The sequence below is a fragment of the Mycobacterium paraffinicum genome (assembly GCF_025822865.1).
GTDB classification, from domain to species: domain Bacteria; phylum Actinomycetota; class Actinomycetes; order Mycobacteriales; family Mycobacteriaceae; genus Mycobacterium; species Mycobacterium paraffinicum.
This window is the reverse complement of the sequence record NZ_JACKUR010000013.1, coordinates 115,344-173,014: the sequence shown is the minus strand read 5'-3', so window position 1 is coordinate 173,014 and position 57,671 is coordinate 115,344. Positions and strand designations below refer to the sequence as shown.

The window sequence follows — 57,671 nt, the reverse complement described above, 5'->3', positions numbered from 1 at the left end:
AAGATCACCACGCTGCGGCCCAAGGACTACAGCGAGGCCCGCACCATCGGCGAGCGATTCCGCGATGGCACCCCGGTCATCATGGACCTGGTGTCCATGGACAACGCGGACGCGAAGCGGCTGGTCGACTTCGCGGCCGGCTTGGCCTTCGCGTTGCGTGGTTCTTTCGACAAGGTGGCGACCAAGGTGTTCTTGCTCTCGCCCGCCGACGTCGATGTGTCCCCCGAGGAGCGGCGCCGGATCGCCGAAACCGGTTTCTACGCTTACCAATAACCCGCGGTTGAGCGGCGCCGGATTCGGCGCCGCTTCGGTGGCCGGACCGGCTGCGATGTGGTCCGAGACCCGGAGTCGGTACGCTGGCAGGCGCCGCGAAAGCCCGCGGCGCTTGTCATCTCATCGGTAAGGTCGGGGCTCTTCAGTTGGTGCTGTTCTTTCAGATCCTTGGGTTTGCGCTGTTCATCTTCTGGCTGCTGCTCATCGCCCGGGTTGTCGTCGAGTTCATTCGCTCGTTCAGCCGTGACTGGCATCCCACCGGCATCACGGTGGTGATCCTCGAGATCATCATGTCGATCACGGATCCGCCGGTGAAGTTGCTGCGGCGGCTGATCCCACAGCTCACCATCGGGGCGGTCCGTTTCGACCTGTCCATCATGGTGTTGCTGCTGGTCGCCTTCATCGGCATGCAGCTCGCCTTCGGCGCCGCCGCGTAGGCCGATCCGGCCGCCGGTCGGAAGCCGCCTTCCAGCCCGGAGACGGTTCGGCCACGTTTTAGCTTCGGTTTGGTGCCCGCGATTTAAAAATTCTAAGGTTTCGGATTTTATTGCCCTGAGTGTTTGAAATTGGTTCTTATTTATTGGCCTAAACAGCAACGGTCGCGCCTGGTGTGACAGGATGGACGGCAGTTGCACGACGGCTACCACTGCGTTCTACACTTTCCAGAACGTTAGACAGGAACTTGAGGGGACGAAACAATGCCGCTTACACCAGCCGACGTCCACAATGTGGCGTTCAGTAAGCCACCGATCGGCAAGCGGGGCTACAACGAAGACGAGGTCGATGCCTTCCTCGATCTGGTGGAAGCCGAGCTGACCCGGCTTATCGAAGAGAACAGCGATCTGCGTCAGCGGATCGAGGAGCTGGACCAGGAGCTTGCGGCCGGCGGTGGCGCCAGCGCCGCTCCCGCGGCCGCGCCCACCCAGGCCATCCCCGTCCCCGAGCCGGAGCCGGCGCCCAAGGCGGCACCGGTCGCCGCGCCGGCCGCACCCGCCGCACCCGCGGCGAGCAACGAGGAACAGGCCATGAAGGCCGCCCGGGTGTTGAGCCTGGCCCAGGACACCGCCGACCGGCTGACCAGCACCGCCAAGGCCGAGTCGGACAAGATGCTGGCCGACGCCCGCGCCAACGCGGACCAGATCCTCACCGAGGCCCGCCAGACCGCCGAGACCACGGTCACCGAGGCCCGGCAGCGCGCCGATGCGATGCTCGCGGATGCACAAACCCGCTCCGAGACCCAGCTGCGTCAGGCCCAGGAGAAGGCCGACGCCCTGCAGGCCGACGCCGAACGCAAGCACTCCGAGATCATGGGCACGATCAACCAGCAGCGCACCGTCCTGGAAGGCCGCCTCGAGCAACTGCGTACCTTCGAACGCGAGTACCGGACCCGGCTCAAGACCTACCTGGAATCGCAGCTGGAAGAGCTCGGCCAGCGCGGATCGGCGGCGCCCGTCGACTCCAGCGCCGACGCAGGCGGATTCGACCAATTCAATCGGGGTAACAACTAGCCTCACAGGCGTGCCGGACACTCGCCGAACTGCGCGGTTGGCACACTAGACCTGCACACGAACTGCTGTCCCGCTCGCCGCTTGGAGGATGACCGATGCTGATCATTGCGCTCGTACTGGCCCTGGTCGGGCTCGTCGCGTTGGTGTTCGCCGTGGTCACGAGCAACGAGTTGGTGGCCTGGGTATGCATCGGCGCCAGCGTGCTCGGGGTGGTGCTGTTGATCATCGACGCCCTGCAGGAGCGGCAGCGGCGTGACGCGGGCGGAGCAGCCCAGCACGAGGACGAGGCTCAGGCCGAGGCCAGCGACGAGGCGGTCGACTATCCCGAGGACGCGGCGCACGAACCGGGGGAAGCTGACTCCGGGGCCACCGAAGAGTCGGCGGTGCCGGCCGAGGGCCGAGGCGACGAGGCCGCCAAGTAGTGCTCAGCCGGTGGGCGTGGCGAGCGTCGCGCGCACCTCGTCGTCGCTGACCTGGTGAAAATCGCCGTATACCTGGCCGACGGCTTCGAATCCGGGCGGCATCGTCACGCACACCACCTCGTCCGCCTCGAGCTCGAGCTCACGGCAGGTCGACGGGGCTCCCACCGGGACCGCGACGACTATCGATCGGGGGCCGGCGGCTCGCACCGCCCGGACGGCGGCCAGCATGCTGGCGCCGGTGGCGATCCCGTCGTCGACCAAGATCACCACCTTGCCGCGCGGGTCGGCCACCGGCCGTCCGCCCCGGTACGCGTCCTCGCGGCGGGCGAGTTCGGCCGTCTCGCGCTCGATCACCTCGCGCACCTGTTCGTCGGTGATGCGCAGGCTGGACACCACGTCGTCGTTCATCACGACGCCACCTCCGCTGGCCACCGCGCCCATCGCGAGCTCCGACCAGCCCGGCACTCCGAGCTTGCGGACCAGGAACACATCCAGTGGGGCGTGCAGCGCCGCGGCGACCTCCCAGGCCACCGGGAGGCCGCCGCGGGCCAGCCCGAAGACCAGCACGTCATCCCTGTCGCGATAGGACCTCAGCTGGTCGGCCAGCGCGTGACCGGCCTCGCGACGGTCGCGGAACGTGCGCGTCGCAGTGCGCCGGAGGAATCCATCGGGTGTCATCGGTCGCGTTCCACCCTACGGGCTTTCGCGGCGGCCGCGCCGGTCAGCGAACCCCGGATTCTCCCGGGGTGTTCTGGCTCGCCGCTCCTGCATCCGGGACAGACGCGGTGACGAGATGTTCGAACGTACCGGTCACGTCCAGGATGCGATCGAGGAATCGCGGTCGGTGGTCCAGGTGCAGACGGACGCCCTTCTCACAGCTGCGGCGATGGACCAGGAGCAGGGCGGACAGACCCGCGGAATCGCAGATTGCCAGTCCGGAGAGGTCGAGGTGCAGGTCAGCCAGGGCGGGCTGCCGGCCGAGTAGTTGACCGGCGGCGTCGACCATGGCGTCAACGGTTTCGTAGACCAGGTCGCCGGAGACCTGCACGCAGGCCGATCGTCCTGTCGCGGCGACACTCAGGAACAGGTTCATCGGGACGCTCCCGGGCAGGCGACGGCGGCGAGGGCGTCGTTTGCTGTCCGCAGCAGGCGCTGGCTGCGCGGGAACTCCTTGAGTTGTGCATCCAGCAAATCCAACGCGGGGTGAAGCGACGCCGCCGGGATACCCCGGGCGGTAAGGATGTCGGCGGTCCAGGTGATGAAGTCGGCGAACAACGCGTCGTCGTCGGTGTACAGGCTCACGGTGAGGAAGTCGACGATGTGGGCGACGTCCTCGACGGTGTGCTGGCGCTGCGGCGTGGAGTAGGCGCGCATGGCGGGAAAGCTGTCCTCCAAATCGGTGACGGTGGACTTGACCAGCCGACCCGCACTCCGGCTCACCATGGTGTACTCCTGGTCGGCCAGATGCGGCAGGTCATTGACCGGCTGGCGGCTGAAAGTGCGTCGTACGGCGGGGAATCCGCGGCGCAGGCGTTCGTCGGCCGTCCGTGCGTCGGGTGCCCACGCGTCGGCGCCCAGCTGCCGGGCGAAGCGGCCGTCGCGGCCGAACGCGGCCCCGCCGGCCAGGACGGGGAAACCGGCGGACTGGCACGCGATGGTCGCGGCGTGCGCGTTGGGCAGCCGGGTGGGGATCGAGCAGGAAAGCGCCACGACATCGGGTCCGTGCTGGTGTAGGTGGGCGATCAGGTGTGGGGTCGGGACCTGCGCCCCGAGGAAGTCGACCTGCCAGCCACGCAGCCGTAGGACCTCCGCCAGCAGCCGGGCAGGCAAAGCGTGCCACTCGCCGTCCACGCACGCCAGCGTGACTCGACCGCCGTGGGCCGGAACTTTGCCGGCGGGGTGGTGGGCCAGCGCGGCGATGACGCGGTCGTTGATGGCCGTGGCCGCATGCTCCTGCGCGACGCTGATGCGGTCGGCGGCCCATTCCGTGCCCACCTTGCGCTGGACGGGGGCGATCACCTCCAGCAGCACATCCTCGGGCGTCATGCCCGCATCCATTGCGGCGAACACGGTGGCCGCCGCCGCGTACTCGTCCCGGTCGGCGAGGGCCCCCCAGAGCCGCTCGCGGATCACGAGTTCGTCGGCGGCACCGGTGGCGCGTGGGGCGGTCATATCGGTGTCGTGGGAACTCATGCCACGTACCTGCCCCGGGTGTGGCCGTCGACGGCGCTCAGGTGGGTGCGCTGCGGGGCGGTGATCGCCACGACCGCGATGTCGTCGTGCACGCGTTGCCCCACCCACTGCGTGGCCAGCATCAGGACGCGCTCGACGACCGCTTCGGCCGGCATTCCGGCACATCCGGTCAGCGCGTCCGCCAGGCGCTGCTCACCGAAGAAGTCATCGCCCAGCGGACCGCCGCGGGCCTCGGTGATGCCATCGGTGTACAGCACGCACGTCTCGCCCGGCGCCAGGGAAGTCTCAAACGATTGCACGGTGATGCGCTCCAGCGCGCCGACCAGCGTGCCCTTGGTGTTGGCCTCTTCCACCTGCCCGTCGTCGCGCACGATCAACGGCGGCGGATGCCCGGCGCAGGTCAACCGCAGCGCTACCTGGCCGTCCCGGCAGGCGACCGAGGCCAGGACCAACGTGGCGAACCGGGTGTGGTCCGACGACAGCATGGCGCGGTTGAGCAGCGTGAGGACACCCTCGTGGTCCTGCGCCAGCGGCGTCAGGGCCTGCAGCGTGTTGCGGATCTTGCCGGTCATCACGGCGGCCTCGAGCCCCTTACCGCACACGTCGCCCAGCACCACCAGCGTCTCGTCCTCGGGGCGCGCGGCGGGATGGAAGTCATAGAAGTCGCCGCCGACCACCTCGTAATCCTTCGAAGCCCGGTAGCCGCCGGCGAATTCGATGCCGTGCAGCCCGTGCAGCGGGGGAGGCAACAGGTCACGCATCAGGGTGCGGGTGATGGCGGCCTGCTCGGCGTAGAGGCGTGCGGCGGACAACGCCGCGCCGGCGCGCGCGGCGAACAGGCCGGCGAAGAGTTCTTCGTCCGCGCTGTACACCGGCCGATCGGTGCGCCGCAGCAACACCAGCGCCCCCGCCGAAACCCCGTGTCCGGGCAGCGTCAAGATCATCACGGACCCAACCGGGCCCGAGAAATCTTGCGGTACAAGCCAATCGGGTACCGTCACGGGATCGATCCAGCCCGAGGAAACGGGCGGAAACCCGTGCAGCGCCTCGCTCAAACCCGCCACCACCGCCGGGTCGGCGTCAATGCTGCATTGCTCCACGGCCCCGGCCGCGCTGCTGTAAAAGACGGGCAGCCGCCGGCCACGGCCCGCGGGGGCAACCAGCACCGCCGCGTCCGACAGGTGCCGGGCGGCCATCTGCACCGTCGCTTCCCGGCAGCGGTCGACGTTCAGCGACGCGGTCAACACCGATGACGCCTCGAGCAGGATCGCCGTGCGTTCCTGCTCGCGCGCCAGCGCTTCTTGCGCCTCCCGCAACAACTGGCCGGTGTCCTCGACCAGCGACCACGCCACCTCGCCGCTGGGCAGCACCGCTGCGTGCGCGTCGAATTTTCGGCCCTCCACGCTTCCCGAGACGACGGACGCCTTGCGGTCGACGGCGTCGGGGTCACACTGGACGAGACGGTGATGCGCGCGCGACAGCCAGTCAACGGACTCGTCGAGCCGGCCGCCCTGCGTCGCGCCCGGCAGCAGGGACTGGGCCGACCCGCTCAGAGCCTGGACGATTCCCTCGCGGTCGATGACCAGCGTGGGGCAGGGGACGGCCGCCCACAAAGCGTCGAGGTCGATCTCGACGCCTACGTGGGCACCATCGTGCATGCGGTTGACCTGTCAACGCGGAAAGTCTGATCTTGCTGACGCGACGCCGGCTCTAGGCGTACTGGCTTGTGAGAGAGGATCGTTCGTACTGGCCGAGCGTCGAACGTGCAGCGGAAGGGCCATTTCTCGACCCAATAGCCGAAACTCTACACGGCCGTCTCTTCGGACTCCGACGCGAGAAGCGACCGTGCGCCATGCGTGTCCGAGGGGGGACTTGTCCGTCTACGACACGGGTCGTGGTCTGGCGATTGGGGCGCTGACCGCTTCGGTCAAGCACCGGTCCACGTTTTTCGCTCAATCGCAACGCTGAGGAGCTCGCCCATCGGGCGGCCAGCCGTCGGTACCGGACTCAAGCGGAATATTCAGAGATCGAAGCAGGATCGAAAAGAGCCGCCAATTGGCGATTGCTCCGACAAGTTCGACCAAAACGGCGTGATCGCTATTGAATGCCTTCTGGCACCCAGCCCAGTTTTCCTCGGAGATGACCCCGTCGCGTACCACATCATCGGTCGCTGCGAGGACCGCACGCTCGACTGGCCCGAGGCTTTCGGAATTCTGCCAGTCGCGCACCGCCAGGAGATCATGCTCAGGCACGCCGAGCAGTGTGGCGATTCGCCAATGTTGAGTCCATTCGTATTCGGAGCCAGTAATCCAGCCGATGCGCATGATGACCAGCTCGCGTAGCCGCGCGTCAAGGGAACCGCGGAAGAGTAACGCGTCTAGCAGCCCATACAGCGCAACCGCCACACGCGGCTGATGAAGTGCCACGCGGAATACCGACAGGTCTGCCAACTCTTCGGGCAACCCACATTCGGCAGCTCGCAGCTGGGCCTGCTCACGGTCGAGCATCGGTACGCGTTCCGCCATGGTCACGGGTGGCCCTCTCTGTTGAACCTCTGCCCACGCCGTTAGGGCGTGGGCAAAAAGACGTTGTGCAGCGCCCCACTTGATCGGGCACTTTCATCTGCAAGCGAAGTGAGCAGCTGCGCGAGCCCAGCGAATCCGGTTGATTCTCTGGTGATCCGGTCGAACGGCCAGCGGCCCATGGCGAGAATCTCGAGGGCTGCCCGGTGGGCGGGATACTCCACGCCGAGTGCGCCTACGACGTGTAATTCTTTATAGACCAACAAGTCTGGTTCAAACCGGGGCGCGCCGCCTCCTCCGCGGGTGCCGGCCACCACAATTGTGCCGCCGGGCCTGGCAAGGCCGACGGCATCGGCGAACGCGGAGGGTGCTTTAGCGGTGACGTCGACGACCACGTCGGCAAGCCGTCCGCCTGTCTCACGCTGGAGCGCGGTCACTGCATCGTCCTGCGATACATCGATGGGCAGGTCGACACCGAATGATCTGGCTATGGCCAGTCGTTGTTCGTCGCGTGGGCCTACGCCGGTCATCGCGACGAACGCGGCTCCCGCCTCTTTGGCCGCCACCGCCGCACAGATTCCGCGGATGCCGGGCCCCAGGATCGCTACGACGTCCCCGGCCTTGGTGTCGGGAAGAGTCGCCCCCCACTGGATACCGGCCCCGAGAGGGTTGAACAACGTGGCGAGAACGGGGTCCATGTCTTCGGCAATCGGGAGCAGCATCGCGTCCCACGGAAGCTCCACATGGGTGGCGTATCCGCCCCATAAGCCCGCGCCGACCTCCACGTCGACGAACCCGAACATGGTGGCGATGCCGTTCACCGCGCACCGCCGGTATTCGCCGCGGCGGCACTCGGGGCAGTCTCGGCAGGACCGGAACACCTCAACGGCCACGCGCTGGCCGGCTTGTACACCCCAGCGTTGGCCGGCCGCAGCGCCAACATGTTCGACGATGCCGACGATTTCGTGCCCTGGAACGAATGAGAAGCCGGCAGGCAGGTGTCCGGTGAATTGTTCGTGATCTGTTCCGCACAGACCGCATGCTTCAACTCGCAGGATCGCACCCCGGTCGCCGACGTCGGGGATGGTCATCTGGCGCCGCTGCAGACTCCGCGGTCCGGTCAGCACCATCGCCTCGGCGATCATGGAAGCTCGAACCCGGTGAACGACCCTGTGTTTCGGAGGCACACCGTTTTACCTACGTACATTTCCGCGCCCATCGCCTCGGCGATCTGCGGATCGTCGCTGCGTGCGACGACTCTTTGCCCGTCGGACAGGTGCGCGATGATCGGAGTCCATCGAGGTTGGCCGTCTCGGTCGTAGACGACGGTGTATCCGTCGACTGTCGCGCAACCGGTCGCCTCGTCGGCGCCTGCGACGGCCAGCCGCGATGAATCGATTTGAGCTTGTTCGACCGCCGTGTCGAGCAGTCGCCACCCGGCTGGTGGCGGGGTGGCCGACCACACACCGACCGAATGCTTCGTCGAATACCACCCGAGGCCGGTGACGAGTCCGGCATCGGTTGGGTCGCGTCGGCACCGTCGGACCATCTCCACGATCGAGTGGCTGACGTAATTGTTTCCGGGACCGCCGTGATAAGGCAGGCCTCCGGTTACTGTGAGGCCTCTGTCGTCGAGGGGGTCCAAGTCGAGAGCCTCGGCAGCCATCTCAATTGCCGACGGGAAGCAGGAGTAGAGGTCGAACCACCGGATGTCGTCGGTGGTCAACCGGCCCGCATCGAGAGCCTTCCGTGCCGCTACCTCGATACCCGATGAGCGGCTGAGGTCCGGCCGTTCCACGGGGAAGTACACGTCGTTGCAAGTCGCTGCTGACCAGGGAAAGACCCAACGATCGCGCGCGACGCCTAATTCGTCCGCCACCTCGGCGGCCATGAGAATGAAGGCGGCAGCCATGTCGACGGACATGATGCTGTTGAGCAGCTTGGGATAGGGCAAGCAGACCATGCGGTTTTCCGCGGTGACTTCGCTGAGTTCGGTGGCACTTCGTGCGCGTGGGAACCAGGCCTGTTCCGGATGGCGTGCCGCCTCGGCTGTGAACGGGGCCATCAGCGTGCCCAGCCACTCCCGTTGAGCATCGAAGTCGCGGCCGTGGCGCGCGGCGATCGCGGACTCGAAGATGGGATACACCTCGTGCGGCCAACTCAGACCCACCGACAATTCGGCTTGACTCAGCCCGGGGCGGGCGTCGCCCAGGGATTCGTCGTCGGAGCGGGGTGGGGGCGGCGAGTCGAGAAGTGCCCCGCCCTGAAGCTTGCGTGCGGAATGCCCGCTCTCCGCCCCGACGACCAGGACGACATCTGCACGGCCTTCGCCTATTTCGCCACCCAACACTTCGACGAGATACTGCGGGGTGTTTCCGCCGACGGGACAGCTGATGCGGCGGGCGGGACTGATGTGCATCGCTTCGGCGATCCTGCTGGCGGGATTGTCGCGCGGTATGACCAGGATGCCCGGAGTCGCGACGGTGTCGATGCGCCGCTCGACCGGGCGACTTGCGTCTTTGACCGCGCGGCGTGCGGCTTCTACCGCCAAGTCGATCGGGTCCACGAAGTCGTTCCCGCGATGGGTAACTTCGCCCACGCCGACGACAACCGGGGTACGCGCTTCTACCAACATCGGCATCGGCATCCGCTCAGGGCCACGGGGCTGACTTGAGACATAACTGCGATGGTGTCATGTGCGTGGGCAAGTCACAATGGTGTGCGCTCGCGGCATACTGGCTGTGTGTCGACGAGGTTGTTGAGATGGGGTGCCGCCGCGCCGACAGATCGTGGGTCCGCTCGCGACCGGTTGCTCGATGCTGCCGAGCGGTGCCTCGAGAGTTGCGGTGTGGTGGGCACGACCATGGAGGACATCGGCAGAACAGCGGGTGTGTCCAGGGCAACGGTGTATCGCTACTTCCCCAGTCGGGAGGCGGTGATGTCGGGTGTCATCATTCGCGCCGCCGAGCGCTATCTCGACCGCATCAGCCCGCGGATCGCCGCGCACGCCGACCTGGGCTCCGCGCTCGTCGATTTCGTGGAATACACGGTTGAGGCCGCGCGCCGCGAAGAGATCATCGGATTGTTGTTCGGCAGCGACGAGGAACTCGCCGGCGTGGGTCTCGCGGCGGGCACCTCGACGTCCCTCTTCGAAATCGTCACCGAATTTCTGCGTCCCATCTTCACCAGACACTGGAGTTGCGTGGAACCGGGCGTCTCCGTCGACGACGCCGCCGAGTGGGTTGTCCGCACGATATTGAGCCTGCTGACTGTTCGAGGGCCGCGGAAGCGCAGTCGTGACGGACTCCGGGCGTTTCTGTCGAGGTTTCTCCTTCCCGCGATCCTGGCCGGTGACCACGCTCGACCGGTGTGACAACTATGGCGTAATGTCTCAACAGCAGCTGAAGTAGGAGTCCAGAAGTGTCTGTGCAATTCACCACGTTCAACGAACAGGTCGCTGAGCAACTAAAGAGCGCAGCAGAAACCACGGGCGGGTTGGCCGGTTACCTCGGCTTCCGGCACACCGAATTCACTGCGGGACGGCTCGTCGCGGAGATGGACGCACGCGACGACCTGAAGACGCCTTTCGGCAACCTGCATGGGGGCTGCTTATCGGCCATGGTCGACCACTGCCTCGGAGTGGTGTTTTATCCCGTGATTCCACTGGGATCTTGGGTCGCGACAACGGAGTTCAAACTGAATCTACTTCGTCCGGTCTCCAGTGGCACGTGCGTAGCCATGGCTGAGATCATCTCGCTGGGCAGAACCAGCGGTGTGGCGCGTATCGACATCAGCAACGACGGCAGAGCGGTGTGTGCGGCCCAGGGAACCGTCACCGTCGTCGCACCGAAGACGAACTCCTGATGTCGGCAAAGAGAACAGGCGATTCGTCGGTCCCTGTCGTCGAGCGCGTGCCCACGGCGGACGGGCTGACGCTGGCCGTCGACCTCTACCGCTGTGACGCGCCGCGGGCGGTCGTGGTGCTCCTTCACGGCGGAGGTCAAAGCCGACACGCCTGGGACGTCACCGCCCAACGCCTGCACCAGCGCGGCTACACGGTGGCCGCGTACGACACCAGGGGACACGGGGACAGCGACTGGGACCCCGACGGACGCTACGACGGGGACCGACTCGGGTCCGACCTGCTGGCCGTGCGCTCATACGCCGATTCCGGCCGCCCCGTCGCCGCGATCGGCGCCTCTCTGGGCGGCTTGACCATTCTCGGAACACACTTGCTCGCCCCGCCGGACCTATGGCAGGCCGTCGTCCTGGTTGACGTCACCCCGCGAATGGAGATGGACGGCGCCCGACGAGTCGTAGCGTTCATGTCGGCACACCCCGAAGGTTTCGACAGCCTCGAGTCGGCCGCTGACGTGATCGCCGCCTACAACCCGCACCGCCCTCGCCCGGAAAACCTCAACGGCCTCCGAAAAGTCCTCGCCCGTCGCGAAGACGGTCGCTGGGCCTGGCGATGGGATCCAGCTTTCGTGACGTCGAATTTCCAGTTCCTCCAAGGTGATCCGGACGAAGGCGCTGAGGATTTCGACATGATGAGCGCCTTCCTTCTCGATGGCGCCCGCCGGGTAACCGCGCCAACGCTGCTGGTCCGGGGCCTACTATCTGACATGGTCTCCGAAGAGACAGTAAAGCATTTCCTCACCGTCGTTCCGCACGCGCAAACCGTTGACGTGTCGGGCGCGGGACACATGATTGCCGGCGACAACAACGACGCATTCTCGACGGCGGTCGTCGAATTCCTCGACAGGACCACATGAACCCTGCTGTCGGTCGACTGCCCATGTAGGGCTGGCGCCTATCCTGCTCCTATGCCAACTGAACCAGCGCGGATGTCTTTCCGCCGGCATGTGCGCGAACAGGTTTTGAGGGCGACACGAGAACTCGCCATCGAGAAGGGCTGGGATCAGGTCCGGATGAGCGAGGTTGCCGAATCGGTCGGCGTCTCCCGCCCGACGTTGTACAAAGAGTTCGGCGACAAACAGGGGCTCGGCGACGCGCTTGTGGTGTCAGAGGGCGAGCGCTTTATGGAAGGCATTCTTGCCGTCCTTGCCGAACACGTGGACGACGTGCAGGGCGGCATCACCGCAGCGGTGCAATTCACCCTCTGTGAAGCAGAAAACAGCCCGCTCCTCAAGGCAGTTCTGACGTCCAACCCCTCGGGGAATGATCGCGGTGGCTCGTCGTCTACTGGAGTCCTACCTCTTCTGCCGACATCGGCTTCCCTGCTTCAGCTCTGCTCCGCGGCTCTGATCACGTGGTTTAACGACCACTTCGACGATCTCAACCCCGAAGACGTCGAGGACGTCGCAGATGTTCTGGTGCGACTGACAGTGAGTCATGTTGTACTCCCAGCCGCGGACATCGCCACCACCGGTGAGCGGATCTCCCGCGTAGCACTCAGGTACCTGGGAGTTGTCCACAGTTTGTAACTAGCAAGCTCTCGTGTCAGATCGAGCCGGCGAGGAGCTCTGAGCGGTCAACTCGGAGCTGCTGGCTGATGGCCCGCTTACTGGACATGAAATCGCGAGGACGATTGACGCAGTCGGCGGCGATGAGTTCGCCCTCGCGGAAGTAGAAGCAGCTGAAGTCACGCTCACGCGACGGGTCACCACTGAGCAACACTTCGTCGTACCCGGCGTTGAGACCTGCAATCTGGAGTTTGAGATCGTACTGGTCGGACCAGAACCACGGAAGCGCAGCGATTGCGCTGTGTTTTCCGCAGATTGTCGCCGCAGCGATCTTGGCCTGCTCGCCGGCGCTCGATACGGATTCCAAACGAATACGCGAGCCGTATCGAGCCATGGTGTGGCTGGTGCAGTCGCCGGCGGCCACGATGTCGGGGTCGCTGGTGCGGGCCTGGTCGTCGATCACGATGCCGTTGTCGACGGATAATCCTGCGGCCGAGGCGAGCTCGGTGTTCGGCACCACACCGACGCCGACGATGACCAAGTCGGCGGGGATCGGTTCGCCGTCAGCCAGCACCACCTCCTGCACCCCACCGTTACCGAAGAAGGCTTCGACGAGAGCGTGTGTTCGGATCTCCACTCCCTCGCCGTTGTGGATTCGGGTGTAAAACGCGGAAACCTCCGGCGCGGTGACCCGTTCGAGTACACGCTCGGTTGCCTCGAGGACGGTGACGTTCATGCCGAGCGAACACAGCGAGGCCGCCGTTTCCAACCCGATGTAACCGCCGCCCACGATCACAACCCTCCGACCCGGTGTAGCGGCGGCACGGATCAACTCGACGTCTGCAGCGGTACGCAGGTAGTGAATTCCGGGAAGATCCACCCCTGGTGTGGGGAGTCGTCTGGCCCTTGCACCGGTGCACAACGCGAGCTTGGTGTACGTCAGCGTGTCGCCGGTGCTCAGAGACACACGCTTGGCACTCCGGTGGATCGCCTCCACGGTCGCATTCAAGAGTCGAATGTGCTGCTTTTCGTAGAAATCAGCGCCGCGAATCAGGAGGTCGTCGAGGCCGTTCTTGCCGGCCAGGTATCCCTTCGACAACGGAGGCCGGTGGTAGGGCAGTCCCCCCTCGTCGCCGATGAGCACGACCTCCCCAGACCACCCCTCCCTTCGAAGATTAGCTGCCAACTGCGCGCCGGCGTGGCTCGCGCCGACGATCACCGCTCGTTCGGGAGTCACGCACTTGGCCTGGGAGTGAGGCGAACCATCAGCTTGCTGATACCCCTGACGAAATTCGATTGCACATACTCGGGTTCGCCGACCACCTCGATGTTCTCAAAGCGAGGGAGCAATTCCTCCCACAGGATTCGAAGCTGCAACTCAGCAAGTCGGTTTCCCATGCACCTGTGCACGCCGAACCCGAACGAGATGTGATTGCGGGCGTTGCTCCTATCGATGATCAACTCATCGGCCCGCTCGAAGACACGCTCATCGCGGTTACCAGAGGCGTACCACATCACGACCTTGTCGCCCTTGCGGATGAATTGCCCGTTCAACATGATGTCTTTTTTCGCGACTCGGCGCATGTACGCCAACGGGGTCTGCCAGCGAATGATCTCGGATACCATGTTGGGAATCAGGTCAGGGTTCGCCTTCAACTTCTCGAACTGATCGTGGAACTGGTTCAAGGCGAGAACCCCTCCGCTCATCGAGTTGCGAGTCGTGTCGTTTCCCCCGACGATCAGCAGTACCAAATTGCCGAGGAATTCCATCGGGCGGTCGATGAGATCCTTAGTGTCCTCGTTGGCCTGCAGCATCGTGATCAGATCGAAGCCCGGTCGCTCCCCGTTGGCGGTACGGGCCGCCTTGTCATGCCAGAGAGCGCTGAGCCCCTTCGCCATGTCGACCATGCCACGAAACACTCTGTCGTTGTCGGAAGGACCACCATTGGCTTGCTCCATGGAGGTGGCGAGGTCCGACCATTCCACGAGCTTGTGCCGCTGCTCGTACGGGAAGTCCAGCAGGGTCGCGAGCATGCGCGCTGTCAGTTCGATGGAGACGTGGTGCACCCAATTGAACGGCTGATCCACCGGTAGATCGTCCAGCACTTCCTGGACACGCGAGCGGATCAGCCCCTCCATCTCGCGCAGGTTCTTCGGCGCGACAACCCCTTGGACGGAAGCGCGCTGCAAGTCGTGTTGTGGCGGATCCATCGCGATGAACATGGCGATGTCCATAAAGCGAGGCGGTCTCCCGATGATGATGAACGGCTCTGCGGAGAAAGCCTCGTGGTTCTTGTCGACGGCGATGATGTCCGCGTGGCGGGTCACCGACCAGAACGGGCCGAACGGACTGTGAGCCTGGTAGTGCACCGGCGCCTCGTTGCGCACGCGTTCGAAGTAGGACTTCCAGCGGCCTTGGCGGTAGAGGAACGGGTTGCTGAGATCGATGTCGGCGATATCGATGTCCTCGACCGGAGGAATGGGCGTCTCGGTGAAGATCTTCTTACCATTGGTTCCGGTTACCCACCGGCGTGTCTTGTCGTAGAGGTGTGCGCCGCGGATTTGCAGCTCCAGAGGCACGGCAGACTGGGCTTTGGCGGCCACTGCCGCGGGAATACTCATTATTGTTTCCTCCAAATCCATGGCGTTGTTTCAGAGCTGGAACTCAGGTAGCTCGACCGTCAAGCCATCCCATGCCTCGGAGGCGGCCATCTGGCAGGACAGCCTCGACGTCCGCTGACGCTCGGGGTTCATCGCGAGCATCTCCTCTTCGTTGGCGCCGCAGAGTCCCACCGTGTCCGACCACTCGGGAGCGACGATCACGTGGCACGTTCCGCATGCGGCTTCCCCTCCACAATCGCCGTCGATGCCGGGCACCGCGTTGTTGACCGCAATCTGCATCAAGGACTGCCCTTCGGCCAAGGGGGCTTCGTACTTCTCGCCGTCATGAGAGACGAAGGTGACGACTGCCATGACTAACTCTCCTCAATCTGGAACTTCATCTTTTTAGTGTTGTCGCGCGTGACCAGCGTCGCTAGGCTCGCAGGAGTCAAAGAGTTGTGTTTTTAGCTCACGCGCAGGGAGGCACGTGAAACTCGACGACTCGGGTATGCCAGCGCTGGCTTTCCTGCAGATGCTGGACAGTGAGGCGCTGGGGCATGACGCCAGCATTGCGCTGCGCAGCATCATGGTTCGCGAGCACGTCACCGAGTCGATGTTGGTGGGCCGCGACGCGCAGGTCCCCTTACGGTGGTTCAGGGAGATATATTCCGATTTCGATTGTGATCAGGGAACCCGTCTGGGTTTCGCGTTCGCTGAACACGCCAAACTGACGTCCTTTGGGGCACTCAGTGTTCCCTTGGTCAGCGCGGGCTCGGTAGCCGAGGTTGTCGAGTTGCTTGCTTATCTGCCGGTGATCACCACAGCCCTCAGCCCGTCGTTCCATTCGACGGAACGCGGCCTCACGATCGGGCTCACCGGTCGCACCGGTGACGCGGGCCTGAACTGCCTGGCCGTCACCTACGGTGGGCTGGCGCTGTTGCGTCTGCTCGACATGCTCGCGGGTGCCGTACCGAATATTGAACTGCATCTGAGTCATTCAGCGCCGGAGTCGTGGGTTCTTCATGACGAAGTGTTGGCGGGTCGGATCTTCTTCGACGCCCCCAGCTCGTTCGTCCACGTTCCCGCGGCTACGCTGGAGGAGGTCTGTCAATTCTCCGATCCTGTGGCGTACCGGATTGCCGTCACCGATTTGCAGCGAACTCTCGATCAACGACGTGACACGTCGGTCTCCGAAAAAGTAAGGGACCTGCTCGAGAAAGATCCCGGAAAAACGAACATCAGCCGGACGGCGGGCGAGCTCTCGATATCCCCGAGCACGTTGAAGCGGCGCCTCAGCGAAGAGGGGACCACCTTTCGAGAATTACGTCAGTCGTTCTTGCAGGAGCGAGCAATTCTGCGACTTCTCGACAGATCGGTGTCTGTAAGCGAGATCGCGGCAGAACTCGGGTACGCGGACCTCACGAACTTCACACATGCCTTCAAACGGTGGACCGGTCGGTCACCGCGCCACTTCAGAAAAACGCGCGGCTGAGCGCGCAAAGTTCCGCCCGGGCGCGTGCCGGGCGTCCACCGGAACCAGCGGGCTTCGCGATCGGCCTCATCTGTCACCTGGACATCGTCGAGAAACGACACGATCGGCGCGGGTTTCGGTCATCGCAGCACCCTCTTGGGAAGAGGCGCAACGACATCCAGAGAATCCATACCGCGCTGGCGGCGGGTGCGGGCCGGGGGTGACGCGGACCCCCTAGTCACGCTATGCTAACCGTCGTTCACGTCGGGACCGGCGTTGAACGCGTGGTCGGAAGGAGTCCGGATGCCACACGACCAGCCGGCCATCATCGGTGCCGCCGAACTCGCTCCAGGAAGAAACGTTCCGTACACCTCCACTGAATTGCATGTGCGCGCCGCGGTCGCGGCTCTCGCCGACGCAGGGGTGGTCCCAGACGAGGTCGACGGTCTCGTGTGCGCCGGGCCGATGACCAACGAGGGTTCGATCTTCCTGTCCGAGGACCTCATGGACTATCTCGGGCTGCACAACCTGAAACTTCAGATGACCTGTCAGCTTGGCGGCGGGACCCATCTGGCCATGACGCGCATGGCGAGTAACGTCATCGCCCGGGGCGAGGCCGAGACGGTGCTGGTCGTGTCGGCGGGCAAGTTTCCACCGATCCGCGATGGCGGGCGCGAACTGATGGCGCTGGTGTGTGACCACGCGTTCGAGATGCCCTACGGACCCTCCGTGCCGGCGCTGTACGGTTTGATCGCGCAGGCCTGGATGCACGAGACGGGACAGGGCAAGGCGGACATCGCCGAGGTCACCGCGTCGCAGGACCGGTGGGCCGCGCTGAATCCCGCGGCGATCGCGCACCGCTCACAACGCCTGACTGTGGAGGACGTGCTGGCGTCCCGCCCGATCGCCGGGCCGTTCCACTTCTACCACTGCTCGATTCCCTGCGAGGGCGGTGGCGCGCTCGTGCTGGGCTCGGCCCGCCGGGCTCGCGCGGGCAAACACCGGCCGGTACACCTGCTCGGGTTTGGAGAGGGTCACACCCACGGTTTTCTGACCTCGCTGGCCCGCCCGGGTCGTACCGGGGCCGCCCGTTCGGGTCCGATGGCCTTCGAGCGCTCCGGACGGGCGCCGGCCGACATCGACATCGCCTTGCTCTACGACGCCTTCGCCTCAAACCCGGCGATGATCCTGGAGGAGGCGGGCTTCGTGAAGCCCGGCGGGGCAGGCGATTTCTACCGTGACGGCCGCGCCGATCCGGGGGGCGACCTTCCGGTGAACACCGACGGCGGCCTGATCCGGTTCGGGCACACCGGGACCTCCTCTGGCATTTCGCAGATCCTCGAGGGTTATTGGCAGTTGTCCGGTCGCGCCGAGGGCCGTCAGGTCTTCGGGGCGGACACCGCGTTCGTGCACAGCTACGGCTCGATGCTGTGCAGTCACGTCAGCATGGTGATGGAGGGAGCGTCATGACCGCAGCTTCGAGTTCCCTCGACGGTCTGCACGATCCTGAGGCGCTGCCGCCGCTGACCGATGTCAACCGTCCCTACTTCGCAGCAGCGGCCCGCGGCGTACTCGTCTTCCAGCGGTGCGCGAACGGCCACCCGTTCCTCTACCCGCGGCTGGTGTGTCCCGTCTGCCATGACGGTGAGTTGGCCTGGGAGACCGCGGCGGGTACTGGTGAGATCGTCAGTTTCGCGCCGGTGTACCGCCCCCCGTGGGACTCGTTCCCGCGCAGCGAGCCGTACGTCGTCGTGCTCGTTCGTCTGGACGAGGGGCCGCAGTTGTTGGCCAGTCTCGAGGGCGTGGCCCCCGATGAAGTTGCGATCGGCGCAAGAGTGCGCGCAGTGTTCGAGCGGGTGAACGAGGACCTTGGGCTGGTCCGATTCAGGCCGGCGGCGTCGTGAGCACGTACGGGGTCTCGGTGCTCGGCGCGGACTTGGCCACCCTTGTCGAGACCGCCGAGGCTACCGACCTCGCCGGCTTCGACGCCGCCTGGGCCTCGGAGTTCTACTCGCGCTCCGGCTCGATCTCGATGGCCGCGATGGCCGCGCGCACAAAGCGCTGCCGCATCGGGTCGTCGATCCTGTATGGCGTCGGGCGCAGCCCGCTCGTGCTCGCCACCGAGGCGCGTGACCTCGACGAGCTTTCAGGCGGGCGCGTCGTGCTCGGGCTCGGCAACGGCACACGCCGCATGATGAGCGACTGGCACGGCGTGGAGGACACCTCCGCTCCCGCTCTGCGCATGGAGGAGCTGGTCCCGCTCGTGCGTCGGATCTGGAACCTGCACGAGGGCCCCGTGCGCCATGAGGGGCGCTTCTACCGGATGAATCTCGTCCCAACCGGCGACGTCGCGCCGCCGAAGCGAGCGATCCCGATCATCACCGCGGGCGTGCGTCCGCGGATGTGCGAGGTGGCAGGGCGCGTGGCCGACGGGTTGGCTGGTCATCCGCTGTTCACCACGGCTTACGTCGAGGAGGTCGCCCGCCCAGCCGTCGTGCGCGGTGCGGAGCGGGCCGGACGCGATCCCGCCGACATTGAGATCGTCTCGATGGTCATCTGCGCGGTGCACGACGACCCACAGATCGCACGTCGTGAGGCCGCGCAGCAGATCGCGTTCTACTCCTCGGTGAAGACCTACGAGCACGTGCTCGACGTCAGCGGTTTCGCCAGGCAGGGAGCGGCCATCCGCGACGCGTTCGCGCGGCGTGACCTGACGGCCATGTTCGCCGCGGTCACCGACGACATGATCGACGCGATGGCGGTGGCCGGCACCGCCGCCGAGGTCCGAGAAGGGCTGCGCCGCTACGAGGGCGTGCTGGACCACATCGTTCTCTACTCACCCTCGATTGGCCTCGCGCCCGAGCGCATCGCCGAGAACCTCGGCAGCCTCATTCGCGATTGTGCGCCGGCCTTCGCCGGCGGGAAAGGTGACCAGAGTGGCTGACGCATCGCTCATCGGGACGCAACTCGGGAGGACCACGTTTCCCGTCGACCGGTCCAAAGTGCGCGAGTTCGCACTTTCGCTCGGCGACCGCGACCCGATCTACCAGGACGTCGCGGCCGCCCGCGCCGCCGGCTTCGGCGCGATCCCCGCTCCTCCGACCTTCGTCGTCTCCTCGGCTCACTGGCGCGCCGACGACGACATGTTCGGCGCCCTCGGGCTCGACCTGCGACGCGTACTGCACGGTGAGTGCGGCTGGGAGTATTTCGCGCCGGTGTTCGTCGGCGACGAGCTCACCGAGACGCGTCGGGTGTCGAACGTGACCAGCCGCGAGGGCAAGCGCGGCGGCACCATGACAATCGTGACGATCGAGACCGACTTCACCAACCAGCGCGACGAACTCGTCGTGCGCCAGACCGACGTCTTGATCGAAACCGGAGGCTCCACCCAATGACGACATCCCCCGCGCCGGTGGCGTTGGCCGCCGGCGACGAGATGCCGAGCTCACAGTTCGGCCCGCTGACGCGCTCGCACATCGTCCGCTACGCCGGCTCCGGCGGCGACTTCAACCCGATCCACCATGACGAGGAGTTCGCCCGCGCGGCCGGCATGCCCGGTGTGTTCGGTATGGGACTGCTGCACGGCGGTGTGCTCGCCCAGCGGCTGACCGCCTGGGTGGGGCTGGCCAACATCCGCTCGTTCCGCATCCGGTTCACCGGTCAGGTATGGCCCGGTGACCTGCTCAGCTTCGGCGGCAGGGTCACCGGCGTGCGCGAGGCCGGAGGGCAGCAGGTGGCAGACCTCGAACTCGTGGTCACGCGCCAGTCCGGCGAACCCGCGATAAAGGGGAGCGCCGTCGTGCAGGTGGCCCGGTGAGCGCGCCAACGAGCGACGTCACCGGCCTCGGGATGACATTCGGGACCTTCGACGAGGGCCGGGCGTGGGTCGGCCATCGCACGGAACCGCGGCGTGCGTGGTTCCCGATCGACGGCTCGATGGTGTTGTACTACTGTTCGCTCGTCGAGGATGCCAATCCCAGCTACTGGGAGGGTGAGGACTGCCCGCCCGGGCTGTTGATGACCCTTGGCTTCGCGCCGCAGTGGGCGCCGGAGCACCTCACACGCACGGACATGCTGCTGGCCCTCAGCGTGCCGCTGCCGGGCCACCACATCATCAACGCCTCGACGACGACGGAGTTCGAACGCCGGCCCCGGGTGGGCGATCACGTGTCGATCGTGGAGGAGGTGGCCTCGATCTCCGAACCGAAGACGACGCGGGTGGGCACCGGCGTGTTCATCACCACGGTGAGTACGTTCTCCGATCAGCACGGCGAGATCATCGGGCGCAACACCAACGTGCTCTTCCGATACGACACCGCCGATAGTGAAGGCGCATCATGAACGACTCCACCGAGCACAGCATGGTCCGCGTCCCCGTGCGGTTCGAGGACATCGCCGTCGGCGACACCCTGACGCCCGTCTCGATCGAGATCAGCTACAAGCGCATCTGCATGAACGCGGCTTCGACATGGGACTGGTTCCCCGGTCACCACGACCCCGACTACGCGCGCAGCCAGGGCCAGCGCACGATCTACCTGTCAACCCTCTTCTTCCATGGCTTCATCGACCGCGGCCTCAACGAATGGGCCGGACCCGACGCGCTCATCCGGCGCCGCAGAATCTCAATGATCCGGTCGATCTACCCGGGCCAGACCGCGACCCTGAGCGGCAAGGTCGTGGCCAAACGCGACGATGGCGGACGGCGCCTCGTCGACCTCGAGTTGCTCGTCTCGAGCGAAGATGGTCCGTGCGTGCCGAGTGAAGCCACCGTTGAGCTGGCCGACCCGTTTGTCGAGGTGCCGGGGTGAACTGCCACTCACATGCGAGGCGACGGTGAGGGACGGAGGCTCGGTGGCCGAGCAACCGATTCGCTACGAGGTCGTCGACAGCGTGGCCTGGCTGACGATCAACCGGCCCGAGGCGCGCAACGCGCTGAACAACGCTGTGCGCACGGGGCTTTTCGACGCGGTACGCCGCTTCAATGACGACGACGCGGCGAAGGTGCTCGTCCTCACCGGCGTGGGCGATAAGGCGTTCTGCGCCGGCGGGGACTTGAAGGAGATGGCGCAGAACGCGCTCAAGGTGCCCCCGAAGGACTTCGCTCCGCAGTTCGGCCGCAACATCGATGTCGCGAAGCCGACGATCGCGGCCGTCAACGGTGTCGCGTTCGCCGGGGGCTTCCTGCTCGCGCAGCAGTGCGACCTGGTCGTGGCTGCCGAACACGCGACCTTCGCCGTCAGCGAGGTCAAAGTCGGCCGCGGGTCGCCGTGGGCGGCACCGCTATCGTGGCTGGTGCCCCCACGCGTTGCCATGCAGATCCTGCTGACCGGCGACCCGATCACCGCCGAGCGCGCCCACCAGGTCGGCTTAGTCAATGAGGTGGTGCCGGCCGATCAGTTGCGCGAGCGTACCCAGCAGTTGGCGCTCAGCATCGCCGCGAACGCACCGCTATCGGTGCTTGCGTCCAAGCGCACCGTGTACCTCTCGGCACAGCACCACCTCGCCGCCGCCTACGACCTGGCCGACGAGATATGGGAGCCGGTCTATCTGAGCGACGACGCGCAGGAAGGCCCGACGGCGTTCCGCGAGAAGCGCGCACCACAGTGGAAGGGACGCTGACATGGCGGTGACCATGCAGTCGGTAATCGCCGACATCGAAGCCGAAACGGCCGCGTTGCGCGAACTCATCGCACCGCTGCCCGAAGGTCCGCGCGGCTGGGACGCGCCGACTCCGGCCGTGGGCTGGGCGATCCGCGACCAGATCAGCCATCTGGCGTTCTTCGACGACGTGGCGGTGCGCTCGGCCACCGACCCCGACGGTTTCAGCAGCGACTACCTGCCGATGATGGCCGACGGAAGCATCTCACCCGACGTCATCGCTGAGCGCTGCCGTCAAATGCCGGCTGCCGACCTGCTCGCGTGGTTCGACACGTCGCGTGCAGCCCTCGTTGCGGCGTTCGCGGACATTGCCCCGGCGACCCGCCTGCCGTGGTTCGGGCCGCCGATGAGCGCGGTCTCGTCGCTGACAGCGCGACTCATGGAGACCTGGGCGCACGGCCAGGACATCGTCGACGCGCTCGGCGCGACCCGCGAGGCCACGGCACGGCTGCGGCACGTGGCCCACATCGGGGTGGGTGCGCGCGCTTTCAGCTACCTGGCCAACGGTCGGGACCTCCCCGCGGACCCGGTACGCGTCGAGCTGACCGCTCCGGACGGCAGCGTCTGGACGTGGGGGCCAGCCGACGCCGCCAACCGCGTGAGCGGGCCGGCGCTGGACTTTTGCCTGTTGGTGACCCAACGCCGCCACCGCGACGACACCGCTTTGGTCGCCGACGGACCGCTGGCCGACCAGTGGCTCGCGATCGCCCAGGCCTTCGCGGGGCCCCCTGGCGGCGGGCGCGTGGCGGGCCAGTTCGCAGGGGGTCAGCGGTGAGCGTCCCGGTTCGCATCGGCAACTGCTCCGGCTTTTACGGCGACCGCATCGCCGCAGCCCGCGAGATGGTCGAGGGCGGACCGATCGACGTCCTGTGCGGTGACTATCTGGCCGAGCTGACCATGCTCATCCTGGCCAAGGCCCAGGCCAAAGACCCGTCCGGCGGGTACGCGCGGACTTTCCTCACCCAAATGGAACAGGTGCTGGGCACCTGTCTCGATCGTGGCATCAAGGTCGTCGCGAACGCGGGCGGGCTGAATCCCGCCGGCTTGGCCGCCGCGTTGCGCGAGCTGTCCGCACGTCTCGGCCTCACCGCGCGCGTCGCGCACGTCGAGGGCGACGACCTACGTGGCGACCTCCACGCAATCACGCCGCCCGTCGGCGACATCAAACCGGTATCGGCCAACGCCTACCTCGGCGCCTGGGGCATCACCGAGGCGCTGCGTTCGGGCGCCGACGTCGTCGTGACCGGCCGGGTCACCGACGCATCCCTGGTGGTCGGTCCAGCTGCCTGGTGGCACAGCTGGGCGCCCGAGGACTGGGATCGGCTCGCGGGCGCGGTCGTCGCCGGGCACGTGATCGAGTGCGGCCCTCAGGCGACAGGCGGCAACTACGCGTTCCTCGACGAGATCACCGACCGCCGCTACCCGGGGTTTCCGATCGCCGAGGTCGCCGAGGACGGCTCTTCGGTGATCACGAAGCATCCCGGCACGGGGGGATTGGTCTCAGTCGGCACGGTCACCGCCCAGCTGCTCTACGAGATCGCTGAACCTGCCTACCTCGGCCCCGACGTCGTCGCCCACTTCGACACCATCCGGCTGGCTCAACAGGATGAGCACCGCGTCGCGATCAGCGGTACGAAAGGCAGTCCGCCGCCGGACACGTTGAAGGTGGCGTTGAATGAGGTGGGCGGCTTCCGTAACACGATGACCATGGTGCTCACCGGCCTCGACATCGAGGCCAAGGCGGCCTGCGCCGAACAGCAGCTCTTCGACGTTCTCGGCGGACGCGACGCCTTCGACGAAGTCGACGTGAGGCTGTTGCGTTTCGACGTCTCCGATGCACCGACGAACGAGCAAGCCTGCGCGCACCTGCGTGTGACGGTGAAGGACGCCGACCCGCGCAAGGTGGGCCGAGCATTCTCCGGGGGGGTCATGGAGATCGCCCTGGCTGGTTTCGCCGGCTTCCACACCACCACGCCACCGTCCTCGGAGACCGCCTTCGGCGTCTACCGGCCGGCCTACGTAGCGCGCTCGGCCCTCACGCACGTACTCGTCGACGCCGACGGCACACGGCACGAGATCCCTGACCCGCCGACCGGTGCGGTCCCGCCGGCTGGGATCGCCCCGCCCGCGAAGCTGCCGGTGCCGTCCGGGCCGACACGTCGCGCGCCGCTCGGGTCGGTACTCGGCGCGCGGTCCGGAGACAAGGGCGGCAACGCTAACCTCGGCCTGTGGGCACAGGATGACCCTGGGTACGCGTGGGCGTGCGACTACTTCAGCGTCGAGCGGCTGCGCACACTGCTCGGGCCGGAGACGGCGCACCTGCCCATCGAGCGCTTCGAACTGCCGAACCTGCGCGCGCTCAACGTGGTGGTGCACGGCTTGCTCGGTGACGGGGTGGCCTCGTCGACCCGGCCGGACGCGCAGGCCAAGGGGCTCGGGGAATACGTGCGGTCCCGCATGGTGGACATTCCCCAGTCGCTGCTCGACACACACTAAATCCGGTGCGGGGCGCCGTCTACCTGCTGTGTAACCGCGCGGCTGAACAGCGCCGCAACGGCCGCGGCGGCCAGCATCGCCTCAATCGTCGCGTCGTCCAGCGACGCCGGCATGTACGCGGACGCGTTGAGCAATGACAGCACGGCGGCGACCAGGCCCTGTGCGCGCTCACGGTCCAGATCGCCCCGTGCTCGTACGAGCGCGTCGACCCAGAAGGACTCGTACCTGTGCTGTCGGCGTCGCAGGGCACGGGTCGCCAGCGGCGACAGCGAGCGGTGCTCGCGGGCGTAGACGGCCAACAGGCCGCGTCGTCGCGCGCCGAAGGCCGCGTGTAGGTCGACAAGGGCGTGCAGGACCTCCGTCGGTGTGCCGGCGTTGGTGGCGCGCCGGGCGCCGGCCAGCAGCTCAGTCATGGCGGCGTCGCATAACTCGCGCAGGATCGCGTCCTTGTTCTGAAAGTGCCGGTAGACGGCCGGCCCGCTCACCCCTGCTGCGGCACCGATGTCGTCGATGCCCACGGCGTGAAAGCCTTGCCGCGCGAACAGGTCGGCGGCGGCCTCGAGGAGCAGTTTGCGGCGCAAACCGGCCACTTTCAGGCCTCCTGTCGATTTGTGGTTACGTTGTTCGCCGTCCGATCCGCTGGGCCGGGCTGGGATCCTACCGGCGCTGGGGTTGCCTGCGTCGGCACCCGCCGCACCAAATCAAGGGAGGTGAACGAAACCGCTAGCCCCCGCCGATGCTGTCGCATCCTCTTCTCAGTTCATGATTTAGGGGCCCTGCTTCGAACCCGCGATGTGCAGCGGCACGACTCAGCGCAAAACGACTCCGCCCTCGATGCCCGTGAACTGCGCGCGCAGCTCGGTCTTGAGCAGCTTGCCGGTGGCGTTGCGCGGCAGTTCGGCGACGAAGTGCACGTCACGCGGACACTTGAAGTGCGCCAGCCGCTCCCGGCACCACGCCACGATCTCCTCGGCGCTCGGTGCCTGTGTTGCCGGGTCGGCGACGACGATCGCGACGACGCGTTCGCCCCACTTTGAGTCCTTGCCGCCGATCACGGCGGCGTCGAGTACCGCCGGGTGGCGGAAGAGAACTTGCTCGACCTCGATCGGGTAGACGTTCTCGCCGCCGGAGATGATCATGTCCTTCTTGCGGTCGACGAGGGTGATGAAGCCCTCGGCGTCCATGCGCCCGAGGTCGCCCGTGTGGAACCAGCCCCCGCGTAACGCCTCGGCGCTCGCCTCGGCCTTCATCCAGTAGCCGGTGAACACATTCGGGCCGCGCACGATTAGTTCGCCCACGGTGTCGGTCGCGACGTCGCGGTCGTCGTCGTCGACGATGCGGGCGTCGACATGCATTGCGACGCGGCCGATCGACCCGGCCCGCTTGCTGATGTTCTCGGCGTCTAGGACGGTCACCAGGGGAGCGGTCTCGGTCATGCCGAAGCCCTCGGTGAAGGGCACGCCTCGCTCGCGCATGAAGTCGATGACCGTGAGAGGGACGGGCGACCCGCCGCCCATGGCGAAACGCAGCGCAGACAGGTTGAAGGAGTCGAAGTCGGACACCTGTGTGAGAGCGGTCCACATGGCCGGCACCATGAACTGAACCGTGACGTGGTGGTCGGCCATCGCCTGCAGCGTAGCTCGCGGCTCGAAGGACGGCATGATGACGCTGGTGCCGCCGACGTAGAGCAGCGGCAGGGTGTGTACTCCCAGCCCGCCGATGTGGAACATCGGCGCCACCGCGACGGTGACGTCCTCGCCCCGCAGGCCGATGTCGGTGCCGAGGACGTTGATCGCGTTCCATAGCAGGTTGTCGTGGGTGAGGATCGCGCCCTTGGGTCGGCCCGTCGTCCCCGACGTGTACATGATGAACGCGGGGTCGCTGCCGTCGACGTCACCGTTGAGCGGTTCGAGCGCGGCGCCCGAGACGACGTCTTCGTAGCCGAGCTCGCCCGGCGCCGGCACCCCACCGGCGCGCACGACATGGCGCACGCGGACTCCGGACTCGGTGACGGCGCTCCTGGCCTGCGCGGCGAACGGCTCGTGGAAGACCAGAACATCGGCGCCTGAGTCGGCCAGGATGTAGCCGATCTCGGGTCCGGCAAGGCGCACGTTGAGCGGAACTGCAAGTGCGCCCATTTTGGCGCAGCCCAGCAGCACCTCGATGAACTCGGTCGAATTGACCAGCAGCATCGCGACCCGATCGCCCTTGCGCACGCCGAGGGCGATGAGTGCGGCGGCGACCTGGTTGGTGCGCCGATCGAGGTCGGCGTAGGTGATGTGCGCGCCGTTGCTGATCAACGCGGTGCGCCCGCCGTTGAGGAAGGCGCGCCGGGTCACCCACTGACCGATGCCGAGTTGCATGCGATTCCCTTTCATTCCGCGGCGACTCAGTAGGACGCGGGCAGTTTCAGGCTGTGCTGCGCCACGAAGTTGAGGATCATTTCGCGGCTGATCGGCGCGGTGCGCATGAGCCGGGCCGGACCCCACAACGTGGCGAGGCCGTACTCGGTGGCCATGCCGTTGCCGCCGTGGGTCTGAATCGCCTGGTCGAGCGCCAGGATGCCCGCCTCGGCTGCGGCATATTTCGCCATGTTCGACGCCTCACCCGACCCCGGATCGCCGGCGTCGTGCAGGGCGGCGGCACGCTGAGTCATCAACCGGGCCAGCTCAACCTGGATCTTGGCGTGGGCGAGCGGGTGCGATACGCCCTGGTGCGAGCCGATCGGCGCTCCCCACACGTGGCGGTTGCGGGCGTAATCGGCGGCTTTATCCAGCGCGTAGCGACCGATGCCGTTGCCGAGCGCCGCCCCCATGATTCGCTCCGGGTTCAGGCCCATGAAGACCTGGCGCAGGCCCTCGTTCTCCGCGCCGATAAGGTTGGCGGCCGGCACGCGGACGTCATCGAAGAATAGAGTGAACTGCTTCTCTGGAGTGACCGCCTGCACCGGGATGAGTGACTTGGTGAGCCCGCGGACATCGGTGGGCACGACGAGCAAGCTGAGTAGTCCGCGACCACTGTCGTTGGTAGACGTTCGGGTGACGACCAGGATCGCTTCGGCTTCGTCGACACCAGAAATGTAGTACTTGGTGCCGTTGATGACCCAGTCGTCGCCGTCGCGTTTCGCGGTCGTGGAGATGTTGTGCGAGTTCGAGCCCGCGTCCGGCTCGGTGATCGCGAATGCCATGATCGTCTCGCCGCTGGCGATGCCCGGCAGCCACTGCTGCTTGAGTTCCTCACTGCCGAATGCCTGGATGATCGTGCCGCAGATGGTCGGCGAGACGACGGTCATCAGCAGCGGGCAGCCCGCCGCGGCGAGCTCCTCACCGACGATCTGCATGTCGTAGATGCCGCCGCCGCCGCCGCCGTACTGCTCGGAAAGGTTCACCCCGAGGAAGCCCTGTTTGCCCACGGCCTGCCACAGCTCGGTGCTCTTCGCGCCGGCCAGCGACTTTTCCAGGTAGTACTCGTGTCCGAAGTCCTTGGCGATCTCGGCGACCGCCTTGCGCAGGTCCTGACGTTCCTCTGTCTCGTGCAATTCCATGACACTCCTCACATCGGTATCGACGCGCCACCGATCGGGAGCGCGCCGGGTTCATTAGAGCTCGGTGGCGTCCGACGCCACTTCACCGCCGTCCACCGCCTCGACCACGGCGAGGACGTCACCGCTCGAGACCTGATGGCCGACCTGGACCGGCAGGGCGCTCAGCACCCCGTCAATCGGGCTCGCGACGGTGTGCTCCATCTTCATCGCCTCCAGGACGACAAGGGTTTGGCCCGCCGAGACCGTCTCGCCCTCGGCGACTGGCAGTCGGACCACCGAACCCGGCATCGGCGCGGTGAGCGACCCGGGCGGGTTCAGAGTGCTCGGGTCGACGAAGCGTGGCGCCAGCCGCAGGGCGGAGTAGCCGGCGACCGAGTCGAGGTGGGCAACATCGCCGTCGAGGACGACATCATAAGTGCGGCGCACCCCGTCGACGCGCAGCACCACCCGCTCGCTACTGCCCTCGACAACCTCGACGTCGGCCAACGGCTCGTCGTCGACCTGCAGGCAGGTCCCTGTCGAACCTAACGTGTACCCGACGCGCACTTCGCGCCCACCCTGGGTCTGCCAGGTTGTGGTCTGCGGCTGCGAAGGGTTGTTGCGCCAGCCGGCGGGCAACGTGGCCTGCAGAGTTGCGACGGCACGCCGCGCGGCCACCCCGGCCACGGTCGCCGCGACGGCGTGCAGGCGCTCGGACTGCGTGTCTGGGAGGGCAGCGCCGAGTTGGGCGACGTCGTGTCGGTCAAGGAACCCAGTGTCGGTGCCCCGCCCGGCGAACTCGTCATGGCGCAGGACGCGAACAAGCAGGTTGCGATTGGTGGTCACGCCGTGAATACGGGCGCCGGCCAGCGCCGCCGAGAGGCTGGCAAGTGCCTCGTCGCGCGTTGGTGCCCACGCGATGACCTTGGCCAGCAGCGAATCGTAGTAATGACTGATGACCGAACCGGCACGAAAACCCGAGTCAACCCGCACGCCGGCAAGCGCCGGGACATCCAAGGTGCGCAGGGTGCCGGTACAGGGCCGGTAGTCATCGGCCGGATCCTCGGCGCACAGACGGGCCTCGACCGCGTGACCGCGAATTCGCGGGTTGTGCATCTCCTCAGGCAGCGGGCGGCCCATGGCTACGAGCAGCTGGGCACGCACCAGGTCGAGGCCGGTGATCAGCTCGGTAACCGGGTGCTCGACCTGCAGCCGGGTGTTCATCTCGAGGAAGGCGAAGGAGTCGGCTTTGCCATCCTGAGCGGCGTCGTAGACGAACTCGACCGTCCCGGCGCCTACGTAGCCGACGGCGCGCGCGGCGGCGATGGCGGCCTCGCTCATCCGAGCGCGCAACGCGTCGTCGACGACCGGTGACGGCGCCTCCTCGATCACCTTCTGGTGTCGACGCTGCACGGAGCACTCGCGCTCGAACAGAGAGACGACGTTTCCGTGCGTGTCGGCCATGATCTGGATCTCGACGTGGCGTGGGCGCTGGACGTAACGCTCGAGGAAGACGGTGCCGTCGGCGAACGCGGCGGCGGCCTCACGCGAAGCGGAGGTGACCGCTTCGTCGAGCTCGTCCGGCGACGCGACAATGCGCATGCCTCGGCCACCGCCGCCGGCGCTGGCCTTGACCAGCACGGGGTAGCCGACGTCGGCGGCCAGCTTCGCCAGCTGCTCGGCCGATAGCCCCGTCGTGTCGCCACCGGGCAGCACAGGCACCCCCGCGTCGGACATCGTCTTCTTGGCCTGCAGCTTCGAGCCCATCGCGTCGATCGCCCCGGGCGGCGGACCGATGAAGACGAGGTCGGCGGCGGCACAGGCGCGCGCGAACCCGGCGTTTTCCGAAAGGAAGCCGTAGCCGGGGTGTACTGCGTCCGCGCCGGTGAGCGAGGCAGCGGCGATGATCCGGTGGATGTCGAGGTAGGTCTCGGCGGCAGACGAGCCGGGAAGGTGCACGGCCTCGTCGGCGTCGGCGACGTGCCACGCGTCGGCGTCGGCGTCGGAATAGACCGCGACGGTGGCGATCCCGAGATCGCGGCAAGTGCGGAACACCCGCCGCGCGATCTCGCCACGGTTGGCGACCAGGACCTTGCGGATCTTGGGCATCGCCATCACATCCGGAACACGCCGTAGCCACGCTGGCCACGGACCTCGCCGTTGTGGATCACCGACAGGCAGAACCCGAGAACGGTCCGCGTATCGCGGGGATCGATGATCCCGTCGTCGTAAAGTCGGCCGCTGTTGGCCAGTGCGACGGATTCGCGCTCGATCTGTTCCTCGACGGCGGCGCGCATCTGGGCGTCGGCCTCCTCGTCGAAGGGCAGCCCGCGGTCGGCGGCGGACTCGCGCGCCACGATGGACAGCACTCCGGCCAGTTGCGCCGGACCCATCACGGCCGACTTCGAGTTAGGCCAAGCGAATAGGAAACGCGGCGAGTACGATCGCCCGCACATGCCGTAGTTCCCGGCACCGTAGGACGCACCCATGGTGATGGTCACGTGGGGGACCGTGCTGTTGGATACGGCGTTGATCATCTTGGCGCCGTCCTTGATGATGCCGCCCTGTTCGTACTCGGCACCGACCATGAAACCGGTGGTGTTCTGCAGGAAGATGAGGGGGGTGTCGATCTGATTTGCCAGTTGGATGAACTGCGAACCTTTCTCGGCCTCCTCACTGAACAGGATGCCCCGTGCGTTGGCGAGGATGCCGACCGGGAAGCCGTGGATCGAGGCCCAGCCGGTGACGAGTGACGTGCCGTAGAGAGGTTTGAACTCGTCGAAGGCCGAGCCGTCGACCACTCGGGCGATGACGTCGCGGGGGTCGAAGGGCACCTTCGGATCGACCGACGCGATGCCGAGCAGCTGATCGGGGTCGTGCACCGGTGGGTGCGGCGGCGTGGTGGGTCCGGGGCCGTTCTTCCGCCAGTTGAGCCGCGCCAGGATGCGACGGCCGATGCGGATCGCATCTTGCTCGTCCTCGGCCATGTAATCGGCCAGCCCCGAGGTGCGGGCGTGCATGTCGGCGCCGCCGAGCGACTCGTCATCGGAGACCTCGCCCGTGGCCATCTTGACCAGCGGCGGACCGCCGAGGAACACCTTGGAACGGTTGCGCACCATCACGACGTAGTCGCACATGCCCGGGACGTACGCACCTCCCGCGGTCGAGTTGCCGAAGACCAAGGCCAGTGTCGGCAGCCCCGCTGCGCTGTGCTGGGTCAAGTCGTGGAACAGCTGTCCGCCGGGCACGAAGATCTCTGCCTGTGTGGGCAGGTCGGCGCCGCCAGATTCGACGATGTTGATGATGGGCAGTCGGTTCTCCCGCGCGATGGCCATGCCGCGGAACACCTTGCGGAAGGTATAAGGGTTCGATGCGCCGCCGCGGACGGTGGGGTCGTGGGCGATGATCATCGACTCGATGCCCTCGACCACGCCGATGCCTACCACCACGCTACCGCCGACGGGGAACTTACTGCCCCAGGCGGCGAAGGGGCATAGTTCGAGGAACGCCGTGTCGGGGTCGAGCATCAGCTCGATGCGCTCGCGGACAAGCAGCTTGCCCCGCTTACGGTGGCGCGCAACGTATTTCGCGCCGCCGCCGCCGTTGACCAGCGCCAGTTGCTCCGCGATGGTGTCGAGTTGCGCGCTCAGTCCTTCGCGGTTCTTGAGATAGCCGGGCGCGGTGTCGTCGACCCGATCGGGCAGGACCTGTACCAAAGTTTTCCTTCCGGGCGAGCATCGACGTCGATCTACTAGGCGCTGATGTTAGCCGCAATTAACATCAGGTGACAACGGCGCAGGCGGGCGTCGGATTTGTTCCGCGCCGTGGTTCCGTCGAATGGCGAGGATCGAAGCGGTGCGTTTCGCTGCAGATCGAGCGATCGAAGGAATTGACTGGGGAGGGACGGCACACAGGGCCCGTGCGAGGTCGTATCGAGTTCCTCGTCCGGCGCGCGTGGAGTCTACGGTTCGCGATCTCGGGTGAACACCCGCAGCGATTGTCAGTGTCGCGCCATGCCCTTCAGCCAACCGAGTAGTGCATAACGCCGGTCGGCCAGAATCTATCGGGTCTCCTCGGCTTTGGCCAGCGGCGGAGCGGCCTGATCAGGCGCCTGTCCGAGGGTATATAGGCCGAGAATGCCGAGAAAACCCGCACAGTGCTCGATGAGCATTTCAGTCGAGAGGTTCAGTTGTCCATCTATCCAGCGACGGAGTATCTCGAACAGGCCCCCGACACCGTAGGTAGCGGCGAGATCTGCGACTTGGAGCACATCGCTGGGTATATCGAGGTGCAAGCGGGCCTCTCTGAGCACCAGCTCCGCAAAATCGGTCATCAGATCGCTTCGCAGCTGCCGAAGGAGGGGTTCTGCGCCCGACTCGACAAACAGTATGCGGGCCATGCGGGGATCGTTCTCGATCACCTGAACCAGGGCCTTGATCGGAGCGTAAGCCAGTTCTTGAGGAGCAACCGTGTCGTCCGGAATGGCGCTGGTTATCACCGCTTGGAAGGTAGTGGAGATCTTGGCAAATACCGCACGCAAGAGCGCGTCTCGATCGCGAAACTGTTGGTAGAAGTACCGGCTCGTCACTCCTGATTTCGCACACACGGCGGTCACGGTGCACGCGGTAGCTCCGTGGGTGCCCATGATTGAGACCGCGGCATCAATCAACATCACGCGACGCTGTGCATCGCGTTGAGTTGCGGACAGCCCGCCATAGACACGTGCTGGACTCATGTCCTACAGTCTGGCAGTCTTATCTGACAAGGCATAAAGTCAGATCCAAACTTCGAGGAAGGACCTCAAATGTCGGACGATCAAGCCCCGACCCCGACCCGGGTGCTGCCAAAACCCAGGCGCGTTCGGTTTCCGATGCCGACCTCCACGAAGCGGCAACATTTTGTCGATGGCGACCTGGTGATGAGCCATTTCATCTCGGTGCTTTCTGCGACGTTCCCGGAAGGCGAGGATTTCTTCATCCGCTCGGTCAGGAACTTCCAGAGTTCCATCGACGATCCCCAACTAGAGACAGCGGTCAAGGGTTTCATCGGACAAGAGGCCACACATCGACACCAGCATCGTCTCCTAAACGAGCGACTCCAGGTCATGGGTTATCCGACCGCGCGAATCGACCGTCATGTCGGACGCTTGATCAAGCGATTGGAACGGCGCTTTTCGCCGGAAATGCGGCTGTCCATGACCTCCGCGTTGGAGCACTACACCGCTACGCTGGCAGAAATCATTCTTACCAGCGAAGACGCCCAGAAGCTCATCGGCCAGACAGAGGTTCGACCGATTCTGCTGTGGCATGCCTTCGAGGAGTCGGAGCACAAAGCGGTTGCCTTTGATGTCTATCGGCTGGTGGGAGCAACCGAGCGCACCCGTGTACGGGGCATGCGGATCGCTTCAGTAATTCTGTTCGGCGAGCTCATTCTGCAGACTGCCTTGTCTATGGCCGCTGATAGAGCCTCATATAACCCGGTCACCCTGGTGCGCAGTCTGTACCGCTTTAGTCGCACCCCGATGTTCACCGCCGATGCGCTGCGGCGTTTCCGTTCCTACAATCGCCCGGGTTTCCATCCTGATGATTGGGACAGCGCCGCGGTCCTGGAGCATTGGAGCAAAGAACTGTTCGACCAAGACGGTTCACAGCGAGTTATCGCTTCGTCGGGATAGCAAAGATGCGGAAGTGCGGCGACGCAGGAGCACCGTTCCTGCGTCGCTCCTTCCGAACAGGGTGCGACGCGTCGGTGACTCACGGATTCGGTGCTCGGTGGCCGGTGAAGGTGGCGGTCGGACCCGCAAATGCGGTTCGCAGCGATCGCCACGGGGCTGGCTGGCCCTGTTGTGAGCCTCGATCAGTCGCTGATGACATAGCGTTGAGCCAGGGTTTCAGCAAGTCTGCTGGTGTGCGCGACCACTTCTTTCTCGGTCACCGCAAGCAAACCGGAGTGCCAGGCGGTGATGACTTCGACGAATCCCCCGACAGCGATCAGGGTGTCCATGCGAAGGGCTATCTCGTCGGCATCTTGTCGGAGGTGTGGCCGGCTTGCCTCAACGACCAACTGCGTTGCTTCCTGTAGCGCCACGGCGCGGCGGTCTTGTAGCGGTGAGCTACCGACATGCTGAGCGAGGAGGATGCGTGCCCGGCCGGGATCGCGTGCGATCCGGTCGACCACGATGGTGATCGCCGCGGTGATGGTTTCGATCGGCGGCCGATTCGCACGCTCGTTGAAGAGCGCGGCGACCTCGCCGAGCATGTCATTGCGGACGCCATCCCACGCAGCAACGAGCAGCTCATCGCGCGTCTTGAAGCCCTCGTAGAAGTATCGATCGTTCAGCCCTGTGCGGGCGCATACGCCGCGCATAGTGACCGCGGCCCAACCGCTCTCACTCCAAATCTCGGTTGCGGCCTCGATCAATTGCTGCCGTCGCTCGGCACGACGCTCGGCCCCGGTCCGACCACCCCAGCGCTTGTTTCTCGACCGCACCTCTCCATCTTGACAAGGTGCTCGTTCCACCACCAAACTGGTGGCATGCGACACCAATGGTGGCTGGTGCCCCCAGATGAGAGTTTCCCCACAGCAGACGTCCATGTCGCGACCCGAAAGGCAGACGGATGAGATTGCTGCCCTTCGGCGGCGCACCAGGCAGAACGCACCGCGCCGATGCAGTCGTCACGGGCGCAGGAAGCGGTATCGGCCGCGCATTCGCCGTGGAGCTTGCGCGCCGAGGTGGACGCGTGGTGTGCGCCGACAAAGATCCCGTCACTGCAAAAGAGTCGGCAGAGTTGGTGAGGCAGGCTGGCGGCGAGGGCTTCGACATCGCATGCGATGTCACCGATCTTGAGCAGGTCCGCAACCTCGCTGATGTGAGCGAAGACTGGTTCGAGAAGGCTGCGAGCCTCGTCATCAACAACGCCGGAATCGGTGCGGGCGGCAACCGCATCGGCGCGACGTCGATCGAGGACTGGAACGCGGCGATTTCTGTCAACCTCTGGGGCGTTATCTACGGCTGCGAGACTTTTGTGCCTCGGCTCCGCAGCAATGGGCATGGCGGAGTCATCAATGTGGCGTCGGCAGCGAGCTTTGGCTCGGCCCCTCGGATGGCGGCTTACAACGTGAGCAAGGCCGGGGTGCTCGCTCTGTCGGAGACATTGGCGGCCGAACTGAGCGGTACTGACATCAACGTCACAGTGCTTTGCCCCACCTTCGTGAAGACGAACATCGTCAACAATCCTCAAATCGACGAGGCGGCTGCAAGACTCGCGGCCAACCTGATGAAATGGACCGGCATTTCGCCACAGCACGTTGCTCGAACGACGTTGAACGCGCACGATCGCGGACAAATTTATGTAGTACCCCAACTCGATGCCAAAGTCTTGTGGCAACTCAAGAGAGCCCTACCCGGCCCCTTTACTCGCACGCTGGGCCTCGTGGAGCGCATGGCCTCATGGAACGATTCAGCCGAGTAGAGGAGCAGGGAAAATGGCTTTCGCATACAGTGACATGCTCGAGACAATCAAAAACAAGCAATGGGCTCTTGCCGATATCGATTGGAACGCCCCTGGCGCGGAACTGATCACCGATGAACAGCGTCCCAAACTCAAGCAATTCATGTCCGACGTGGTGTGGATTGAGCATGTTGGAGCACGTGCCTTCGCCGCGATGGCTCCAAAGGCGCCATTCGAAGCGCTCGGAGACATTTACCGTTACTTTCACGCCGAGGAGCAGCGTCACGCCAATGCCGAACTTGCCTTGATGCGTCGCTGGGGCATGCTCGAGGAAGGCGAGAAACCGGTCCCGAACAAGAATATTCGGCTGGTCATCGAATGGCTGGACCGTTATGCGGAAGCCCTGCCCCTGACCGTCATCGGGGCCGCGATTCCGGCACTGGAGACTGCGCTCGATGGAGCGCTGCTGAAGTTTCTCCTCGATGAGGTTGACGACCCTGTGTGCGGGGAGGTGTTCAACAAGGTCAACAGCGACGAATCAAGGCATCTCGCGGTTGGCTTCCAGGTCTTGAATGACCTGGGCGCCAGCCCGATGCGAATCCACGCCATTCAAACTGCGGGTGCTCTTGTCGACCCGCGCATTCTCACCGGCGCTTTGCTGTATATCCCGCTCCTGACGCGCATGTTGATGAATCTCAACGCTATGGGTCTGTCCGAGGAGAAGTTATACAACGCAGTGACGCGGTATGCCAATGTCGGCGATCGCAGTGAGCATACGCGGAGGGTGCCCGGCTATCACATCTTGAAGGCGCACATGTCGTCGTCCATCAAGCGGTCCCAGCCTCTGCACTTCGTGTCTCAGCGCCTTGGCAATGCGATCGATGTTTTCCCTGTTCAGATTTTCGGTCGGCCGCCATCCTGGACGGACGAACTGACCTACGAACCGGTTGCCAAATGACAGGCACCACGACGACGTTGATCGTCGGCGCCGGGTTCGCAGGTATCGGTGCGGCGATCAGACTGCTTCAAGAGGGCACGGATGACTTGGTCATCCTGGAACGGTCAGATCGCGTCGGAGGCACCTGGCGAGACAATACTTATCCCGGTGCGGCCTGCGATATTCCCTCGCTTCTCTACTCCTACTCGTTCGAGCCGAATCCGGGCTGGACTCGTACCTACTCGGGGAGCGCTGAGATCCTCGAATATATCGACGATATGGTCGCCAAGTACGATCTTGCCCGGTTCATCCAGTTTGATACCGACGTGACTGCCTTGGAATTCGATGAGAGTGCCGGCATCTGGATGGCCGACACGGCAGATGGAAAGCGGTATCACACCCGGTCAGTTGTGATGGCCAGTGGACCACTTGCCAACGCCAGCTTTCCCGATATTCGGGGTATTGACTCGTACGGTGGAAAAAAGATCCACAGCGCTCGATGGGACCATGGCTACGATCTCGGCGGTAAGAGGGTTGCAGTCATCGGGACAGGCGCGAGCGCGGTTCAGATCATTCCCGAGCTCGTAAAGTCGGCTGCCTCGGTCAAAGTCTTCCAGAGAACGCCCGGCTGGGTGTTGCCCAGGGTGAACTTCAGGCATCCGGCCTGGGCGCGTTCGACCTTCACACACCTGCCGGTGAGCGAACAAGCGCTCCGCGACGCGTGGTTTTGGGCCCACGAAGTGATGGCAGTGGGTATGGTCTGGAACACCGCCGCGACGTCCGCGATACAGCTGGCGGCCAAGGCTCATCTCCGTCGGCAGGTGAAAGACTCCTGGTTGAGACGTCAGTTGACGCCCCATTTCAGGCCTGGATGCAAGCGCATGCTCATGACCAGTGATTATTACCCTGCGCTACAGGCGGATAACTGCAAGCTGATCAGCTGGCCGATCGCCACATTGTCACCCAACGGTGTTCGGACCGCCGACGGTGTCGAGCACGAAGTGGACTGTATCGTATTTGCCACTGGCTTCGATGTGGCCAAACGTGGCACCCCGTTCCCGATTAGCGGCCTCGGCGGTCGGAAGCTCGGCGATGAATGGTCTCAGGGGACATTTGCCTTCAAGAGCGTGAGCGTGGCCGGGTATCCGAACTTATTCTTCACTTTCGGACCGAATTCCGGGCCAGGCCACAACTCGGCGCTCGTATATATGGAGGCTGCAATTGACTATATAGTCAAGGCGATCAAGCTCCTTCAGCAAAATGACATCGGCACTTTGGATGTGAGGGAGGATCGTCAGGACCGCTATCACTCCGAAATTCAGCGCCGCCTTCGACGAACGACTTGGAATTCGGGGTGCAGCAGTTGGTATTTGACCGAGGACGGCTACAACGGCACGATGTACCCAGGTTTCGCGACCCAGTTTATGAGAGAACTATCCCGCTTGGATCCTCATGATTACGTGATAACCCGGCGCGACGATACACACGTCGAGCTGACGCAATCACTCTGAATACAAGTTTGCAAGGCTGACCGTCAGAACGGTGAAATACAGGAATGGATCGCAAGTCCGACCGTAATTACGAGATAATTATCATAGGAGCTGGATTTTCCGGCATCGGGTCTGGCATTAGCTTGATGAAGGCGGGATTTACCGACTTCTTGATGGTTGATGACGCCGATGGCGTAGGTGGTACGTGGCACTGGAACACCTACCCGGGTATCGCTGTCGATATACCGTCGTTCAGTTATCAATTCTCATACGAAATGCGGCCCTCTTGGTCGCGCACGTACGCCCACGGCAATGAGCTCAAAGCCTATGCCGAGCGATGTGTTGAAAAGTATCGGCTCTGGGACCATATTCGTTTCAACACAACCATTACCGAGGCTTGTTTCGACGAGAACGCAACACGGTGGCATTTGACCAGTGCCAATGGTGAGGAGTTCACGGCACGCTTCGTGATAAATTGCTCCGGCGTTCTCAGTCGGCCAAAGTGGCCTGAAATCAAGGGGGTGCGAGATTTCGCCGGCGTTACGCTCCACACGGCTAGATGGGACAATGCCAAAGATCTCAGCGGGAAGAGGGTTGCAGTAATCGGTACCGGTGCATCGGCGGTGCAACTGATACCCGAAGTCGCAAAGAAAGCAGAGAGTCTGACGGTATTTCAGCGAACTCCAATTTATTGTCTGCCGAAGCCAGACTTCCCCATACCGACGTGGGGTGGAAGGCTTCTACATTTCCTGCCGGGGGCACAATTGGCGACCCGGACCGCCAGCCAGGCGTTCGTGGAAATCACTTTCCCAATCGCCGCTCACTTTCATACGGTGATACCGTTCGCCGATGTCATGGAGAGCGCCGCAAAGCGGTACATGCGGCGTGAGGTCCATGACCCGACGACGAGAGAACAACTCATTCCGCGCTACTCGTTGGGCTGTAAACGACCCAGCTTCCACAATTCCTATCTCGCAACGTACAACCGGTCCAACGTTTCGCTCGAGACGAGCGGCATAACCCATATCGACCATGCATCCGTCCATACTCGAGACGGCAAAGCTCATCCCATTGACGTCTTGATCCTGGCCACCGGCTTCAAAGTGATGGAGTCGGGCAACATGCCAACTTACGTATTGAAGGGACGCGGCGGGCTGGAGCAGGCTACATGGTGGGACGAGCATCGACTGCAGGCCTTCGAAGGGGTGAGCGTCCCGGGATTTCCGAATCATTTCAACATCTTCGGCCCGTACGGCTACAACGGTTCCTCGTACTTCACGCTCATCGAGGCGCAGAGTCGGCACATCGTCCGGTGTCTTCGTCGCGCGCGGGCGCTGGGTGCTAACTGCGTGGAGGTCAAGAAGGAGGCGAACGACCGTTATTTCGCCGAAGTGCTAAGGCGGCGTCACAGACAGGTTTTCTGGCAGCCGAGCTGTTCCAATGCCAACAGCTACTACTTCGACAAGCACGGTGACGTTCCACTCCGTCCATCAACGACTCTGGAGACCTATTGGCGGAGCCGCACCTTTCGCCTCTCGGACTACCGATTCGAGAATCGGCCCGAAGAGGTGTGTCCCCGGTGACCAGAATGGATGCCCCTGACTGGCAGCCCAGTCTTGCCAGTCATCTCGTCGCGATGTCCTCGCGAACCACGCTGCGGCCACTGGCGCAGCTGATGCCATCAAACGCCTACGGACTTGCGGTGATGGATCGCGTGCTTCGAACAGCGCTCGTAGCCTCACGGCCTCGGCGCGGCGTCACAGTGCGCAAGGTTGACACTGTATTCGCCGGAGGCCCGGTTCGTGGGGACTGGATCACCACGCCTGCCATTAATCCGCATGCCAACCCTTTGCTGTACATCCACGGCGGCGCCTATTCTATGTGCTCGCCGGAGACGCACCGCGGTCTTCTTGGTGAACTCGCCTCGGCGAGCGGGCGCCCCATCTTCGCAGTGAAGTATCGTCTTGCCCCGCGGTATCCCTATCCCGCAGCCGCGGACGATGCGCTGAATGCGTATCGCTGGCTTACCAGCGGAGGGTCCCCGGGTTCTTGTCAGCGCACCGTCGCGGTTGCCGGCGATTCAGCGGGCGGTCAGCTCACGATGGCCACGGCCTTGGGCGCACGTGCAGTTGGATTGCCGCTCCCTGATGCGATGCTGCTGATGTCTCCCGTCCTGGATCTCAGGTGCGAACTTGCCAGAGCGCGTGAAATTCGCCGCCGGGATCCTTTTGCCTCCGCTCAATCAGCGGCGCGCGCTCTTGACCTCTACGTAGGTGGCGCAGATCGCGGAGATCCGCGCCTCAGCGTGCTTGACGCGGACCTCACCTCGATGCCGCCGATCCTCATTCAGGTGGGCGGGAGAGAAATGTTGATCGATGACTCGCGCCGTCTCGCCGAGCGACTTCAATCAGCTGGATCCCACGTCGAGATCCAGGTATACCGGGGACAGATCCATGTATTCCAGGCTATGTTCCGGATTCTTCCCGAAGCCCGAGACGCGATTCATCGAGCGGGACGCTTCCTTGAAGCCTCGGAAGTCAGGTGAAAGTGTCCGAACAGGCAATGCTCCTACACCTACACCACCTCGACCGCCGCAGCGTGAAGTCAGTCGTCTCTGCCTCATGAGCAGCAACTTCGCGACGGCCTGTCGCGCATACGATCCGTCGATCGTGATCATCGGGGCCGGCTTCGCCGGGGTTGCGATGGCCCACCGGCTGAAGAAGGACGGGTTCACGAACTTCACGATCCTGGAAAAGGCTGCAGACATCGGGGGTGTTTGGCGTGACAACACCTATCCGGGAGCGGCCTGCGACGTGCCGTCAGCGTTGTACTCACTCTCGTACAAGCCCAATCCTCGTTGGTCACGGCGATATGCCGAGCAACCCGAGATACTCAAGTACCTCCAACAACTCGTGGAGAGTGGCGGACTGGCCGCGCATCTGCGTACCCAGACCGAAGTTGTCGCAATGACCTTCGATGACCAGCTAGGGCGTTGGACCCTGGTTACGAACTCGAACGAGACAATAACCTGCGATGTCGTCGTCTCGGCCGTGGGTCAGCTCTCCTTGCCCCACGTACCCGTTATTGCCGACGCAGACACCTTCCAGGGGCCGCGCTTTCATTCGGCGCGTTGGGACCGATCGGTTTCGCTTCGCGGCAAGCAAGTAGCCGTCATCGGCACAGGAGCTAGTGCCATCCAATTCGTGCCACACATCGCCCAGGAGGCGGAGCATGTCACGCTATATCAGCGCACGGCTCCGTGGATCTTGCCGAAGTGGGACAGCAGGTATGGAGTCCTTCACGACAGGGTGAGCGAGTTATTGCCGATGGCGCTGCGCCTCGAGCGTTTCGCGGTATGGCTAATTTTCGAGTTGCTCGCTGTGACGCTAGTCGACGCGAAGCCCCTCTCACGCGTCCTCGGTGCGATCGCGCGCCGCCACCTACATCGGCAGGTTGCTAGCCCATCTTTGCGCGAGCAATTGATGCCTTCGGACGCGCCAGGGTGCAAGCGAGTGCTGTTCTCGAATGATTACTATCCAGCAATCGCGAGTGATCGCGTGTCGTTGGTGCCGAAGGCTATCGCAGAGCTCTGCGACAACGGTGTCAAGACCGTGGATGGAGAGTTTCGTCCTGCAGATGTCGTGATCTACGGAACCGGGTTTCGCGCCACCGATTTTCTCGCCCCGATGTCCGTGCGCGGCTCTCGCGGAGTCTCCTTGGCCGAGGTGTGGAAGACCCAGGCGTACGCATATCTGGGCATCACTGTCCCCATGTTCCCGAACCTGTTCCTGCTTTATGGTCCCAACACGAATGTGGGCTCGGGGTCGATCCTCTACATGATCGAGTCACAAGTCCGTCACATCGCAACGCTCATCAAAGCCGTGGCTGCTCATCCGGGTCATGCGATCGATGTCAGGACGGAGAGCGCGCAACGCTACAACACGCGCTTGAGAAGGCGACTACGGAGGTCGGTGTGGGCGCTGTGTGCGAGCTGGTATCGAACCTCGAGCGGGGAAATCCCGACGAACTGGCCGGGGCCTACCTTGGTTTATCGACTCCTTACCCGGAAGCCGCACAGCGGCGATTACGTCTTGAGAAACGTCGGGCGTCTAAAGGTCGGAGACCCTGCAGAACCGAGCCTGGCCGACTAAGGGCACGAGACGCGCACTTAACCGCTAGGCCAATAATGTCTAGATATTGACATCAATGGCATCTTTGTAAAGACTGGTGGACGCCGTCAAAGCGGCCCAGCGTCCAGGAGGAACCATGACGAATCACCTTCTCGCACCTGCGCACCACGTGAAGGAGCGGTTGTCCTCTGTGATCATGGTCCCCGCGCCTCACGCCGTCGACGACAGATGGCGTCGATGGAGCCGGGACTGGCCGGTTCGTGAACTGGCACCGGCACCCGCGGGCAATGGATTGAAAGCCGTCCGGGGGGATGCCGGACTGCCCTTCGTAGGTCACACGCTCGACTACATCCGATTCGGCTCGGATTTCAGTCGAGAGCGCTACGACCGTCTGGGTTCGGTGTCGTGGATGGGCGCGTTCGGCACCAAGATGGTGGTCATCGCCGGCCCTGACGCCACTCGAGAGGCGTTCACGAGCGAAGCGAAGGCATTCTCTCAGGATGGCTGGTCCTTCCTGATCGACGCCTTCTTCCATCGCGGTTTGATGCTCATGAGCTTCGACGAGCACTTGATGCACCGGCGCATCATGCAGGAGGCGTTTACGCGTCCGCGCCTGACCGGATACGTCGAACAGGTAACGCCATGCGTTCGCTCGGCAGTGCCTGCGTGGCCGGTGGGCCCGTCGGTTCGAATCTACCCACTGTTGAAGGAACTCACCCTCGACATCGCTACCGACGTCTTCATGGGCGGCCGCGGCAAGGACGAGAGCGATGCTGTCAACAAGGCGTTCGTCGCTACGGTCCGGGCGGCGAGTTCCCTTGTGCGTGCTCCGCTTCCGGGAACCAGATTCCGCGCTGGTGTGCAAGGGCGGGCGCGTTTTGGAGGACTACTTCTTCCGGCATCTGCCGGCCGCGCGAGCCGGTGAAACGGAGGATCTGTTCGCTGCTCTCTGTCAAGCCACGACCGAAGACGGGGAGCGGTTTTCCGACGAGGATGTGGTGAATCACATGATCTTCTTGATGATGGCGGCCCACGACACCTCGACGATCACCACCACAGCGGTCACCTATTTCCTTGCCAAGTATCCGCAGTGGCAGGAGGCTGCGGCTGCGGAAGCCGCGGCCATCGGTGACGGGTTGCCGGACATCGAGGCCCTGGAGAAGATGACGGTCATCGACCTCGTGATCAAGGAAGCGCTCAGACTGCTTGCACCTGTTCCGCTGGTGATGCGCAAGACGGTTCGAGATGTCGCCATCGATGGATATCACATCCCCTCGAACACGTTATGCGCTATAACGCCTGCCGTGAATCACTTCGATCGAACGATCTGGCGTGATCCGGAGCGGTTCGATCCCTCACGTTTCGACGAGCCTCGGCGCGAAGACCAACACCACCGATTCGCCTGGGTTCCGTTCGGAGGTGGAGCGCACAAGTGCATCGGCATGCAATTCGGGACGCTCGAGGTCAAAGCAATCCTGCACAGGATGCTGCGTTCGTTCACTTGGAAGGTTCCGGAGAACTATCACGTCCGATGGGACAACACCTCGCTGCCCATTCCGGTGGACGGACTTCCGTTGGAGATGAAGCGCCGATGACCGTCGACCACAGCCCCTACCTCGAACCCACGGAGTTTCTTGACTGGCAACAAGATTCGGTACGTGACTTCGTGTCATCGGCGATCCGTGGTGCCTGCGGCGACACCGAGAAGGCCATCGCCATCTTCACCGCGGTCCGTGACTCCATTTGGTACGACCCCTACACGGTGACCGACAACCCGCACGCGTATCGCGCCAGCACCGTCGCGACCGCAGAACGGGCCTACTGCGTCCCGAAGGCCGTGCTCTTGACTGCAGCGTGCCGAGCGGCGGGAATCCCGGCGCGGCTGGGGTTCGCCGACGTCCGAAACCACCTCCAGACCAAGGCATTGCGCGAGCGGATGGGTGGTAGCGACGTTTTCGTCTACCACGGCTACAGTCTCATGTTCCTCAACGGTGCGTGGGTAAAGGCCACCCCGGCGTTCAATCGCGAGCTGTGCGCACGCTTCGGTGTCTCGCCGATCGAATTCGACGGCCGTAGCGACGCGCTACTCCATGGTTTCACCGCTGACGGCACCCAGCACATGGAGTATCTGCGCGACCGGGGAGCCTACGACGATCTACCCCTAGCAGACATCCTGCAAGCACTGAGAACGCATTACGGCACATTCATCGATCAGCCGAACAGCCGTCCCGACCTCTTCGCCTGAAAGGGCACTACACGATGCAAAGCACAATGCAAAATGTTCCGCTCACGGTGTCGGCGATCGTCCAGCATGCGGCAGCCATACACGGCGACAGCGAGGTCGTCACTCCGACCGGAAATGGATATCGGAGAACGCCTTACCGCATTGTGCTGGCGCGAGTGGCTCGCCTTGCCAATGCGCTGCGCAGTCTTGGCGTCACGGCAGACCAACGCGTGGCCACCTTCCAGTGGAGCAACCAGGAACATCTGGAGGCCTACTGTGCGATTCCCTCCATGGGCGCGGTCCTGCACACGCTCAACATTCGTTTGGCCCCAGAGCAACTGGCGTACATCGCCAATCACGCGAGCGATCAGATCGTCCTAGTCGACGCTTCGGTTGCCCCGTTGTTGGCGCGCGCGCTCCCAGCGATGGCGTCGGTGCACACCGTCATCGTCACCGGAGAGGGCGACCTTGCCCCGCTACAGGGATGCGGGAAGACCGTTCTGCGTTACGAGGAAGTGCTTGCCGGCCAAGAAGAATCATTTGACTGGCCTGAGCTCGACGAGCTGTCCGCCGCGGCCATGTGTTATACGAGCGGTACCACCGGAGATCCCAAAGGCGTCGTCTACAGCCACCGTTCGACGTACCTTCACTCCCTGACCGCCTGCACAGCTAACGCTTTGTCAGTCAGCGAGGCCGACCGTGTTCTGGCCATCGTCCCAATGTTTCACGCCAATGCGTGGGGGCTTATTTACGCAGCGTTGATGTCCGGTGCGGATCTCGTACTGCCTGACCGGTATCTCCAAGCCGAACCGTTGGTGTCGATCATCGAAGACACCAGACCGACCTTGGCCGGTGCAGTGCCGACGATCTGGAACGATGTCGACCGATATCTGGATTCGCACCCTGAGCGGGACATTTCTTCGTTACGGCTGGTCGCGTGCGGGGGGTCTGCTGTTCCGCTTTCGTTGATGCGGGCATTCGAAGAGAAGTACGACGTGCCCATTGTGCAGGCCTGGGGTATGACCGAAACCTCTCCGTTGGCGACCGTTGCACGTCCGGTTCACAGAGCCGACGCGACGCGGCGCTGGGAGCTGCGCGCATCCCAGGGCCGACCGATCTGCGGTGTCGAAATCCGGTTGCGGGACGACGACGGGAAAGACGTGCCGTGGGACGGGCAATCAGTTGGGGAGATCCAGGCGCGCGGTCCCTGGATCACCGGGTCCTATTTCGGAAACAACGATACGGAGAAGTTCGACGAAGGATGGCTGCGTACCGGTGATGTGGGCAAGATCGACGCCGAGGGCTATCTGACACTGACCGACCGCTCGAAAGACGTCATCAAGTCAGGTGGCGAATGGATCTCCTCGGTGGAGCTGGAAAACACGCTGATCGGCCACCCTGCCGTGTACGAAGCGGCGGTAGTCGGCGTCGCGGACGATAAATGGCAGGAAAGGCCGTTGGCGCTTGTCGTCGTCCACCCCGGAACCGACGTTGACATTGACCAACTCCGATCGTTCCTTGCGGACAAAGTCGCCAAATGGTGGATTCCCGAGCGATGGAGCTTCGTGTCCGATATTCCGAGGACGAGCGTCGGAAAGTACGACAAAAAGGCCATCCGTGCGCGCCACTCTGCCGGCGAATACCTCATCGAAATCGAAACGTCATAACGTCAAATCCCTGGAATTCCAACAGTCGGAAGGTAATCATGTCCTCACCAATCTCTCCCTGGATGAATGCCGAATTACTCGAGCTTCGTGACCTCGCTGCGAAGTTCTTCTCGGCCGAATTGGCGCCGCATGCGAACCGCTTTGCAGACCAGCACCACGTCGACCGAGAACTGTGGAACCGAGCAGGCGAGCTGGGCCTGCTCTGCATGTCTATACCTGAGGAATACGGCGGAGGCGGTGGCACTTTCGCGCACGAAGCGGTCGTGCTTGAAGAGCAGGCCCGCATAGGTGACAGCTCATGGGGCGCGGGACTGCACAGCGGAATCGTCGCCCACTACATCCTGCAGTACGCGACTGAAGAGCTGCGCGCGCAGTGGCTTCCCAAGATGGCGTCCGGTGAAATGATCGGGGCGATCGCCATGACAGAACCGGGGACCGGGTCCGATCTGCAGAGCGTCAAGACAAAAGCCCTCCTGGACGGTGACGAGTACGTGATCACCGGCTCCAAGACTTTCATCACCAACGGCCAACAGGCCGACCTCATCATCGTTGTTGCCAAGACAGATCCGAGCCAGGGCGCTGCGGGCATCTCTTTGGTCGTTGTCGAGGCTGACCGGGCGGGATTCCGGCGCGGCAAGGTTCTCGACAAAATCGGCCAGCGCGGCCAGGACACCTCCGAGTTGTTCTTCGATGAAGTGAGAGTTCCGCGCTCGCATCTACTGGGCCAGTCTGAGGGACAGGGCTTCATTCAGCTGATGACGCAGCTGCCACAAGAGCGACTCATCGTCGCGGTGGGGGCTGTCGCAGCGATGGAACTTGCCCTGGAGCAGACGCTCAAGTACACGCGTGAGCGGGAGGCGTTCGGTCGGCCTGTCTTTGGCTTTCAGAACACCAAGTTCACGCTGGCTGAAGCCGCGACAGAAACGCGCATCGCACGAGTGTTCCTCGACTACTGCATCGACCTGCACCTTGCGGGTCAACTCGACGTGCAGACCGTCGCCATGGCGAAGTGGTGGACCACTGAGCGAGCGATGAAGGTACTCGATGACTGTATGCAGCTTCACGGCGGATATGGCTACATGACCGAGTACCCCATCTCGAGGTTGTGGGTGGATCAGCGCGTGCAAAAAATCTATGCCGGCACGAACGAGGTGATGAAGGAAATCATCTCGCGTTCCCTATGACTCAGAGGAGTTGCCGCCCGCACGTTAGTCATCTAGAGGAGGAGGACTGATGGCATCGATGGTGGTGCCGTATCGCCACGACATGGGCGGCCACTGCGGATCGGGGGCTCTTCGGGATTTGACCGAATGGGCCGGGATCCGTTGGGGTGATGACACCCCGGACGAAGGCATCGTGTTTGCTCTCGGCGGGGCCCTCGACTTCTCGTATGTTCGCTCGGCCCACCTACGTCCACCGATCTACCTCGTTGGACGCAGCGCGGACCTCGAAGACGAATACTTGACCCGGTTGGGCGCGCGCTTCGAGTGTCGTTCGACAGACGACCCCGATCTCGGGTGGAAATGGGTGACCGAACAGATCGATGCCGGTACGCCGGTCATGGTGTGGACTGACATCGCCGAATTGCCCTATCTGAGAACGCGTCTGAGTATGAGCCGGCACGATGTCGTGATCGTAGGGTACGACGACGACGAGGAACTCGCCTTCGTGGTCGATAACGATCGCGATACACCTCAAGCCGTGCCTTACGAGAATCTACGGAAGGCGCGGGCATCGACGGGATTTCCCGTCCCCACGCGGCACACCACCTACGTAGTCGAGTGGCCCGGCGCGGCACCAGATCTCGGCAATGCTGCCCGGTCGGCCTTCCGTAGGTCCGCGGACGCGATGCAGGGTTCGTGTGTGAGCGCGCCGATCACCGAGGACTCCGATTGTGAAATTCAGGTGCGTGGGCTACCAGGGGTATCGACTTTTGTGGAGGATCTCAAGCGGTGGCCGAAGATCTTTGACGACGACACCCTCGACGGAGCCTTGTTTGCGCTGAGCGCCTTCATCGAAAAAGCCGGAACCGGAGGCGGTCTGTTCCGAGATCTGCAAGCACGTGGATGTCGGCGCGTCGCTGAAGAGTTGAGTTTCGAACCTGCGTTTAAAGCAGCGGAGGCTGCAAAGACCGCATCTGAGTTGTGGACCGCGGTTGCGCACGCCGCTTATGACCGCGGTGCAGATCCGCACCGAAGAGCGAGCGGCGCCGCGTCCGTGGCTGCGCAATTGCCGACAGCCGAACGTCGACTCGCGGAGGCGCTGAGGGAGGCAGGAGATCTACTCCTATGAGTTCTGATTGCTTCGGAGCAAGCCGAACTGGTTGCGACCCAGCAGATTTATTTGAGCGCTTTGAATTGTGTCATAAGAAGGGAGAATCACGATGGCTGTCTTCGCTGATGCGGAAGAGGTTTACCGCTACCTCGCCGGCATCTTTCGACGAGGTTTGGAGAACGAAGACCTTGCGAACAGACTTGCCGGGTCCGGGGTGGTGTTACGGATCCACTACACCGATCCGGATGCGGTAGTAACCGTGGATATGCCGGAGAAGGTCGTAGAGACCGGCGCGGACAGTGGCGTTACACCGAATGTCGAATTGTTCATGTCCGCGGATACCGGCAACAGGTTCTGGTTGGGGAAGGTGAACTTGACCATGGCGATGGCGAAAGGAACTGTACGAGCGAAAGGTCCTGTCACCAAACTGATCAAGCTCATACCGCAGGCAAAGAACCTCTTTCCGGAATACCGGGCAATCCTTGAGGCCGACAAGCGTCACGACCTGCTCAATGTGTGATGTCGGTGCGGTACCGCGCCCGGGCCCGGGTGAGCGGCGCGGGCCTCTGGGCGATGTGCCCGGAGATCATCCAGGACAGTTCGCGCGACCACCGTGCGCGGTCGGGATAACTACTCGAGAAGCGTAATTCGATAGAAGGGACTTCAACATGAAGACACGTGCGGCTGTTTTGTGGGGCTTGGAGCAGAAGTGGGAGGTCGAAGAAGTCGATTTGGATCCGCCAGGTCCCGGGGAGGTCCTCGTGCGGCTGGCGGCCACCGGCTTGTGCCATTCCGACGAACATCTGGTGACCGGCGACCTCCCGATCCCATTGCCGGTAGTGGGGGGTCATGAGGGTGCTGGCACAGTCGTGGAGTGCGGCGAAGGGGTTGAGGAACTGTCCGAAGGTGATTCTGTCATCTTGACCTTCCTTCCCTCGTGTGGGCGCTGCTCGTACTGCGCGCGCGGCATGGGCAATCTCTGTGAGTTGGGAGCGGCGCTCATGATGGGACCGCAGATCGACGGCACCTATCGCTTTCACGCACGAGGCGAGGACGTCGGGCAGATGTGTTTGCTCGGGACGTTTTCCGAGTACACAGTGGTGCCGCAGGCGTCCGTGGTCAAGATTGACGGCGGAATCCCCCTGGATCGGGCAGCCTTGATCGGTTGCGGCGTCACGACCGGTTACGGATCTGCGGTGCGGACTGGGGAGGTGCGCGCCGGGGACACCGTCGTGGTAGTGGGAGCGGGCGGAATCGGAATGAATGCGATTCAGGGCGCGCGAATCGCGGGAGCGCTGGCGATTGTGGCGGTCGATCCGGTGAAGTTCAAGCGAGAGCAAGCGAGCGGGTTCGGTGCGACGCACACCGCGGCCTCGATGGATGAAGCTTGGTCGCTGGTCAGCGATATGACGCTGGGCAAGCTGGCTGATGTCTGCATCCTCACCACCGATGTGGCTGAGGCCTCCTACACCGCGGAAGCGCTGGCCTTGGTCGGAAAGCGCGGGCGCGTCGTGGTCACGGCCATCGGGCACCCCGACGACTCATCGATCTCAGGATCACTGCTTGAAATGACGCTTTACGAGAAGCAGATTCGTGGCGCTTTGTATGGCTCATCCAATGCGCCGCACGATATTCCGCGACTGGTCGAGCTGTACTCCGCTGGGTTGTTGAAGCTCGATGAGTTGGTCACCCGCGAATACTCCCTCGACCAAATCAATGAGGGCTACGAGGATATGCGTTCAGGAAAAAACATCCGAGGGCTGGTCCGGTTCTGAAGAGCATCATGCCCACTGCTGGTCTTCATATCCTTGCGTCGCTGCAGATCATGCGGCCGGGCCGCTTGGGTGGTTGGCGTCGCGTCCTTCTTTCCCGTCGTGAGGACGGCAAGCATCAGACACCTCATAGATCATTTATCACATTCTCTGGAGGCTGAGATGACGGACGCTGGCACGACCACGGCAAGCGGGGATGGGGCTGCTCGTTTCGCTATCGCCCCGGAGGTGTGGACCACGCCGGAGCGACGAGCGCTGAGCCAAATGGCGCGGTCTTTCGTGGAACGTGAAATCGCGCCGAAGCTAGCGGAATGGGAGCACGTGGGTGAGATTCCGCGCGACCTGCATCTCAATGCTGCCGAGGTGGGGCTTCTCGGAATCGGGTTCCCGGAAGAAGTCGGCGGCAGCGGCGGCAATGCGATTGACTCTGCACTGGTCACTGAGGCCATCCTGGCCGCAGGCGGGTCCACTGGCGTCTGCGCCGCCTTGTTCACCCATGGCATTGCCCTTCCCCACATTGCCGCCAATGGCTCCGACGCCCTGATTGAACGATATGTCCGTCCTACGCTCGCAGGAAAGATGATCGGCTCGCTGGGCGTTACCGAGCCTGGGGCAGGCTCAGATGTCGCGAATCTGCGCACACGCGCGGTGCGCGAGGGGGACACCTACGTGGTCAACGGAGCAAAGACGTTCATCACCAGCGGAGTTCGAGCGGACTTCGTTACTACGGCGGTACGCACCGGCGGACCGGGTTACGGTGGAGTTTCATTGCTTGTGATCGACAAGAATTCGCCTGGATTCGAAGTGTCCCGCCGGTTAGACAAGATGGGGTGGCGATGTAGCGACACCGCCGAGTTGTCTTTCGTCGACGTTCGCGTACCGGCTGACAACCTGGTGGGGGCAGAGAACAGTGGGTTTTTGCAGATCATGCAGCAATTTCAGGCTGAACGGCTCGGCATCGCCGTCCAGGCGTACGCGACGGCGGGTCGGGCTCTCGACCTTGCCAAGAGTTGGGCGCGGGAACGTGAAACGTTCGGTAGACCCTTGACGGGGCGCCAGATCATTCGCCATAAGCTTGCGGAGATGGCTCGACAGGTCGACGTGGCGTGCACCTACACCCGTGCGGTCATGCAGAGGTGGCTAGCGGGGGAGGATGTCGTTGCCGAGGTGTCGATGGCCAAGAACACCGCTGTGTATGCGTGCGACTACGTGGTCAATGAGGCGGTTCAGATCTTCGGTGGGATGGGCTACATGCGTGAGTCTGAGATCGAGAGACACTATCGAGATTGCCGAATTCTCGGAATAGGCGGCGGCACCAACGAAATCATGAACGAGGTCATCGCCAAACGTATCGGACTCTAGCTACTTGATTGAATCGCCCTGACTTTCCCGGAGGCTCGGGTTATTGGATTCCGGCCAGGGGTTGGTCGGTCCCATGTGCATCGTAGAACGCGGCTTCGAACTCGGTGGGTGGGATGTCATTAAGGTAGCTGTGTAAGCGGCTGGTGTTGTGCCAGTACACCCAGCTCAGGGTCGCGAGTTCGACGTCCTCGACGGTCTTCCACGGCCTGGTGCGGACTGGCCCGTAGATCAGCTCCGCCTTGTAGTAGCCGTTCACCGTCTCCAGGGCATTATCGTAGCTGTCTCCGATCGTGCCGATCGAGCGGACCGCTCCGATCTCGGCGAGCCGTTCGCCATAGCGGATAGAGGTGAATTGCGATCCGGCATCGGAGTGACATGTCAAGCCCGGCAATGTGTTTCCGCGTGACCAACGAGCCATCTCCAACGCATCCAGCACCATGGTGGTACGCATGTGCGACGCTACCCGCCAGCCCACGATCATCGGGTCTGCTGCACCAATAGGTGACATCTGAGTTGGCTTGCCCAAAGCGGGCGGGCTGGAAGGATGTCAGTGTGCCTAGGCCCTACCCCCGTGAATTTCGCGACGACGTCGTCCGCGTTGCCCGTAACCGCGACGACGGGGTGACGATCGAGCAGATCGCCACCGATTTCGGCGTGCACCCGATGACGTTGACCAAGTGGATGCGCCAAGCCGACGTCGACGAGGGCGCCAAGCCGGGTAAGAGCACCAATGACTCCGCTGATCTGCGCGAGCTACGACGCCGAAATCGGTTGTTGGAACAAGAGAATGAAGTCTTACGGCGGGCAGCGGCGTACTTGTCGCAGGCCAATCTGCCGGGAAAAGGGTCTACCCGCTCGTAAGTGAGCTCGCCGCCGACGGGATTCCCGTCGCGGTGACGCGCCGGGTACTCAAGCTCGCCCGCCAGCCCTACTACCGCTGGCGGGCAAATCCCATCACCAATGCCGAACTCGTCGAGGCATACCGCGCCAACGCCCTGTTCGACGCGCACGGCGAGGACCCCGAGTTCGGCTACCGCTACCTCGTCGAGGAGGCCCGTGAGGCCGGCGAGCCGATGGCCGAGCGCACCGCCTGGCGCATCTGCTCACAGCAGCAGTTGTGGAGCGTGTTCGGCAAGAAGCGCGGCAAGAACGGCAAACCAGGACCGCCGGTGCACGACGATCTGGTCCAGCGCGACTTCACCGCTGAAACGCCAAACATGTTGTGGCTCAGCGACATAACTGAGCATTATACCGGCGAGGGCAAGCTCTACCTCTGCGCGATCAAGGATGCATTCTCCAACCGCATCGTGGGTTATTCGATCGACTCCCGAATGAAGTCACGCCTGGCGACCGCCGCGCTGCGCAACGCGGTCGGCCGCCGTGGGGTGGTCGCCGGCTGCGTGGTTCACACGGACAGAGGGTCGCAGTTTCGAAGTCGAAAGTTCGTCCAGGCCCTGCACCATCACGGCATGGTCGGCTCAATGGGACGTGTCGGCGCGGCCGGCGACAACGCGGCGATGGAGAGCTTCTTCAGCCTGCTGCAGAAGAACGTCCTCGACCGCCGCCGCTGGGCCACCCGAGAGGAGCTGCGGATCGCCATCGTCACTTGGATCGAACGCACCTACCACCGACGTCGCCGCCAAGGCGCCCTCGGCCGGTTGACCCCCGTCGAATACGAAGCCATCATGACCACGACGGCCAGTCAGGCCGCGTGACCGAAATTGTCACCTGATCGTGTGCAGCAGACCCACTTCCTGATAGAGCTTGGCACAGGCCTCTTTGGTAGGTGCACCGTCCTCGCGTGAGTCAGATGCATCGGGGTCGGGAGGCATATTAGACACGGCACGACCTCAGGACGGCGGTCTCACATGTCACGCCGACGCGCCGTTTGCTGTGGTGGGTCTGCTCCCGCAGCGCGGGGACAATATGGAGACCTTTCGGTCACATCGGTCACATCTGTCACAGGCAGCAAACACTCCGAAACGACAACAACCCTGCCTGAGCAGTGCGTTTGCGTGGTGCGCCGTCAGGGTTTCGAACCCCAGACCCGCTGATTAAGAGTCAGCGGCTGTCAGCGATGCCTGGGCTACCGGCGTCGCCGCGAAAACGTCAGAGTAGCTCTATCTGCTCAGGTTCCTCGACGCTAGGCCCGTTAAACTCCACCAGCGTATGACGGATCATGGACGGTTCGTACGCCACTGGTTGGTCGAAGTCAAACAACCAGAACGCTATTTATCGACAATAGGTTGTTTGACAAGTAGCCACTGAGTAGAGTAACAGACGTGCTCTCTGCTTCGATTCCTGCCCGCTTGGTCGACGCAGGCGTGCGGATGGTGACTGGTGATGCACACAGCATCACATACCGAATCGATGGCCGCGCCGTAGTAGCGGACCTGGTTCTGGCAGAACGTGTGCCATCTCCGGCCGCAGTCCTTAGTCGTGTGCGCCGCCATCCAGGCCGCCGCGTATTCGTGGTGTGCGAGACCATCTCAGATGAGGCACGTTCAGCGCTCCTGGCTCAGGCTGACGTGGATCTCAGCGTCGGCAGCACCGGCGAACTGGTGCTCTCCGGGCGAACCTACCGAACGCCAACACCAGGACGGCCGCCCCGCGCCGCCAGCGAGCGCAGCTGGCGGCGGCGGGCGGCTGAACGGGTCTGTGTGCTTACGCGCGGTCACCTCCGCCAACGCGACATTGCCGCGGCCATCGGAGTTAGCCAGCAGGCGGTGTCCAAAATGACCGAGAAGGATCCGCTGCCGGACACGCCGATGACCGAGGCTGCGCGCCGGGAGCTCCTGGTGAAACTGGCATTGGTACCTGCGGACAGCGGACTTGTCGAAACGTACTGGTATGGAATGGATCCGGTAGTGGAGCAGGTGCGCAGTGCGACCCGACTCGGCGCCGAGCTCACCGTGCCGATCCTTGCTGGTGGCGAGGTCGCCGCCGACGTCCTGCGACCGTGGCGGGTACCAACCAGAGGTCTGGTCTATGCCAAAGAACTGGTCGACCTCTCCGAGTTCGGTTTGGTGGAGGCCACCGCCGAGGAAGCGACCTTGACTGTGCGGGTTCCCGCCGACCCGACCGTCTGGACGACCGCGGCCTGGTGGCGGCGGGTTCGTGATACGCAGCGTTCCGACATCATCACTGTGGATCCAGTGATTGCGCTTCAGGACCTCAGCGGCGGTGCCGATCTTGGCGACGGTGCACCGCAGCATCTCAGCGACTGGATCGTGCACCGGTGACCGGAACAGCATCGGTGCAAATCGCCTGCACTGCGGTGGCCGACGACAACGGAATGCGTGCACTGCGTGACGTGGCCGCAGTCACTGCCGACATCGAGTACCGCGTCATCGGCGGTCACATGGTGCGACTGCTGCGGCACGTCTACAACGTGTCGGGCATACCGCGACTGACCTCCGACGCAGACACCGGGATCGACGTCAACGTGGCGTCCACCGGGAACCTCCACGATCGACTCACCGCACTGGGGTACACCGCTGAGTGCGGCAACCGCTACGAGCGGGGTGAGCAAGCGGTCGACCTCTTAGTTCCCACCGCAGCCAAACCAGGCGAGCCGCGCGCAGCGGCACTTACGTGAGTGCGGCATGGTGCCGTAGGTGCTGTGCCGATGCAGGGCTGCGTAGACCTCATCGATGTAGGTCTTGGGGTTGTCGGCCCAGTCCGGGTTCTGGCTCATGTCGAGCATGAAGTCGGCGTCGAACTCGTTGTCACCGACGGGGTTGATGATCGTGCGGTGTGCCCAGGAGCCTTGCGGCGTCTTGCCGGTGATCAGCGCACCGATTTCGACGTCGGCTTTGAGTGCCTTGTAGATGGCTTCGACGCGCTGGTTGAGTAGGTCCAGTTTGAACTGGCTGAGATTGACCGTGTCTTTCAGCAAGACGTTGAAGTGGTCAGCGAGTTGCATTGGGGGCCTCCGTGTGTGAAATGCTGCCCGGATCGTCGCGGTGTCGGCGTCCGTTCACCGGTGTGTATGCGGGCGCCTGGTGGTCAGCGAATTTCGCGGTGTAGCTAGGGCTGAGTTCTCGGCTGACTGAGGCAGCGAGGCCGGCCACGTCCTTTGGGTCCGCCGAGTCCAGTGCGTAGAGGCCGCCGGGCACTAGAGCGTCGAAGCGCGTGTAGTTGGATTTGCCGATCAAGTGTTCGGCGAGGCCCTGTCCGCCACGGCTGCTGGCGTTAAGGATCAGCGGGGCAATCGGTCTTGCCCAGTGTAAGAGTCCGCCGCGGTCCAAGCGCTTGGGGTGATCGGTCAGCTGATCAATGGTGCCGACGTTGAGGACGGTAATCGCGTCGAGAGGAACACCGAGCATGCTGACGGCCTCGGCGATCGCGACGACAGCCGGGTTGTTGGCCCATACTCCGCCGTCAATGAGCCTGTGTCCGTCGACGTACGCCGCGGGGAAGTACAGCGGCGCCGCCGAGGTCGCCAGTGCAACGTCCACCATCGGTATGCGCCAGTCGCGGGTCAGCCGTGTGTGGTGCGGAGTCTTGAAGATGTGCACGGCCCCGCGTTGTACATCCCACGCGGGAATGACGAGTCGCTTCGTGCTGTCGCCAAGGAGTCGGGCTCCGAGGACGCCGGTCAACGCTTGCCGCAGCGCCTCTGCGTCATAGATGGGCGATCTCAGCTGCCGTGGTCGGCGCCATCCTCGCCGCCTCGACGCCGGAAAGACTTTCTCGACCAGTTCTTCGCTTCCCTGGAAACGCAGGCCGGAGGCTTCACGTCTGCTCGCAGATGTCACTTCTCGTGACCGTGGCTTCGATGCCGTCGTGATCGGGGAACCTGCTCGCGCGTTCTACGGACCGCAATTTGCGCTCACCTTCCCGGTGCTCACGCACTACGGGGTCGGCCTATGGGTGCCTGAAGTTGGCGGAGCGGTTGATCCCGGATCCGAGGCACACGACCTCGTGATGACGCTCTTTGGCGGAATGAGCAAGGGAGAACGTGCGCGAATCCAGATGCGCGTGCGTACCGCGATGTCGGCACTCGCGCAGGACACAACCAGATACCTCGGCGGTCGCCCACCGTACGGTTATCAACTCGTCGATGCCGGCCCGCACCCAAACCCCGCCAAGGCAAGTCTTGGGCAGCGTCTTCACCGCCTGGAGCCTGACCCCGAGACCGCCCCGACCGTCGAGCGGATCTATCGCATGTATGCCGATGGTGCTGGCTTGCGCTTCATCGCACAGCAGCTCACCGACGATGGAGTGCCATCACCGAGCCAATACGACCCGGCACGGAACCGGCATCGTGACCCACGTGGATGGTCCCATTCGGCGATCCGCGCCATTCTCGACAACCCTGCGTACCGCGGTATCCGTGTCTGGGGCAAGCAGGAGAAGTATGAGGTCCTTTTGAACCCCGATGATGTCGCCGCGGGATATGAGACTCGCATGCGGTGGCGCGATCGGGCCGACTGGATCGCACCCGATCGACGCACGCACGAAGAGCTGATCCCTGATGAGCTGGCGCAGGCTGTTCGTCTCCGGATGCAGGCGCGGCGTGGTCCCGGTCGCGTGTGCAGCAGAGAATCGACAGAGCCGTATGCGCTGCGTGGGCTGCTGTTCTGCGCCGCATGTGGACGGCGAATGCAGGGCGCCGCCCGGCCGGGGAAGCAAACAACGCGGATCCTCTACCGTTGTGAGTTCGGCAAGTCACGTTCTGTACCTGTGGACCTGAGTGATCATCCGCGCACCGTCTATCTCCGCGAAGACGCAGTGACAGCGCGACTCGACGAATGGATCGCCACTCTGGCCGATCCAGAAGACCTCGCACGCGGGCAAGACGTGGACCCGGCGGCCGGACCTGGCTACGCCGCCTTGCAGCGCCAGCTGAGCGAGGCGAATGCCAAAGTGGCCGCCTTGATCACCGCCGTGGAGTCTGGCGTGGCCGTTGAGGATCTAACTGCTGCGTTGCGTCAACGTACCGCCGAGCGCGACGAGCTGAGGGCACGCGTTGAGCGAGTGGAGCGGCCCCGCGCCATGTGTGCCGCCGAGATCAGTGAGTTAGTTAAGGAGTTAGGCGGACTGTCGGTCATCCTCGGCGCGGCAACCGGAGCTGAGCGCGCCGAGGTGTACGCAAGCTTGGGCCTGCGTCTCGACTACGACCCGCATCTTCGGCGAGTCACGGCGACTGCCGACCTGAGTCGTGTCGCCGGATGTGTCCGAGGGGGGACTTGAACCCCCACGCCCATTAGTAGGGCACTAGCACCTCAAGCTAGCGCGTCTGCCATTCCGCCACTCGGACAAACCA

The 57,671-nt window shown here is 63.9% G+C and carries 53 protein-coding genes, 1 tRNA gene and 5 pseudogenes (1 of these 59 only partly in view); 38 read left to right on the top strand and 21 right to left on the bottom strand.

Annotated features, from left to right (window positions below):
- From H7J89_RS03585 to H7J89_RS03570, 4 genes are all read left to right on the top strand, one after another.
- Positions 1-273, top strand: partial view of a cell division protein SepF gene (locus H7J89_RS03585; protein ID WP_264036510.1) — the final stretch only. 369 nt of this gene lie to the left of the window's left edge; only the last 273 of its 642 coding nucleotides appear in the window; the start codon falls outside the window, past its left edge; it ends in the stop codon at positions 271-273.
- 146 nt (positions 274-419) lie between these two features.
- The gene (locus tag H7J89_RS03580; protein ID WP_007170773.1) at positions 420-710 is read left to right on the top strand and encodes a YggT family protein; all 291 of its coding nucleotides are present in this window, start codon (positions 420-422) and stop codon (positions 708-710) included.
- Between the two features lie 261 nt (positions 711-971).
- Positions 972-1,781 (top strand): DivIVA-like cell division protein Wag31, encoded by an 810-nt coding sequence (wag31, locus tag H7J89_RS03575; RefSeq protein ID WP_264036508.1) that lies wholly within the window; start codon positions 972-974, stop codon positions 1,779-1,781.
- A 95-nt stretch (positions 1,782-1,876) separates the two neighbouring features.
- On the top strand, positions 1,877-2,203 hold the full coding sequence (locus H7J89_RS03570) for a hypothetical protein (protein WP_264036506.1): 327 nt from the start codon (positions 1,877-1,879) through the stop codon (positions 2,201-2,203).
- 3 nt (positions 2,204-2,206) lie between these two features.
- Here H7J89_RS03570 and H7J89_RS03565 read toward each other — a convergent pair.
- From H7J89_RS03565 to H7J89_RS03535, 7 genes and pseudogenes are all read right to left on the bottom strand, one after another.
- Positions 2,207-2,887 (bottom strand): annotated as a pseudogene (locus tag H7J89_RS03565) (phosphoribosyltransferase); the annotation flags it as partial.
- A gap of 37 nt (positions 2,888-2,924) precedes the next feature.
- Positions 2,925-3,296, bottom strand: a complete 372-nt coding sequence (locus H7J89_RS03560; protein WP_264036504.1) for an STAS domain-containing protein — start codon at positions 3,294-3,296, stop codon at positions 2,925-2,927.
- A complete protein-coding gene (locus tag H7J89_RS03555) occupies positions 3,293-4,396 on the bottom strand; it encodes a cobalamin B12-binding domain-containing protein (protein ID WP_372513704.1) in 1,104 nt (367 codons plus the stop codon). The genes H7J89_RS03560 and H7J89_RS03555 overlap by 4 nt, the downstream gene beginning before the upstream one ends.
- Positions 4,393-6,054 (bottom strand): PP2C family protein-serine/threonine phosphatase, encoded by a 1,662-nt coding sequence (locus H7J89_RS03550; protein WP_264036502.1) that lies wholly within the window; start codon positions 6,052-6,054, stop codon positions 4,393-4,395. Before H7J89_RS03550 ends, H7J89_RS03555 begins: the two co-directional genes overlap by 4 nt.
- Positions 6,055-6,348: 294 nt before the next feature.
- A complete protein-coding gene (locus H7J89_RS03545) occupies positions 6,349-6,927 on the bottom strand; it encodes a carboxymuconolactone decarboxylase family protein (RefSeq protein ID WP_067330661.1) in 579 nt (192 codons plus the stop codon).
- Positions 6,928-6,962: 35 nt separating this feature from the next.
- The gene (locus tag H7J89_RS03540) at positions 6,963-8,063 is read right to left on the bottom strand and encodes a zinc-dependent alcohol dehydrogenase (RefSeq protein WP_067330664.1); all 1,101 of its coding nucleotides are present in this window, start codon (positions 8,061-8,063) and stop codon (positions 6,963-6,965) included.
- Positions 8,060-9,553: an acetyl-CoA acetyltransferase gene (locus H7J89_RS03535; protein WP_024445489.1), complete on the bottom strand. Its 1,494-nt coding sequence runs from the start codon at positions 9,551-9,553 to the stop codon at positions 8,060-8,062. Before H7J89_RS03535 ends, H7J89_RS03540 begins: the two co-directional genes overlap by 4 nt.
- A gap of 84 nt (positions 9,554-9,637) precedes the next feature.
- Between H7J89_RS03535 and H7J89_RS03530 the strand changes: the two genes are divergently transcribed.
- The 4 genes from H7J89_RS03530 (at position 9,638) to H7J89_RS03515 (ending at position 12,365) form a co-directional block, all read left to right on the top strand.
- The gene (locus H7J89_RS03530) at positions 9,638-10,291 is read left to right on the top strand and encodes a TetR/AcrR family transcriptional regulator (RefSeq protein ID WP_369830473.1); all 654 of its coding nucleotides are present in this window, start codon (positions 9,638-9,640) and stop codon (positions 10,289-10,291) included.
- A gap of 53 nt (positions 10,292-10,344) precedes the next feature.
- A complete protein-coding gene (locus H7J89_RS03525; RefSeq protein WP_067330668.1) occupies positions 10,345-10,782 on the top strand; it encodes a PaaI family thioesterase in 438 nt (145 codons plus the stop codon).
- Positions 10,782-11,693, top strand: a complete 912-nt coding sequence (locus H7J89_RS03520; protein ID WP_067330672.1) for an alpha/beta fold hydrolase — start codon at positions 10,782-10,784, stop codon at positions 11,691-11,693. The genes H7J89_RS03525 and H7J89_RS03520 overlap by 1 nt, the downstream gene beginning before the upstream one ends.
- Positions 11,694-11,783: 90 nt before the next feature.
- Positions 11,784-12,365 carry a TetR/AcrR family transcriptional regulator gene (locus H7J89_RS03515; RefSeq protein WP_197503020.1) on the top strand — a complete coding sequence of 194 codons (582 nt, stop codon included), beginning with the start codon at positions 11,784-11,786 and terminating at the stop codon, positions 12,363-12,365.
- A 16-nt stretch (positions 12,366-12,381) separates the two neighbouring features.
- On the opposite strand, the gene H7J89_RS03510 is transcribed toward H7J89_RS03515, so the two are convergent.
- The 3 genes from H7J89_RS03510 to H7J89_RS03500 are packed head-to-tail and all read right to left on the bottom strand — an operon-like array spanning position 12,382 to position 15,317.
- A complete protein-coding gene (locus H7J89_RS03510; protein WP_029644203.1) occupies positions 12,382-13,581 on the bottom strand; it encodes an NAD(P)/FAD-dependent oxidoreductase in 1,200 nt (399 codons plus the stop codon).
- Entirely contained in the window at positions 13,578-14,966 is a 1,389-nt protein-coding gene (locus H7J89_RS03505) for a cytochrome P450 (protein WP_264036494.1), read from the bottom strand. The genes H7J89_RS03510 and H7J89_RS03505 overlap by 4 nt, the downstream gene beginning before the upstream one ends.
- Positions 14,967-14,996: 30 nt before the next feature.
- Positions 14,997-15,317, bottom strand: coding sequence for a 2Fe-2S iron-sulfur cluster-binding protein (locus H7J89_RS03500; RefSeq protein WP_005086615.1), 321 nt, complete (start codon positions 15,315-15,317; stop codon positions 14,997-14,999).
- A 115-nt stretch (positions 15,318-15,432) separates the two neighbouring features.
- Between H7J89_RS03500 and H7J89_RS03495 the strand changes: the two genes are divergently transcribed.
- The 11 genes from H7J89_RS03495 (at position 15,433) to H7J89_RS03445 (ending at position 24,570) form a co-directional block, all read left to right on the top strand.
- Entirely contained in the window at positions 15,433-16,437 is a 1,005-nt protein-coding gene (locus tag H7J89_RS03495) for a helix-turn-helix domain-containing protein (RefSeq protein ID WP_264036491.1), read from the top strand.
- A 282-nt stretch (positions 16,438-16,719) separates the two neighbouring features.
- Positions 16,720-17,886: a thiolase family protein gene (locus H7J89_RS03490; RefSeq protein ID WP_067330686.1), complete on the top strand. Its 1,167-nt coding sequence runs from the start codon at positions 16,720-16,722 to the stop codon at positions 17,884-17,886.
- A complete protein-coding gene (locus tag H7J89_RS03485; protein WP_005061010.1) occupies positions 17,883-18,320 on the top strand; it encodes a Zn-ribbon domain-containing OB-fold protein in 438 nt (145 codons plus the stop codon). Before H7J89_RS03490 ends, H7J89_RS03485 begins: the two co-directional genes overlap by 4 nt.
- Complete coding sequence (locus H7J89_RS03480; RefSeq protein ID WP_264036488.1) at positions 18,317-19,360, top strand: LLM class flavin-dependent oxidoreductase; 1,044 nt, start codon at positions 18,317-18,319, stop codon at positions 19,358-19,360. Before H7J89_RS03485 ends, H7J89_RS03480 begins: the two co-directional genes overlap by 4 nt.
- Positions 19,353-19,811 (top strand): FAS1-like dehydratase domain-containing protein, encoded by a 459-nt coding sequence (locus H7J89_RS03475; protein WP_067330693.1) that lies wholly within the window; start codon positions 19,353-19,355, stop codon positions 19,809-19,811. The genes H7J89_RS03480 and H7J89_RS03475 overlap by 8 nt, the downstream gene beginning before the upstream one ends.
- Positions 19,808-20,233 (top strand): dihydroxy-acid dehydratase, encoded by a 426-nt coding sequence (locus tag H7J89_RS03470; protein ID WP_005086611.1) that lies wholly within the window; start codon positions 19,808-19,810, stop codon positions 20,231-20,233. Before H7J89_RS03475 ends, H7J89_RS03470 begins: the two co-directional genes overlap by 4 nt.
- A 32-nt stretch (positions 20,234-20,265) precedes the next feature.
- Positions 20,266-20,757, top strand: a complete 492-nt coding sequence (locus H7J89_RS03465; RefSeq protein WP_197503021.1) for an FAS1-like dehydratase domain-containing protein — start codon at positions 20,266-20,268, stop codon at positions 20,755-20,757.
- Complete coding sequence (locus H7J89_RS03460; RefSeq protein WP_067330699.1) at positions 20,754-21,224, top strand: hotdog family protein; 471 nt, start codon at positions 20,754-20,756, stop codon at positions 21,222-21,224. The genes H7J89_RS03465 and H7J89_RS03460 overlap by 4 nt, the downstream gene beginning before the upstream one ends.
- 43 nt (positions 21,225-21,267) lie before the next feature.
- Positions 21,268-22,035 carry an enoyl-CoA hydratase/isomerase family protein gene (locus H7J89_RS03455; RefSeq protein ID WP_070949302.1) on the top strand — a complete coding sequence of 256 codons (768 nt, stop codon included), beginning with the start codon at positions 21,268-21,270 and terminating at the stop codon, positions 22,033-22,035.
- A 1-nt stretch (position 22,036) separates the two neighbouring features.
- Positions 22,037-22,849 carry a TIGR03084 family metal-binding protein gene (locus H7J89_RS03450; protein ID WP_067330705.1) on the top strand — a complete coding sequence of 271 codons (813 nt, stop codon included), beginning with the start codon at positions 22,037-22,039 and terminating at the stop codon, positions 22,847-22,849.
- Positions 22,846-24,570, top strand: coding sequence for an acyclic terpene utilization AtuA family protein (locus H7J89_RS03445; RefSeq protein ID WP_067330708.1), 1,725 nt, complete (start codon positions 22,846-22,848; stop codon positions 24,568-24,570). Before H7J89_RS03450 ends, H7J89_RS03445 begins: the two co-directional genes overlap by 4 nt.
- Here the strand turns inward: H7J89_RS03445 and H7J89_RS03440 are convergent.
- The 6 genes from H7J89_RS03440 to H7J89_RS03415 form a co-directional block, all read right to left on the bottom strand.
- The gene (locus tag H7J89_RS03440; RefSeq protein ID WP_011560588.1) at positions 24,567-25,160 is read right to left on the bottom strand and encodes a TetR/AcrR family transcriptional regulator; all 594 of its coding nucleotides are present in this window, start codon (positions 25,158-25,160) and stop codon (positions 24,567-24,569) included. The genes H7J89_RS03445 and H7J89_RS03440 overlap by 4 nt on opposite strands.
- Before the next feature lie 219 nt (positions 25,161-25,379).
- On the bottom strand, positions 25,380-26,933 hold the full coding sequence (locus H7J89_RS03435; protein ID WP_067330711.1) for an acyl-CoA synthetase: 1,554 nt from the start codon (positions 26,931-26,933) through the stop codon (positions 25,380-25,382).
- Positions 26,934-26,959: 26 nt separating this feature from the next.
- Positions 26,960-28,114: an acyl-CoA dehydrogenase family protein gene (locus tag H7J89_RS03430; RefSeq protein ID WP_043410090.1), complete on the bottom strand. Its 1,155-nt coding sequence runs from the start codon at positions 28,112-28,114 to the stop codon at positions 26,960-26,962.
- 54 nt (positions 28,115-28,168) lie between these two features.
- Complete coding sequence (locus H7J89_RS03425) at positions 28,169-30,202, bottom strand: ATP-binding protein (protein WP_205869061.1); 2,034 nt, start codon at positions 30,200-30,202, stop codon at positions 28,169-28,171.
- 5 nt (positions 30,203-30,207) lie between these two features.
- Positions 30,208-31,809 (bottom strand): acyl-CoA carboxylase subunit beta, encoded by a 1,602-nt coding sequence (locus H7J89_RS03420; RefSeq protein WP_264036476.1) that lies wholly within the window; start codon positions 31,807-31,809, stop codon positions 30,208-30,210.
- A gap of 344 nt (positions 31,810-32,153) precedes the next feature.
- The gene (locus H7J89_RS03415; RefSeq protein WP_011560584.1) at positions 32,154-32,828 is read right to left on the bottom strand and encodes a TetR/AcrR family transcriptional regulator; all 675 of its coding nucleotides are present in this window, start codon (positions 32,826-32,828) and stop codon (positions 32,154-32,156) included.
- Positions 32,829-32,897: 69 nt separating this feature from the next.
- Between H7J89_RS03415 and H7J89_RS03410 the strand changes: the two genes are divergently transcribed.
- On the top strand, positions 32,898-33,767 hold the full coding sequence (locus H7J89_RS03410) for a metal-dependent hydrolase (protein ID WP_011560583.1): 870 nt from the start codon (positions 32,898-32,900) through the stop codon (positions 33,765-33,767).
- A 182-nt stretch (positions 33,768-33,949) separates the two neighbouring features.
- Here the strand turns inward: H7J89_RS03410 and H7J89_RS03405 are convergent, their stop codons facing one another.
- Positions 33,950-34,582 (bottom strand): TetR/AcrR family transcriptional regulator, encoded by a 633-nt coding sequence (locus H7J89_RS03405; protein ID WP_005086596.1) that lies wholly within the window; start codon positions 34,580-34,582, stop codon positions 33,950-33,952.
- 128 nt (positions 34,583-34,710) lie between these two features.
- On the opposite strand from H7J89_RS03405, the gene H7J89_RS03400 reads away from it, so the two are divergent.
- The 14 genes and pseudogenes from H7J89_RS03400 to H7J89_RS03335 all read left to right on the top strand — a co-directional run bounded on the left by H7J89_RS03400 (position 34,711) and on the right by H7J89_RS03335 (position 51,400).
- Entirely contained in the window at positions 34,711-35,565 is an 855-nt protein-coding gene (locus H7J89_RS03400; RefSeq protein ID WP_005086595.1) for an SDR family NAD(P)-dependent oxidoreductase, read from the top strand.
- Positions 35,566-35,578: 13 nt separating this feature from the next.
- The gene (locus H7J89_RS03395; RefSeq protein WP_005086594.1) at positions 35,579-36,502 is read left to right on the top strand and encodes a hypothetical protein; all 924 of its coding nucleotides are present in this window, start codon (positions 35,579-35,581) and stop codon (positions 36,500-36,502) included.
- Positions 36,499-37,992 (top strand): flavin-containing monooxygenase, encoded by a 1,494-nt coding sequence (locus H7J89_RS03390; RefSeq protein ID WP_005086592.1) that lies wholly within the window; start codon positions 36,499-36,501, stop codon positions 37,990-37,992. Before H7J89_RS03395 ends, H7J89_RS03390 begins: the two co-directional genes overlap by 4 nt.
- 44 nt (positions 37,993-38,036) lie before the next feature.
- Positions 38,037-39,554 carry a flavin-containing monooxygenase gene (locus H7J89_RS03385; RefSeq protein WP_264036473.1) on the top strand — a complete coding sequence of 506 codons (1,518 nt, stop codon included), beginning with the start codon at positions 38,037-38,039 and terminating at the stop codon, positions 39,552-39,554.
- On the top strand, positions 39,551-40,516 hold the full coding sequence (locus tag H7J89_RS03380) for an alpha/beta hydrolase (RefSeq protein ID WP_012296509.1): 966 nt from the start codon (positions 39,551-39,553) through the stop codon (positions 40,514-40,516). The genes H7J89_RS03385 and H7J89_RS03380 overlap by 4 nt, the downstream gene beginning before the upstream one ends.
- A gap of 76 nt (positions 40,517-40,592) precedes the next feature.
- Entirely contained in the window at positions 40,593-42,122 is a 1,530-nt protein-coding gene (locus H7J89_RS03375; protein ID WP_011856019.1) for a flavin-containing monooxygenase, read from the top strand.
- Between the two features lie 115 nt (positions 42,123-42,237).
- Positions 42,238-43,696 (top strand): annotated as a pseudogene (locus tag H7J89_RS03370) (cytochrome P450).
- Positions 43,693-44,346, top strand: coding sequence for a transglutaminase-like domain-containing protein (locus H7J89_RS03365; RefSeq protein WP_011560574.1), 654 nt, complete (start codon positions 43,693-43,695; stop codon positions 44,344-44,346). The pseudogene H7J89_RS03370 and the gene H7J89_RS03365 overlap by 4 nt, the downstream one beginning before the upstream one ends.
- Positions 44,347-44,372: 26 nt before the next feature.
- On the top strand, positions 44,373-45,992 hold the full coding sequence (locus H7J89_RS03360) for a fatty acid--CoA ligase (RefSeq protein ID WP_264036569.1): 1,620 nt from the start codon (positions 44,373-44,375) through the stop codon (positions 45,990-45,992).
- Positions 45,993-46,030: 38 nt separating this feature from the next.
- Positions 46,031-47,176: an acyl-CoA dehydrogenase family protein gene (locus tag H7J89_RS03355; protein WP_264036471.1), complete on the top strand. Its 1,146-nt coding sequence runs from the start codon at positions 46,031-46,033 to the stop codon at positions 47,174-47,176.
- 49 nt (positions 47,177-47,225) lie between these two features.
- Entirely contained in the window at positions 47,226-48,284 is a 1,059-nt protein-coding gene (locus H7J89_RS03350) for a BtrH N-terminal domain-containing protein (protein WP_005086581.1), read from the top strand.
- 91 nt (positions 48,285-48,375) lie between these two features.
- Complete coding sequence (locus H7J89_RS03345; protein ID WP_005110592.1) at positions 48,376-48,786, top strand: SCP2 sterol-binding domain-containing protein; 411 nt, start codon at positions 48,376-48,378, stop codon at positions 48,784-48,786.
- A gap of 148 nt (positions 48,787-48,934) precedes the next feature.
- Positions 48,935-50,041: an NDMA-dependent alcohol dehydrogenase gene (locus H7J89_RS03340; protein ID WP_005086578.1), complete on the top strand. Its 1,107-nt coding sequence runs from the start codon at positions 48,935-48,937 to the stop codon at positions 50,039-50,041.
- Positions 50,042-50,200: 159 nt separating this feature from the next.
- A complete protein-coding gene (locus tag H7J89_RS03335) occupies positions 50,201-51,400 on the top strand; it encodes an acyl-CoA dehydrogenase family protein (RefSeq protein ID WP_264036468.1) in 1,200 nt (399 codons plus the stop codon).
- 40 nt (positions 51,401-51,440) lie between these two features.
- Here the strand turns inward: H7J89_RS03335 and H7J89_RS03330 are convergent.
- Positions 51,441-51,884: pseudogene (locus H7J89_RS03330) on the bottom strand (DDE-type integrase/transposase/recombinase); the annotation flags it as partial.
- Between the two features lie 68 nt (positions 51,885-51,952).
- Here H7J89_RS03330 and H7J89_RS03325 point away from each other — a divergent pair.
- From H7J89_RS03325 to H7J89_RS03315, 3 genes and pseudogenes are all read left to right on the top strand, one after another.
- Positions 51,953-53,115 (top strand): IS3 family transposase gene (locus tag H7J89_RS03325; RefSeq protein ID WP_225323256.1). Its coding sequence is split into 2 segments (ribosomal slippage): positions 51,953-52,237 and positions 52,240-53,115, totalling 1,161 coding nucleotides; the frame shifts between segments, so codons are not numbered across the junction.
- A gap of 615 nt (positions 53,116-53,730) precedes the next feature.
- On the top strand, positions 53,731-54,642 hold the full coding sequence (locus tag H7J89_RS03320) for a hypothetical protein (RefSeq protein ID WP_005110606.1): 912 nt from the start codon (positions 53,731-53,733) through the stop codon (positions 54,640-54,642).
- Positions 54,639-54,974, top strand: a pseudogene (locus H7J89_RS03315) (hypothetical protein); the annotation flags it as partial. The gene H7J89_RS03320 and the pseudogene H7J89_RS03315, both read left to right, overlap by 4 nt.
- Here H7J89_RS03315 and H7J89_RS03310 read toward each other — a convergent pair.
- Positions 54,966-55,325: pseudogene (locus H7J89_RS03310) on the bottom strand (SMODS domain-containing nucleotidyltransferase); the annotation flags it as partial. The pseudogenes H7J89_RS03315 and H7J89_RS03310 overlap by 9 nt on opposite strands.
- Entirely contained in the window at positions 55,312-56,034 is a 723-nt protein-coding gene (locus H7J89_RS03305; protein ID WP_345317539.1) for a patatin-like phospholipase family protein, read from the bottom strand. The gene H7J89_RS03305 and the pseudogene H7J89_RS03310, both read right to left, overlap by 14 nt.
- Here H7J89_RS03305 and H7J89_RS03300 point away from each other — a divergent pair.
- A complete protein-coding gene (locus tag H7J89_RS03300) occupies positions 56,033-57,598 on the top strand; it encodes a recombinase family protein (RefSeq protein WP_264036463.1) in 1,566 nt (521 codons plus the stop codon). The two genes, H7J89_RS03305 and H7J89_RS03300, sit on opposite strands and share 2 nt — an antisense overlap.
- On the opposite strand, the gene H7J89_RS03295 is transcribed toward H7J89_RS03300, so the two are convergent.
- A tRNA-Leu gene (locus H7J89_RS03295) sits at positions 57,580-57,665 on the bottom strand. The genes H7J89_RS03300 and H7J89_RS03295 overlap by 19 nt on opposite strands.
- Positions 57,666-57,671: the final 6 nt, after the last annotated feature.

Coding starts and splice junctions, on each gene's coding strand:
- H7J89_RS03355 (WP_264036471.1), top strand. CDS start 46,031: ATGTCCTCACCAATCTCTCCCTGGATGAATGCCGAATTACTCGAGCTT.
- H7J89_RS03555 (WP_372513704.1), bottom strand. CDS start 4,396: ATGAGTTCCCACGACACCGATATGACCGCCCCACGCGCCACCGGTGCC.
- H7J89_RS03425 (WP_205869061.1), bottom strand. CDS start 30,202: ATGCCCAAGATCCGCAAGGTCCTGGTCGCCAACCGTGGCGAGATCGCG.
- H7J89_RS03465 (WP_197503021.1), top strand. CDS start 20,266: ATGACATTCGGGACCTTCGACGAGGGCCGGGCGTGGGTCGGCCATCGC.
- H7J89_RS03560 (WP_264036504.1), bottom strand. CDS start 3,296: ATGAACCTGTTCCTGAGTGTCGCCGCGACAGGACGATCGGCCTGCGTG.
- H7J89_RS03390 (WP_005086592.1), top strand. CDS start 36,499: ATGACAGGCACCACGACGACGTTGATCGTCGGCGCCGGGTTCGCAGGT.
- H7J89_RS03485 (WP_005061010.1), top strand. CDS start 17,883: ATGACCGCAGCTTCGAGTTCCCTCGACGGTCTGCACGATCCTGAGGCG.
- H7J89_RS03400 (WP_005086595.1), top strand. CDS start 34,711: ATGAGATTGCTGCCCTTCGGCGGCGCACCAGGCAGAACGCACCGCGCC.
- H7J89_RS03415 (WP_011560584.1), bottom strand. CDS start 32,828: ATGAGTCCAGCACGTGTCTATGGCGGGCTGTCCGCAACTCAACGCGAT.
- H7J89_RS03540 (WP_067330664.1), bottom strand. CDS start 8,063: ATGATCGCCGAGGCGATGGTGCTGACCGGACCGCGGAGTCTGCAGCGG.
- wag31 (WP_264036508.1), top strand. CDS start 972: ATGCCGCTTACACCAGCCGACGTCCACAATGTGGCGTTCAGTAAGCCA.
- H7J89_RS03535 (WP_024445489.1), bottom strand. CDS start 9,553: ATGTTGGTAGAAGCGCGTACCCCGGTTGTCGTCGGCGTGGGCGAAGTT.
- H7J89_RS03335 (WP_264036468.1), top strand. CDS start 50,201: ATGACGGACGCTGGCACGACCACGGCAAGCGGGGATGGGGCTGCTCGT.
- H7J89_RS03470 (WP_005086611.1), top strand. CDS start 19,808: ATGACGACATCCCCCGCGCCGGTGGCGTTGGCCGCCGGCGACGAGATG.
- H7J89_RS03365 (WP_011560574.1), top strand. CDS start 43,693: ATGACCGTCGACCACAGCCCCTACCTCGAACCCACGGAGTTTCTTGAC.
- H7J89_RS03520 (WP_067330672.1), top strand. CDS start 10,782: ATGTCGGCAAAGAGAACAGGCGATTCGTCGGTCCCTGTCGTCGAGCGC.
- H7J89_RS03375 (WP_011856019.1), top strand. CDS start 40,593: ATGAGCAGCAACTTCGCGACGGCCTGTCGCGCATACGATCCGTCGATC.
- H7J89_RS03450 (WP_067330705.1), top strand. CDS start 22,037: ATGGCGGTGACCATGCAGTCGGTAATCGCCGACATCGAAGCCGAAACG.
- H7J89_RS03385 (WP_264036473.1), top strand. CDS start 38,037: ATGGATCGCAAGTCCGACCGTAATTACGAGATAATTATCATAGGAGCT.
- H7J89_RS03300 (WP_264036463.1), top strand. CDS start 56,033: ATGGGCGATCTCAGCTGCCGTGGTCGGCGCCATCCTCGCCGCCTCGAC.
- H7J89_RS03410 (WP_011560583.1), top strand. CDS start 32,898: ATGTCGGACGATCAAGCCCCGACCCCGACCCGGGTGCTGCCAAAACCC.
- H7J89_RS03570 (WP_264036506.1), top strand. CDS start 1,877: ATGCTGATCATTGCGCTCGTACTGGCCCTGGTCGGGCTCGTCGCGTTG.
- H7J89_RS03360 (WP_264036569.1), top strand. CDS start 44,373: ATGCAAAATGTTCCGCTCACGGTGTCGGCGATCGTCCAGCATGCGGCA.
- H7J89_RS03430 (WP_043410090.1), bottom strand. CDS start 28,114: ATGGAATTGCACGAGACAGAGGAACGTCAGGACCTGCGCAAGGCGGTC.
- H7J89_RS03340 (WP_005086578.1), top strand. CDS start 48,935: ATGAAGACACGTGCGGCTGTTTTGTGGGGCTTGGAGCAGAAGTGGGAG.
- H7J89_RS03460 (WP_067330699.1), top strand. CDS start 20,754: ATGAACGACTCCACCGAGCACAGCATGGTCCGCGTCCCCGTGCGGTTC.
- H7J89_RS03435 (WP_067330711.1), bottom strand. CDS start 26,933: ATGCAACTCGGCATCGGTCAGTGGGTGACCCGGCGCGCCTTCCTCAAC.
- H7J89_RS03505 (WP_264036494.1), bottom strand. CDS start 14,966: ATGAGTATTCCCGCGGCAGTGGCCGCCAAAGCCCAGTCTGCCGTGCCT.
- H7J89_RS03500 (WP_005086615.1), bottom strand. CDS start 15,317: ATGGCAGTCGTCACCTTCGTCTCTCATGACGGCGAGAAGTACGAAGCC.
- H7J89_RS03395 (WP_005086594.1), top strand. CDS start 35,579: ATGGCTTTCGCATACAGTGACATGCTCGAGACAATCAAAAACAAGCAA.
- H7J89_RS03350 (WP_005086581.1), top strand. CDS start 47,226: ATGGCATCGATGGTGGTGCCGTATCGCCACGACATGGGCGGCCACTGC.
- H7J89_RS03490 (WP_067330686.1), top strand. CDS start 16,720: ATGCCACACGACCAGCCGGCCATCATCGGTGCCGCCGAACTCGCTCCA.
- H7J89_RS03550 (WP_264036502.1), bottom strand. CDS start 6,054: ATGCACGATGGTGCCCACGTAGGCGTCGAGATCGACCTCGACGCTTTG.
- H7J89_RS03345 (WP_005110592.1), top strand. CDS start 48,376: ATGGCTGTCTTCGCTGATGCGGAAGAGGTTTACCGCTACCTCGCCGGC.
- H7J89_RS03320 (WP_005110606.1), top strand. CDS start 53,731: ATGGTGACTGGTGATGCACACAGCATCACATACCGAATCGATGGCCGC.